Source organism: Nocardia donostiensis (genome assembly GCF_002081715.1).
Classification (GTDB): Bacteria; Actinomycetota; Actinomycetes; order Mycobacteriales; family Mycobacteriaceae; genus Nocardia; species Nocardia donostiensis.
Map to the genome: position 1 here is coordinate 1 of NZ_MUKP01000038.1, position 46029 is coordinate 46029.

General features: G+C 67.6%; 48 protein-coding genes and 1 pseudogene. 28 read left to right on the forward strand and 21 right to left on the reverse strand.

The window, feature by feature from the left end:
* The 4 genes and pseudogenes from B0T44_RS20515 to B0T44_RS20530 form a co-directional block, all read left to right on the forward strand.
* Positions 1–219, forward strand: a pseudogene (locus tag B0T44_RS20515) (magnesium chelatase); the annotation flags it as partial.
* Between the two features lie 66 nt (positions 220–285).
* Positions 286–900, forward strand: coding sequence for a cob(I)yrinic acid a,c-diamide adenosyltransferase (gene cobO, locus B0T44_RS20520; protein ID WP_077121396.1), 615 nt, complete (start codon positions 286–288; stop codon positions 898–900).
* 22 nt (positions 901–922) lie between these two features.
* Positions 923–2476 (forward strand): cobyrinic acid a,c-diamide synthase CobB, encoded by a 1554-nt coding sequence (locus tag B0T44_RS20525; protein WP_077121399.1) that lies wholly within the window; start codon positions 923–925, stop codon positions 2474–2476.
* Positions 2457–2825, forward strand: a complete 369-nt coding sequence (locus tag B0T44_RS20530; RefSeq protein WP_077121402.1) for a cobalamin biosynthesis protein — start codon at positions 2457–2459, stop codon at positions 2823–2825. The genes B0T44_RS20525 and B0T44_RS20530 overlap by 20 nt, the downstream gene beginning before the upstream one ends.
* A gap of 300 nt (positions 2826–3125) precedes the next feature.
* Here the strand turns inward: B0T44_RS20530 and B0T44_RS20535 are convergent, their stop codons facing one another.
* Positions 3126–4145 (reverse strand): GlxA family transcriptional regulator, encoded by a 1020-nt coding sequence (locus B0T44_RS20535; protein WP_081512425.1) that lies wholly within the window; start codon positions 4143–4145, stop codon positions 3126–3128.
* A 72-nt stretch (positions 4146–4217) separates the two neighbouring features.
* On the opposite strand from B0T44_RS20535, the gene B0T44_RS20540 reads away from it, so the two are divergent.
* Positions 4218–4568 (forward strand): cupin domain-containing protein, encoded by a 351-nt coding sequence (locus B0T44_RS20540; RefSeq protein WP_077121405.1) that lies wholly within the window; start codon positions 4218–4220, stop codon positions 4566–4568.
* Between the two features lie 180 nt (positions 4569–4748).
* Here B0T44_RS20540 and B0T44_RS20545 read toward each other — a convergent pair whose 3' ends face one another.
* Together B0T44_RS20545 and B0T44_RS20550 are read right to left on the reverse strand one after the other, a co-directional pair.
* Positions 4749–5879: an Rv3169 family protein gene (locus tag B0T44_RS20545; RefSeq protein WP_077121407.1), complete on the reverse strand. Its 1131-nt coding sequence runs from the start codon at positions 5877–5879 to the stop codon at positions 4749–4751.
* 46 nt (positions 5880–5925) lie between these two features.
* On the reverse strand, positions 5926–7056 hold the full coding sequence (locus B0T44_RS20550) for a phosphotransferase family protein (RefSeq protein ID WP_077121409.1): 1131 nt from the start codon (positions 7054–7056) through the stop codon (positions 5926–5928).
* Positions 7057–7341: 285 nt separating this feature from the next.
* Between B0T44_RS20550 and B0T44_RS20555 the strand changes: the two genes are divergently transcribed.
* The 3 genes from B0T44_RS20555 to B0T44_RS20565 all read left to right on the forward strand — a co-directional run bounded on the left by B0T44_RS20555 (position 7342) and on the right by B0T44_RS20565 (position 11862).
* Complete coding sequence (locus tag B0T44_RS20555; protein ID WP_077121412.1) at positions 7342–8721, forward strand: DoxX family protein; 1380 nt, start codon at positions 7342–7344, stop codon at positions 8719–8721.
* Between the two features lie 370 nt (positions 8722–9091).
* A complete protein-coding gene (gene cobA / locus B0T44_RS20560; protein ID WP_077121415.1) occupies positions 9092–10354 on the forward strand; it encodes a uroporphyrinogen-III C-methyltransferase in 1263 nt (420 codons plus the stop codon).
* Positions 10355–10377: 23 nt separating this feature from the next.
* Positions 10378–11862 carry an MFS transporter gene (locus B0T44_RS20565; protein WP_077121488.1) on the forward strand — a complete coding sequence of 495 codons (1485 nt, stop codon included), beginning with the start codon at positions 10378–10380 and terminating at the stop codon, positions 11860–11862.
* Positions 11863–11866: 4 nt separating this feature from the next.
* Here B0T44_RS20565 and B0T44_RS20570 read toward each other — a convergent pair whose 3' ends face one another.
* Together B0T44_RS20570 and B0T44_RS20575 are read right to left on the reverse strand one after the other, a co-directional pair.
* On the reverse strand, positions 11867–12310 hold the full coding sequence (locus B0T44_RS20570; RefSeq protein WP_077121417.1) for a PPOX class F420-dependent oxidoreductase: 444 nt from the start codon (positions 12308–12310) through the stop codon (positions 11867–11869).
* A gap of 16 nt (positions 12311–12326) precedes the next feature.
* The gene (locus B0T44_RS20575) at positions 12327–13583 is read right to left on the reverse strand and encodes a GAF domain-containing protein (protein WP_077121420.1); all 1257 of its coding nucleotides are present in this window, start codon (positions 13581–13583) and stop codon (positions 12327–12329) included.
* A gap of 157 nt (positions 13584–13740) precedes the next feature.
* On the opposite strand from B0T44_RS20575, the gene B0T44_RS20580 reads away from it, so the two are divergent.
* The 3 genes from B0T44_RS20580 to B0T44_RS20590 all read left to right on the forward strand — a co-directional run bounded on the left by B0T44_RS20580 (position 13741) and on the right by B0T44_RS20590 (position 16286).
* A complete protein-coding gene (locus B0T44_RS20580) occupies positions 13741–14544 on the forward strand; it encodes an alpha/beta fold hydrolase (protein WP_077121422.1) in 804 nt (267 codons plus the stop codon).
* 21 nt (positions 14545–14565) lie between these two features.
* A complete protein-coding gene (locus B0T44_RS20585; RefSeq protein ID WP_139348015.1) occupies positions 14566–15102 on the forward strand; it encodes a hypothetical protein in 537 nt (178 codons plus the stop codon).
* A 296-nt stretch (positions 15103–15398) separates the two neighbouring features.
* A complete protein-coding gene (locus tag B0T44_RS20590; protein WP_077121490.1) occupies positions 15399–16286 on the forward strand; it encodes an LLM class flavin-dependent oxidoreductase in 888 nt (295 codons plus the stop codon).
* A gap of 370 nt (positions 16287–16656) precedes the next feature.
* Here the strand turns inward: B0T44_RS20590 and yaaA are convergent, their stop codons facing one another.
* Positions 16657–17433 (reverse strand): peroxide stress protein YaaA, encoded by a 777-nt coding sequence (gene yaaA, locus B0T44_RS20595; RefSeq protein ID WP_077121426.1) that lies wholly within the window; start codon positions 17431–17433, stop codon positions 16657–16659.
* 58 nt (positions 17434–17491) lie between these two features.
* On the opposite strand from yaaA, the gene B0T44_RS20600 reads away from it, so the two are divergent.
* The 3 genes from B0T44_RS20600 (at position 17492) to B0T44_RS20610 (ending at position 21529) form a co-directional block, all read left to right on the forward strand.
* On the forward strand, positions 17492–19249 hold the full coding sequence (locus B0T44_RS20600; protein WP_077121429.1) for a proline--tRNA ligase: 1758 nt from the start codon (positions 17492–17494) through the stop codon (positions 19247–19249).
* A gap of 188 nt (positions 19250–19437) precedes the next feature.
* Positions 19438–20865 carry a TrkH family potassium uptake protein gene (locus B0T44_RS20605; RefSeq protein ID WP_081512429.1) on the forward strand — a complete coding sequence of 476 codons (1428 nt, stop codon included), beginning with the start codon at positions 19438–19440 and terminating at the stop codon, positions 20863–20865.
* On the forward strand, positions 20855–21529 hold the full coding sequence (locus B0T44_RS20610) for a potassium channel family protein (RefSeq protein WP_254854250.1): 675 nt from the start codon (positions 20855–20857) through the stop codon (positions 21527–21529). Before B0T44_RS20605 ends, B0T44_RS20610 begins: the two co-directional genes overlap by 11 nt.
* A gap of 145 nt (positions 21530–21674) precedes the next feature.
* On the opposite strand, the gene B0T44_RS20615 is transcribed toward B0T44_RS20610, so the two are convergent.
* Entirely contained in the window at positions 21675–22097 is a 423-nt protein-coding gene (locus B0T44_RS20615) for a winged helix-turn-helix transcriptional regulator (protein ID WP_077121434.1), read from the reverse strand.
* A gap of 113 nt (positions 22098–22210) precedes the next feature.
* Here B0T44_RS20615 and B0T44_RS20620 point away from each other — a divergent pair, with 113 nt between their 5' ends.
* Positions 22211–22840 carry an NAD(P)-dependent oxidoreductase gene (locus tag B0T44_RS20620; protein ID WP_077121436.1) on the forward strand — a complete coding sequence of 210 codons (630 nt, stop codon included), beginning with the start codon at positions 22211–22213 and terminating at the stop codon, positions 22838–22840.
* 321 nt (positions 22841–23161) lie between these two features.
* On the opposite strand, the gene B0T44_RS20625 is transcribed toward B0T44_RS20620, so the two are convergent.
* The 8 genes from B0T44_RS20625 to B0T44_RS20660 form a co-directional block, all read right to left on the reverse strand.
* Positions 23162–24550, reverse strand: coding sequence for an AMP-binding protein (locus B0T44_RS20625; protein WP_077121438.1), 1389 nt, complete (start codon positions 24548–24550; stop codon positions 23162–23164).
* Positions 24543–25145: an energy-coupling factor transporter transmembrane component T family protein gene (locus tag B0T44_RS20630; protein ID WP_077121440.1), complete on the reverse strand. Its 603-nt coding sequence runs from the start codon at positions 25143–25145 to the stop codon at positions 24543–24545. Before B0T44_RS20630 ends, B0T44_RS20625 begins: the two co-directional genes overlap by 8 nt.
* Positions 25142–25822 carry an energy-coupling factor ABC transporter ATP-binding protein gene (locus B0T44_RS20635; RefSeq protein WP_077121442.1) on the reverse strand — a complete coding sequence of 227 codons (681 nt, stop codon included), beginning with the start codon at positions 25820–25822 and terminating at the stop codon, positions 25142–25144. The genes B0T44_RS20630 and B0T44_RS20635 overlap by 4 nt, the downstream gene beginning before the upstream one ends.
* Complete coding sequence (locus tag B0T44_RS20640; RefSeq protein ID WP_077121445.1) at positions 25819–26946, reverse strand: thiolase family protein; 1128 nt, start codon at positions 26944–26946, stop codon at positions 25819–25821. The genes B0T44_RS20635 and B0T44_RS20640 overlap by 4 nt, the downstream gene beginning before the upstream one ends.
* Complete coding sequence (locus B0T44_RS20645) at positions 26943–28061, reverse strand: class I adenylate-forming enzyme family protein (RefSeq protein WP_077121496.1); 1119 nt, start codon at positions 28059–28061, stop codon at positions 26943–26945. The genes B0T44_RS20640 and B0T44_RS20645 overlap by 4 nt, the downstream gene beginning before the upstream one ends.
* The gene (locus B0T44_RS20650) at positions 28054–28626 is read right to left on the reverse strand and encodes a biotin transporter BioY (protein WP_497006534.1); all 573 of its coding nucleotides are present in this window, start codon (positions 28624–28626) and stop codon (positions 28054–28056) included. Before B0T44_RS20650 ends, B0T44_RS20645 begins: the two co-directional genes overlap by 8 nt.
* A 217-nt stretch (positions 28627–28843) precedes the next feature.
* Positions 28844–29431, reverse strand: coding sequence for a TetR/AcrR family transcriptional regulator (locus B0T44_RS20655; protein ID WP_077121448.1), 588 nt, complete (start codon positions 29429–29431; stop codon positions 28844–28846).
* Positions 29432–29719: 288 nt separating this feature from the next.
* Positions 29720–30697 (reverse strand): helix-turn-helix transcriptional regulator, encoded by a 978-nt coding sequence (locus B0T44_RS20660; protein WP_077121451.1) that lies wholly within the window; start codon positions 30695–30697, stop codon positions 29720–29722.
* 97 nt (positions 30698–30794) lie between these two features.
* Here B0T44_RS20660 and B0T44_RS20665 point away from each other — a divergent pair, with 97 nt between their 5' ends.
* The gene (locus B0T44_RS20665; RefSeq protein WP_077121454.1) at positions 30795–31328 is read left to right on the forward strand and encodes a DinB family protein; all 534 of its coding nucleotides are present in this window, start codon (positions 30795–30797) and stop codon (positions 31326–31328) included.
* 63 nt (positions 31329–31391) lie between these two features.
* On the opposite strand, the gene B0T44_RS20670 is transcribed toward B0T44_RS20665, so the two are convergent.
* Both B0T44_RS20670 and B0T44_RS20675 read right to left on the reverse strand, forming a co-directional pair.
* Positions 31392–31595: a DUF397 domain-containing protein gene (locus B0T44_RS20670; RefSeq protein ID WP_077121457.1), complete on the reverse strand. Its 204-nt coding sequence runs from the start codon at positions 31593–31595 to the stop codon at positions 31392–31394.
* Entirely contained in the window at positions 31592–32755 is a 1164-nt protein-coding gene (locus B0T44_RS20675; RefSeq protein ID WP_367947008.1) for a helix-turn-helix domain-containing protein, read from the reverse strand. The genes B0T44_RS20670 and B0T44_RS20675 overlap by 4 nt, the downstream gene beginning before the upstream one ends.
* Positions 32756–32780: 25 nt before the next feature.
* Here B0T44_RS20675 and B0T44_RS20680 point away from each other — a divergent pair, with 25 nt between their 5' ends.
* Positions 32781–33137 (forward strand): hypothetical protein, encoded by a 357-nt coding sequence (locus B0T44_RS20680; RefSeq protein ID WP_077121464.1) that lies wholly within the window; start codon positions 32781–32783, stop codon positions 33135–33137.
* A gap of 128 nt (positions 33138–33265) precedes the next feature.
* Positions 33266–33784, forward strand: coding sequence for a DinB family protein (locus B0T44_RS20685; RefSeq protein WP_077121498.1), 519 nt, complete (start codon positions 33266–33268; stop codon positions 33782–33784).
* A 149-nt stretch (positions 33785–33933) separates the two neighbouring features.
* Here B0T44_RS20685 and B0T44_RS20690 read toward each other — a convergent pair whose 3' ends face one another.
* On the reverse strand, positions 33934–34278 hold the full coding sequence (locus B0T44_RS20690) for a hypothetical protein (protein ID WP_077121467.1): 345 nt from the start codon (positions 34276–34278) through the stop codon (positions 33934–33936).
* A gap of 301 nt (positions 34279–34579) precedes the next feature.
* Between B0T44_RS20690 and B0T44_RS20695 the strand changes: the two genes are divergently transcribed.
* From B0T44_RS20695 to B0T44_RS20715, 5 genes are all read left to right on the forward strand, one after another.
* Positions 34580–35806, forward strand: coding sequence for an MFS transporter (locus B0T44_RS20695; RefSeq protein WP_077121502.1), 1227 nt, complete (start codon positions 34580–34582; stop codon positions 35804–35806).
* Between the two features lie 8 nt (positions 35807–35814).
* Positions 35815–36192 (forward strand): ArsR/SmtB family transcription factor, encoded by a 378-nt coding sequence (locus B0T44_RS20700; RefSeq protein ID WP_077121500.1) that lies wholly within the window; start codon positions 35815–35817, stop codon positions 36190–36192.
* A 206-nt stretch (positions 36193–36398) separates the two neighbouring features.
* Positions 36399–37220, forward strand: coding sequence for an NAD(P)H-binding protein (locus tag B0T44_RS20705; RefSeq protein ID WP_077121471.1), 822 nt, complete (start codon positions 36399–36401; stop codon positions 37218–37220).
* A 341-nt stretch (positions 37221–37561) separates the two neighbouring features.
* Positions 37562–37732 carry a hypothetical protein gene (locus B0T44_RS27285; RefSeq protein WP_175648142.1) on the forward strand — a complete coding sequence of 57 codons (171 nt, stop codon included), beginning with the start codon at positions 37562–37564 and terminating at the stop codon, positions 37730–37732.
* Positions 37733–38420: 688 nt separating this feature from the next.
* Positions 38421–40199 (forward strand): hypothetical protein, encoded by a 1779-nt coding sequence (locus tag B0T44_RS20715; RefSeq protein ID WP_077121504.1) that lies wholly within the window; start codon positions 38421–38423, stop codon positions 40197–40199.
* Between the two features lie 180 nt (positions 40200–40379).
* Here B0T44_RS20715 and B0T44_RS20720 read toward each other — a convergent pair whose 3' ends face one another.
* Entirely contained in the window at positions 40380–41198 is an 819-nt protein-coding gene (locus B0T44_RS20720; RefSeq protein ID WP_077121474.1) for an SDR family NAD(P)-dependent oxidoreductase, read from the reverse strand.
* Between the two features lie 140 nt (positions 41199–41338).
* Here B0T44_RS20720 and B0T44_RS20725 point away from each other — a divergent pair, with 140 nt between their 5' ends.
* Entirely contained in the window at positions 41339–41974 is a 636-nt protein-coding gene (locus tag B0T44_RS20725) for a TetR/AcrR family transcriptional regulator C-terminal domain-containing protein (protein WP_077121506.1), read from the forward strand.
* 316 nt (positions 41975–42290) lie between these two features.
* Here B0T44_RS20725 and B0T44_RS20730 read toward each other — a convergent pair whose 3' ends face one another.
* Both B0T44_RS20730 and B0T44_RS20735 read right to left on the reverse strand, forming a co-directional pair.
* Positions 42291–42725, reverse strand: coding sequence for a ferritin-like domain-containing protein (locus B0T44_RS20730; RefSeq protein ID WP_077121477.1), 435 nt, complete (start codon positions 42723–42725; stop codon positions 42291–42293).
* Positions 42722–43288: a hypothetical protein gene (locus B0T44_RS20735; RefSeq protein WP_245839300.1), complete on the reverse strand. Its 567-nt coding sequence runs from the start codon at positions 43286–43288 to the stop codon at positions 42722–42724. The genes B0T44_RS20730 and B0T44_RS20735 overlap by 4 nt, the downstream gene beginning before the upstream one ends.
* A gap of 215 nt (positions 43289–43503) precedes the next feature.
* Between B0T44_RS20735 and rimP the strand changes: the two genes are divergently transcribed.
* From rimP to B0T44_RS20755, 4 genes are all read left to right on the forward strand, one after another.
* Positions 43504–44130, forward strand: a complete 627-nt coding sequence (gene rimP / locus B0T44_RS20740) for a ribosome maturation factor RimP (protein ID WP_077121479.1) — start codon at positions 43504–43506, stop codon at positions 44128–44130.
* A complete protein-coding gene (gene nusA / locus B0T44_RS20745; RefSeq protein ID WP_077121482.1) occupies positions 44127–45158 on the forward strand; it encodes a transcription termination factor NusA in 1032 nt (343 codons plus the stop codon). The genes rimP and nusA overlap by 4 nt, the downstream gene beginning before the upstream one ends.
* 137 nt (positions 45159–45295) lie before the next feature.
* The gene (locus B0T44_RS20750) at positions 45296–45613 is read left to right on the forward strand and encodes a YlxR family protein (protein ID WP_077121510.1); all 318 of its coding nucleotides are present in this window, start codon (positions 45296–45298) and stop codon (positions 45611–45613) included.
* Positions 45614–45724: 111 nt separating this feature from the next.
* The coding region (locus tag B0T44_RS20755; protein WP_176219230.1) for a translation initiation factor IF-2 N-terminal domain-containing protein at positions 45725–46029 on the forward strand (305 nt) is incomplete at its 3' end.

A 46029-nucleotide genomic window follows, 5' to 3' on the forward strand; every position in this document is an offset into this window, starting at 1 on the left:
GACCCGGTGCCGCGCGCCCGCGCCGCCGCCGCGCTGCTGGCGCGCGAGGCGGTCACCGCGATGGTGGTCGACTGTGAACGCGGCATGGTCCGGCTGGGGTTGGCTGCCGAACTGGCCGCGGCCTTGCGTGGCGGATACCTGCGACTGGCCGAACTCACCGGTGACGCGGTCGCCGAGGTGGTGCGGGCCGGTTCGACCGGCACGCCACGGGCAGCCTGACCCATCGACGAACGGGGATGCCCGGTACGGCATGCATCCCCGACTTCCGCAAAGCAAGGAGTTCTGATGCCCAAAGGGGTGCCGGAGAATGTGCCCGACGACGGTCTGACCACCAGGCAGCGCCGCAACCAGCCGGTGCTCGCTGTGCACACCGGCCCGGGCAAGGGTAAATCCACTGCCGCGTTCGGGATGGCGTTGCGGGCCTGGAACCAGGGTTTCGACGTCGCGGTGTTCCAGTTCGTGAAAAGCGCCAAATGGAAGGTCGGTGAGGAAGCTGCATTCCGGGCGCTCGACCGCCTGCACTCCGACACCGGCGCGGGCGGTCCCGTGCAGTGGCACAAGATGGGCGAAGGCTGGTCGTGGAGCCGTAAACCGGGTACCGAAACCGATCACGCGGCCGCAGCCTTGGCGGGCTGGCGGGAAATCGCGCGTCGTCTCGCCGCACAAGAGCACCGCTTCTATGTGCTGGACGAATTCACCTACCCGATGAAATGGGGCTGGGTCGACGTCGACGAGGTCGTGGAAACCCTGCGCACCCGCCCTGGCAACCAGCACGTCGTCATCACCGGCCGGGATGCGCCCGCGGCCCTGCTCGAGGCCGCCGACCTGGTCACCGAGATGACCAAGGTGCGCCACCCGATGGACGCCGGTCGTAAAGGCCAGCGGGGCATCGAATGGTGACCGGCCCCTTGGGCTTGCGGTGATGACCTCCGCCGTGCGGGGTGTGGTGATCGCGGCTCCGGCATCGGGGAGCGGTAAGACGACGGTGGCCACCGGCCTCATGGGGGCGCTGCGGCGAGCCGGGCATCGGGTCGCCCCGTTCAAGGTGGGACCGGACTATATCGATCCCGGTTATCACGGGCTGGCGGCCGGGCGGCCGGGACGCAATCTGGATCCGGTGCTGGTCGGGTCGGAGCGGGTGCTGCCGCTGTATCGGCACGGGAGCAGGGACTGCGATCTCGCGGTGGTCGAGGGCGTGATGGGTCTGTTCGACGGGCGAATCGACGACAACGCGCCCGGACCGGTGGCCGAGGGTTCGACAGCGCAGGTCGCCGGCCTGCTCGGCGCACCGGTGGTGCTGGTGGTGGATGCCAGGGGACACAGCCAGAGTTTGGCGGCGCTGTTGCACGGTTTCGCCACCTTCGATTCCTCAGTGCGGCTCGGCGGGGTCATCCTGAACCGGGTCGGCAGTGCACGGCACGAACAGGTATTGCGCGCCGCCTGTGCGCGGGTGGGCCTGCCGGTGCTCGGGTCGTTGCCGCGGCTGGCCGAACTCGAGGTGCCGTCTCGCCATCTGGGGTTGATCCCTGCCGTCGAACACGGCGCCGCCGCGCTGACAGCGGTCGCGGCGATGACCGGCCTGGTGGCCGAGCACGTCGACCTCGATGCGGTGGCGGCGCTGGCGGCGACCACCGCGCCCGGCCCCCTGTGGGACGCGGCAAGCGAATTGGACCACCTCCGGACGGCGGCCGCTCAGGTCCGTGGCGTGCCCGCTTCGTCTGGTGGTGCTTCGGCTGTCTCCGCTGTGTCCGGCGGTGTGTCTACTCCGTCCGGAGGTGCTCCCGTGTCCTTCGGCGGCGCATCCGGTCTGTCCGATAGTGCATATGCCCAGGCTGGGGCGGCGCCCGGAGATGGGCCGCTCATCGCGGTTGCCGGTGGTCCGGCTTTCACTTTCGGCTATGCCGAGCATCGGGAGCTGCTGGCCGCCGCGGGCGCTCAGGTGGTGGTCTTCGACCCGCTGCACGATGAATTGCCCGCCGGGGTGTGCGGTCTGGTGCTTCCTGGCGGTTTCCCGGAAGAACATGCCGCTGCCCTCGCCGCCAATACCCCGCTGCGGAGGGCCGTCGCCGAGCAGGCGCGGCGCGGTCTGCCGATCCATGCCGAATGCGCGGGCCTGCTGTACCTGGCCCGCGTATTGGACGGGCATCCCATGGCCGGCGTGCTCGACCTCGATGCCGAATTCGGCCCGCGCCTCACCCTCGGTTATCGCGAAGCCGTCGCGCTGGCCGATTCGCCGCTGTGGCGGGCCGGGGAACGGGTGCGCGGACACGAATTCCACCGCACCCGCCTGGTTTCTGCAGGCGGTGTTCCGCCCGCCTGGGGTTGGCAGATCGGGGGCGAGCGAGTACGCGAAGGCGCTCTCATCCACCGGGTGCACGCCTCCTACCTGCACACCCACCCCGCCGGTAACCCCGAAGCCGTGCACCGTTTCGTCACCGCGGCCGCCACCTTCGCCCATGCCCGCGCCACCAACTGAACTGGCTGTGGGTCTCGGCCTGCGCCCGGATACCGATAGCGCGCGCATCCTCGCCGCCCTGCGCGAGGCTCTGGGTGACCACCGCATCGTCTGCCTCGCGACCATCGACCGCCGCGCGGTCGAACCCGGCCTCCGCGCCGCAGCCACCGCGCTGAACGTCCCGCTCCGCGCCTACCCGGCGAGCGATCTCGCCCGCGTCGACGTCCAGAGCCCGTCGCCTCGCACCGCCACCGCCCTGGGCACCCCGAGCGTCGCCGAAGCCGCCGCCCTCCTTGCGGGCCGAGGCCCACTACTGTTTCCCAAGCGCACCGTCGGCGGGATCGTCATCGCCGCCACAGCTGCTGGCTGAGTCGTCTTACCGCCACCGTCGCCGACCACCTCGTCCGGGCGCGCCGCAGGGGCTTCTATCCGCTAGGTATTTCTGCCATGGCGTTCTCTCGCCGAGAGGGTCAGCGGTCGGGGACTTCGCCTGAACGCGGTAGACCTGTGTGTAGACGCGGCGAATCCCGCCTTCGGGGCAGACACCGTGCTACGCCCCGACCTCGCGCTCTACGACGCGGAGCCGAATGAGGCACTGCGCACCGTGCGCGAGGAGAACTGGACGCGAGGTGCTGCTGGTGGTTCGCTCCGCCCGCGGGTCGGTCGTTGTCTATGCCGGTTCCCGGGTGCGGAACGCGCGGCGGTAGGCGGCGGGGGTGGTGTGCAGGGTTGCATGGAATCGCCGGCGTAGGTTGGTGGCCGAGGCCAGGCCGACGCGGAGCGCGACCGCCTCTACGGACAGGTCGGTTTCCTCGAGCAGGGTGCGGGCGGCGTTGATGCGCTGGAGCAGCAGCCAGCGGCCGGGGCTGATGCCGAGTTGGTCGGCGAAGCGGCGGGCCAGGGTGCGGGGGGACAGTTTCGCTTCGGCGGCCATATCGGCGAGGGTGATCGGCTGATCGAGTCGTTCGCTGATCCAGTATTGCAGCGCGGCCAGGGAATCGCCGGTGACGCGCGGCGGCGGGACAGGGGCCGGCGCGTACTGGGCTTGGCCGCCTTCCCGATGCGGCGGCATCACCAGCTGCCGGGCCAGCAGCCCGGCGTAAGCGGCGCCGTGGTCGGTGCGAGCCAGATGCAGCAGTAGGTCGATTCCGGCGCCTGCGCCCGCACTGGTCGCTATATCGCCGTGGTCGATATAGAGCACATCGGTTTCGACTCGTACCAGGGGAAACCGCGCCCGCAGCTCCTCCGCGGCCGCCCAGTGGGTGGCTACGCTGCGGCCGTCGAGCAGCCCGGTGTCTGCGAGCGCGAACGCACCCGCGCAGACGGACACCAGGCGCGCACCCCGCTCATGCGCGCGCAGCAGGGCCGACCGCAGGCCGGGCGAGATCGGCTCGTGTATCGGTAGCCAGCCCGGAACGATGACCGTGTCGGCGGTCTCCAGCAGGGACAGATCGGCGGACACCAGCATCGTGTACCCGGCCGTTGTGGCCACCTCGCCGGGGTGTTCGGTGCAGATCTGGAAGTCGTAGCGGGATTCCAGCGCCGAGTTGGCGGTGCCGAAGACTTCGGTGGCGCAACCCAGGTTGAACGGGTTCTGTGGTTCGTGTACCACGGCGACTACTCGATGTCGCGGCCCGGCGCCGACCGTGCTCGAACGCGTCGCTGGGTCTGCCTCGACGATCTTGCTCATGGCAAGAAAGTACCTGATGATGTCTTTCTCGACACTGTCGCGGGATGCCCTCGTCCCATAAAGATCGATCCCATGACCGAACTCGCGCGTCCGGAGAACAACCCCCAGATGGCAGGCTATATCTGGGCTTCGGTGGACGAAGCGCCGTCGAAGGAGCTGTTTCCCGGTATCCGGCTTCGCCCGCTGTGGAAAGGCAGCGACGGCGCGGCGGCATACGTCCTGGAAATGGATGCCGGCAGCCACTGGCAGGGCGTGGACGTGCACGAGCCCGGTCCCGAAGAGGTGTTCGTCGTATCCGGCACATTCAACGACGGTGTGCGCGACTACCCGGCTGGTTCGTTCATTCACGCCCCGGCCGGTTCCTGGCACGTGCCGCAGACCGCCACCGGCTGCACCTTGTTCCTCTTCTACCCCCTGGGGTAGTTCCCGCCGTCTCGCCGCGGATTCGGCCCCTCCGCGAATCCGCGGCGAGTCACCCTGCCCGGCCTCGGGCCTCGTCTGCCCGGTCGGCCATCGCCGAGCGACGAGCTTGCGCGCGGCCGGGCAACCCGGCGTCGTCCGGCGGCATCATGCGGGGTATGCCGCCGGACGCGCTCGAGACAACTAAGGAGCCACCGACGACCAGTCGGCGAACCCGCTGGGATCGTGGCGGCCGAAGCTGGCGTGTTCGAACAACCCCCAGCCTTCGGCGTCGCCGCAGCGAGCATGCGCAATATGGTCGACGACGCCGTAGGGGACGCGAGCCGCGACCGCCGGGTCGGTGAGGTCGTAGCTGCTCGACGACGACCAACCCCGGCCTTTCCACTGACCGTGCTGCCAGTCGGGGTCTCCTCCGTAACCGCAGCCGACGTGCAGCGGAATCCCGGTGACGGTGCGGATCTCGAGCTCGAGCGGCTTCCCGTCCGGCGTGGTCAGCTCCATCCGAGCACCCAGCGGGTGCCGGGTGCCGGAGCGGTAGTCGAACCGGATCCGCGGCCAGCCCAGCTGTTCGATGCGGCCATCGGGCCACACCCGCACCGCGTCGTTGAGGGTGCGCCGCCCGTCGGGCTGTTCCTGCACGATCACCACAACCGCGAAATCGTCGAAACGCAACGGCGCGTACAGCCACCAGAACCCGCCCGCCCCTTCTTCGGCGGCGCGACCGGGTGGCTCGGCTTCCCCGACGGGCCGGATACCCCAGGATCGGTCCCGGGTTCCGGTCCAGATATCCGCATCTACCGCGGTATCGCTGCCGTCGACGTGCAGGGTCCCCGCCCAGGAACCGACCTGGGCGAACCGGGACGCTTCGATGGTCGGCCGGTTGCCGCTGAGCATCAGGTGCGGTTGCTCCTGTACCGCGGGGAACGCGCCGGTCCAGGTGAGGTCGAAACCGAGATCGTCGTGTTCGCACACCACCCGCACCCGCCGCAGCGGTTCGGTGACTTCGATGCGGTAACCGCCTACCCGCATGGCCAGGTCGCGATCGCCGAGGGCATCGGAGAACCGCACCGACCGGATGCGGTCGCCGCGCCGCACCGCCGCGAACGCGTCGACGACGCCGAGGTTGGGGTAGACACCGAACCCGGTGATGAGCATGGTTGCGCCATCTCGGTTGTGGGCGTTGAAATAGCTGCGGTCGTAGAAATTGCGGTCGCTGGTCGCCGAACGGTTGATCGGCAGCGGGGTCTGGTGGATGGGGAATTCGTCGAGGGGGGCGGGGGCGGCGCCGGGCGTGCGGTCGGCGGTATCGGTCATCTGCGGTCGGTCCCGTTCTGTGTCTGCCGCTGCGGCTGCGGCCGTGTCAATCCCAGAGGTAGGCGTCGTCGAGCATGGCCTCCAGGCATGCCCGGTGCATGATGTAGTCGTCCGGGTCCTCGGGTGCGGTGTCTTCACCCATGTGGATCATCCGGCGCTTGATCCGAGCCATCACGATGGCATGCCGCAGCGCCGCGTAAACCAGATGGAAGTCGAGGTGACGCACGGTGTGCCCGGTGCGGTGCTCGTAGTGGGCGACGACGTCGTCGCGGCGCAGGAAATCGGGTAACCCCGGCTGATCGAAGCGGGTGGCGATGTCCTGGAAGAAGCGGTGCAGGAAGATGACCCAGGCCAGGTCGAGTTCGCGCGGGCCGATGGCCGCCATCTCCCAGTCCAGGACCGCCACCGGGGTGAACTCGTGGAAGATGATGTTGCCGGGGCGGGCGTCGCCCCAGCTCAACACGTCGGGGCCGGGGTCGTCGGGCCAGCGCTGTTCCAGCCAGCCGAAGGCGCGTTCGATGAGCGGTATGTCGTAGCCGTCGTCGGCGAGTGCCCACCGATACCAGGCGCGGAGGGCGTCGACATGCCTGCGCAGCGCCTGTCCCGGTCCGGCCAAGGCGGGGAAACGTTGCGCCGGTTCGGTGAGGGCATGGATGCGCGCGATGACGTCGACGGTCGCTGTCGCGAGTTCGGCGCGCTGCTCGACGGTGGCGTCGAACAGTGGGCCGCAGAACACATAGGGCGGGTTGTCCGCGGGGATCCAGCCGTCGATACGTTCCATAACGAAAAACGGTGTGCCCACAGCTGTATCGCTGGTTTCCAGCCACCGCAGCGGCGGTATCGGTACCCGTGTGCTCGCTGCGACCTCCGCCATCACCCGGTATTGCGTCGGTAGGTCGTAGGTTTCGAATACCGGGAACGCGTCGGCCTCCGGTGCCATCCGCGCCACGAACTTCCCCGACTCCGGCACTCCGTCCACCGCCCATGTGGCGTCGAACAGTACCGACGAACTCGACAAGCCGCCGGACTGCGGGCGCGACAGCGAGCTGATCTGCGGTTCGTGATCGGCGCCCACTCGATCTGCGAGCCAACGCGCCAGATCGGCGGCCAATGTGTCCAGGTCGCGTTCGCTGGTGGTCAACCGGCGGCGATCGGTGGGAGCGGGATCGCCTGGCATGATCGTCCTCCTGAGACCGTGCGGAAACAGCGCGGGCTCAGCGTTGCCGAGGGGGCGCCGAATACGCCCGCACCCCGAGAAACTGTAACGCGTTGCAGGTTGGGGTGGGCCGGTTTCGCCGATCGCCTGCGGGCGAGGCGATATCAGCCCACGGATGGACCACGAAATAGGGGTTTTCCCGGAAGCAGACACCGCTGGGTGTGCGTTAGCTTCGGAACGGCCCCGCTCGGCCGAGCGCGGTGGCTGGTCAGTGGTGGAATCGGCGACAACAGTGAGGGGTCCGGTGTGGGCGCGGTCAGTGTGAAGACTCCCGAACGGGAAGCGGAGGAAACCCGGCCCGAACCCGAAATACCGCGCTGGCATCCGCTGACCAGGGTCGCGCTGCGCTTCGCCATCGTCTACTTCGGGCTGTTCTGCTTGATGCTCGGACAGACCATCATGGTGTTCCTCGGTATCGCCCACCAGTGGCTGCCCGATCAGGTGATGATGTGGCCCCTGGAGACGGTGGAGCCGGCACTGGAATGGGTGGGCCGCGAAGTGTTCGGCGTCGAAGCGGTGCTGCGCGAGTCCGGCAGCGGGGACCAGGCCGTCATATGGGTGATGGTGTTCTGTGCGCTGATCGTCGCCGCGGCCGTCACCGTCGTCTGGTCGGTGCTCGACCGTCGCCGCCAGGCGTATCCGAAGCTGGGTGCCTGGTTCTTCACCGTGATCCGGCTGCTTCTTGCGGGACAGATGCTGTTCTACGGCATCGCGAAAGCGATCCCGACGCAGATGCCGCCGCCGTCGCTGACCGCGCTGCTGCAACCCTACGGCGAGATGAGCCCCGCATCGGTGCTGTGGTTGCAAGTGGGCAGCTCACCGGTGTACGAGATCCTGCTCGGTTGCGCGGAACTGTTCGGCGGCCTGCTGTTGTTGCTGCCGCGCACCGCGACCCTGGGCGCGATGTTGAGCCTGGTGAGCATGGCGCAGGTGTTCGTGCTGAACATGACCTTCGATGTTCCGGTGAAACTGCTGTCGTTCCACCTGCTGCTGCTGTCGCTGGTGCTGCTGGCCCCGCAGGCACGGCGGATGGCCGATATGTTCCTGTTGCAGCGGCGCGCTGATCCTGCGGTGCAGCCGCGGTTGTTCGACAGCCACCGCGCCCGCCGGATCGGGGGCGCGGTGCAGGCGGTGCTCGCGGTGTGGCTGGTGGCCGGGATTGTGCACGTCGGGTGGGAATCCTGGAACATGTACGGCAGCGGCGTGGCGAAGCCTCCGCTCTACGGGATCTGGGAAGTCAGCGAATTCCGCGCCGACGGGCAGCCTGTCCCACCGCTGTTGACCGATGAAACCCGCTGGCAACGAGTGGTTTTCGAAAACCAAGGCATGCTGACCTACCAGCGGATGAACGGCGATCTGGTGCCCGCCCCCGCTCAGGTGGACCCCGCCGCGCACACCATCACCGTCACCGCAGCCCCGGCCGGCCCGGACTCCGGCGCCGCCCCGGCCGAAACAGCCCCGCTGGCCACCTTCACCTTCGACCAGCCCGCACCCGACCGTCTGCACCTGGACGGTGAACTGAACGGCACTCCCACCAGTATCGAACTGGAACGGGTCGACGAGAACAGTTTCCCCTTGCGCAGCCGCGGTTTCCACTGGATCCAGGAATATCCGTACTTCCGCTGAGCGCGGGTGAACACCGCATCCGCATGCCGCGGCGGGAACGACCCGGCCGGAACCGCCTGCGCGAGCGATGGCTCGGGTCAACGCTCCGACGTCGCACCATCGCTTCACGGCAAGGCGACGTGGTGGACTGCCGGTTGGTGCCGCCGGCCACCCGGATTCGCTGGTCGGCCGGCCTGCGCGTCGAGGCCTGTGGTCGACGGCGGTGTCCTGATGCGGGTCGGTGGCGGTCTCGTGCGACATGCACGGGCACCAGGACCGTCGAGGTCGGACCCCATGAGGCCCGACCGCCTGCGAGCGGGACACCGGCCTGCAGCGTTCCGTAACCGGGTGCGTGTGGGCGGTGGGCGCGGGTTCCGTAGGCTCGAGCCTTGTGCCGAATACGTCAGCCGATACCGTCCACTCGTCCGCAGGGGAGCAGAACTACCTGGTCGGGCTCGATCTGCACGGGCGAAAGGTCGTCGTGGTCGGCGGCGGTACGGTCGCCCAGCGCCGGTTGGGGCTGTTGATCGCCTCGGGTGCCGATGTTCATGTGATCGCCAGGGAGGTCACAGCGGCGGTGGAGGGGATGGCCACGGCAGGACAGCTCACGCTCACGCTGCGCGATTACACCGACGGCGACCTGGACGGGGCCTGGTATGCGATCGCCTGCACCGACGAACCCGGAACCAATGCCGCCGTCGTCGCGGAGGCAACGCGGCGGCACGTGTTCTGTGTGCGCGCCGACAACGCCCGGCTCGGCACCGCAGCCACCCCGGCCACCGCCCGCTACGAAGGCCTCACCCTCGGTGTCCTGGCCGGCGGCGCGCACAAACGGTCGGCGGCGGTGCGCAACGCGCTGCTGGAGGCGCTGCAATCCGGTGTGGTCACCGATGATCCGGCCCCGGTGACTCCCGGTGTCGTGCTCGTCGGCGGCGGCCCCGGTGACCCGGACCTGATCACGGTGCGCGGCCGCCGTCTGCTGGCCCGCGCCGACCTGGTGGTCGCCGACCGGCTCGCGCCGCCGGAACTGCTCGCCGAACTCGGTCCCGATGTCGAGGTGGTCGACGCCGCGAAGATCCCGTACGGACGGGCGATGGCCCAGGATGCGATCAACACGACCCTCGTCGCGGGCGCGAAGGCGGGCAAGTTCGTGGTCCGGCTCAAAGGCGGCGACCCGTATGTGTTCGGGCGCGGCTACGAGGAAGTCGAAGCGTGCCTCGCCGCGGGCGTTCCAGTGACGGTGGTTCCCGGCGTCACCAGCCCGATCTCCGTACCCGCCAGCGCAGGTATTCCGGTGACCCACCGCGGCGTCACCCATGAGTTCGTGGTCGTGAGCGGCCACCTCCCGCCCGGCCACCCGGACTCGCTGGTCGACTGGTCTTCGCTGGCCGGCTTACGCGGCACCCTGGTGCTGATGATGGCTGTGGAACGGATCGAACAGTTCGCCACCGCATTGCTCGACGGCGGCCGCCCGGCCGACACACCGGCTACCGTCATCCAGGAAGGCACCCTGCGCACGCAGCGGGTGGTCCGGGCGCAGCTGTCGAATGTGGCCGACCGTGTCCGCAGTGCGGGGATCCGCCCGCCCGCGATCGTGGTGATCGGCCCCACCGCCGGGTTCGCGGCCACCGATGCCGCACCGACCGGCGAGTAGCCCCTCGATTACAGTTGCTCACCGTGCTCGATAACCCCGCGACGACGACGCAGTATCCGGTGACCAAGCGGGCTTTCGGGCTCGCGATTCTCATATTGAGCGGGTTGCAGCTCATGGTGGTGCTCGATGGCACCGTGGTGATTCTCGCGCTGCCCCGCCTGCAAGAAGAAATGGGCCTGTCCGGTTCGGGCAGTGCCTGGATGATCACCGCCTACGGCCTGCCCTTCGCCGGGTTGATGCTGCTCGGCGGCCGGATCGGTGACTCGTTCGGGCGACGGCGCATGTTCGTGCTCGGCGTCTCGTTGTTCACACTGGCCTCACTGCTGTGCGGGCTCGCGCAGAACGAGGCGATGCTGATCGCCGCGCGCGCCTTCCAGGGCACCGGGGCCGCGCTGGCGGCGCCGACCGCGTTCGCACTGGTCGCCAGCACCTTCGCGCCGGGGAAAGTGCGCAACCAGGCGTTCGCGATCTTCGGTTCCATGGTGGCGCTCGGCTCGGTCGGCGGGCTGGTGGTCGGTGGTGCGCTGACCGAGGCCAGCTGGCGGTGGATCTTCCTGATCAATGTGCCCATCGGCGCGCTGATCATCTTGGGCGCGGTGTTCGCGCTGCGCGACACCACCCACCAGCGGCTCACTCTGGATGTGCGTGGCGCGGTGATCGGCACCCTGGCCTGCACGGGCATCGTGTTCGGCGCGACCGAAGGCCCGGAGCTGGGCTGGGACAGCTGGCCGGTGATCGGATCACTGATCGCGGGTGTGCTGCTGCTGGTGGTGTTCGTATTCGCCGAACGATATGTGGACAACCCGCTGCTGCCGTGGTCGCTGTTCGACAGCCGCGACCGGGTCGCCACCTTCGTGGTGATCCTGCTCGCCAGTGGCGTGCTGGGCGCCACCACCTATTTCGCGGGCCTGTTCGTGCAGAACGTGATCGGCTACAGCCCGCTGTCGGCGGGTGTCGCGTTCATCCCGTTCACCGTCGGTGTCGGGGTGGGCAGCGCGGTCACCACCAAGTTGGCGATGCGGGTAGCGCCCCGCTGGCTGCTGGTCACGGCGTCGGTGATCCTGGTCGCCGGGCTGTACTACGGTTCCACCCTCGACGCGGAGACGGAGTACTGGACCACCCTGCTGCCGCTGTTTCTGGTGATCGGCTTCGGTATCGGTATCGCGATGGTGCTGATCCCGCTGTGCGTGCTGGTCGGTGTGCCGCCGGATGAGATCGGCCCGCTGTCGGCGATCGGCCAGATGTTCTTGAACCTGGGCACCCCGATCGCGATCGGCGTGCTCACCCCGATCGCGGCGTCGCGCACCCTGTCCGAGGGCGGGCGCACCGGCAAACCCGCCGATATGACGCCCGCCGAGATCACCGCGCTCGGCAGCGGCTACACCCTGGTGTTGCTGGTCGCCGCATTCGGTTCGCTGCTGGTCGGCCTGATCGCACTGACGCTGCGCTACACCGCAGGCGAGGTGGCCAGGGCACAGCACGCGCAGGAAGCCGCGCAGGACGCCTGAGATGTCAGAGGTGGCCGGTGATCCTGTCCGGCCGGATCCGGATCACGACGCGGTCGCCGTCGTTCGACGGATCCGGGTTGAACTCGGCATAGGACTTGCCGGTGTACTTGCGCGCCAATCGGTCCGGCAGCGCCAGGTCCAGGTCGGGGGTGAGTGTTGCGGTGCCCCGGATCTCGGCGTACGAGTACGGGTTGTCCGGCGCCAGGATCAGCACCGATATCCGGGGATCACGTGCGATGTTCTTGGCCTGCGCCCGGTCCACCGTGGTGGAGTACAGCAGTTCGTCGCCGTCGCGGTCGATCCAGACCACGGTCTGGTGCGGTCGCCCGTCACGGCCGACGGTCGCCACCGTGGCGAACACGAGGCTTTCGTCCAGGATTTTCTTCAACGCATCGGAGAACACAATTTCGGTCACGTTGTAGGCGAACACCGCGGGGCCCGTTGTCATTCCGATGCCGTTCGGATCAGCAGGGCAGTGCTGCGGCGGCCCGCCGCAGCCGCTCGCGCAACCGGATGATCCCCGGTGCGTGCGAATCCGGCAGCAGCAGGCCGGGGAGCCCGGCGGAGACCTCCCCTGGCCGCCGATGCTCGCATTCGAGTTCGAGGAAATCGGCGCCGACACCGGTCAGCCGGTAGGGGTTGGCGGTGAGCCGGTACCCGAGCAGGGCGCGTAACCGGGTCAGCTCGGCGCGGATGGTGCCCGGTTTGCCCGCCGCGCCGTAGACAGCGCCGGCCAGCTCTCTGGCGGTCAGGCCGTCCGGTTCGGCCAGCAGCAGCACCGCGATTTCACTGTGCCGCAGCCCGAGCGTGTGCTCCACCCCGTCGATGCGTATCCGTGCCGTGCGGCGGCCGAGCACCGACAGATGCGCCCGCGGTTCCGCACGGTCGGCGGAGTACACGGCGAACGGCCCACTCGGGAATTCGCCAGCCAGTCGTTCGACAACCACATGCCTGCCGTCGGGCAGCGTCGTCGGGCCTTCCCGCAGCGGCTGCGGCCAGACCGAAGGCAGCCAGCCGGGCGGTTCGGCGTGCACGATGCGACCGTCGGAGGTCAGCAGCGCGGACTGCTCACCGCGGCGGCGCACCAGCCGCTCCAGGTAGCGGGTGCGGATCTGCGCGTCGCGGCGCAACCGCAACTCGGCCAGCCGCGCCTCGGCGAGCCGCGCCGCCGCCGACACCAGCGGCAGCACCAGCGGCCGGGTATCGCGGGTGCGGCAGGTGACGTCCACGACGCCGAGCATCGCTCCGGTGGTGGGGTCGCGGATCGGCGCGGCCGAACACGTGTAGCCGGCGGCGACCGACAGATAGTGTTCCGGCCCGCGCACCTGGAACGGTTTGCCCAACGCCAGGGCGGTGCCCACGCCGTTGGTTCCGGCGTCGGCCTCGCTCCAGTTCGCGCCCGCGACCAGGTGGGCGCGTTCGGCGGTCCGGCGGGCGGCGCTGTCGCCGAGCACCCACAGCAGATTGCCGTCGGCGTCACCGGCGAACAGCAGGTGCCCGGGTTCGGACACCGCGCTGCTCAGCGTCGACAGCAGCACCGGCCAGACAGCGGCCAAGGGCCCCTCCACACGCCGCCGCCGTATTTCGCCCTCGCTCAGGGCGAGCCGCGGCAGATGCCGGTCAGGATGCAGACCCAGTTGATGAGCGCGTTTCCACGAGGCGCGCACATCGTGCCGCCTGAGTCCGGTGCCGCCACTGCGCTCATCAGCTGCTTCCTTCATGTCGTCATGAAACTACGGCGTCGAGGTCACCGCACGTGATCGGGACCGATCGTGATCAAGCTGGTTGCAGCCTCTGTGCAACCCCCCGCCGCGGGATTGGCTGCGCGACAACCCTGATGGACAGTTCGGGACGATAGCTCGATCGTATGGAGGTGTAATGCCCTATTTCGAACTGCCCGACGGTGTGCCGATGTTCTACGAGGAGCACGGTTCCGGTCGTCCTGTCGTGCTGCTGCACGGGTGGACGATGAACACCACCTTCTGGCAGCAGAACATTCCGGCCCTGTCGGCGGGTAATCGGGTGGTAGTCCCCGATTTCCGCGGCCACGGCAATTCCGGCAAAACCGATGACGGCCATACCGTCGCCCAGTACGCGCGCGATGTCCGCAGCCTGCTGGATGTTCTCGCCCTCGACGAGGTGTGCCTGGTCGGCTGGTCGATGGGCACCGGCGTGGCCCTGTCCTATATCAGCCAGTTCGGGTGCGACCGGCTGCGTTCGGTGGCGTTCGTCGACCAGTCGCCGCGGTTCCTGTCCGCAGACGGCTGGGATTTCCCGCTGGTCGGCGGGTACACCCCCGTCGATCTCGCGGTATTCGTGCAGGGTCTCGAACATGCTCGCCCTACGGTGGCGAAACCGTTCATTGCTTCCTGTTTCGCCGAGGAACCCTCAGCTGCCGTGGTCGACGCCGTGTACGCCGAAACCACGAAAACGCCCACGTCCATCGCGAAAGCCATCTGGTACGACCTGGTCTACTCGGATCTGCGCCACGTCCTGCCCGATGTGCATGTTCCCGCCCTGCTGGCCTACGGCACACGCAGCAAGGTGTTCCCCGGCCCGCTCGACGAATGGCTGGCCGGGCAGCTGCCGGATGCGAAGGTCGTGCCGTTCGACAACAGCGGCCACGTTCCGTTCTTCGAGGAACCGGACCGGTTCAACGAGGTTCTCGGCGAGTTTCTGTGAGAAATCCGGGTGGTGCGGCTCATGCGCATCGTGGCTGATCGATGCAGGCGTTTCGAGTACACGGTCACCGAGGAAGGGCCGTGTGCGGTGGAGTTCGCGGACACCAGTTGGGTGGGCAGACCGTTCTTCGACTGCCTGCTGGTGACAGTGGGCGTCGAACCGGGTGACAGCGCACTCGCCGATGCCGCCGCACGGATCGTGCGCCGGATGGTCGCCGAAACGGATGCCGCCTACATCGTCGTCAACGGCCATCTGCGTGTCCTCGGCAACCGTTTCGACCGCACGACGGCAGGTGTCGACGAGCTGCTTTCGGAACTCGCCGACACCCTCGATGTGCTGGCCGAGCTCTCCGAACGGCTGGAGGAACACGGCGAGCGGGTGCATCTGGTCCCGTTCGGCTGGACCAAGACCTACCGTGTCGAACCGTTCGAGCCCGCGGTGGCGCAACGGGTGATCCACCTGTCGGCTTTCGCCGCGGACCCGGCGACGTTCCCCGCTGTTACCCGGCAGGCCGGGTCGCTGGTTGCGAGCAGCGGACTCTGCGCCAGGGCGCGATGAGGGCCGCCGCTGCGAGGTGACGGAGCCCGGAGGACAGTACAGTCCTCCGGGGTACCGCCGTTTCGCCGCCGAAGTCGAGGGTGGTGAACAGCGTCGGTTCAGCCGCGTTTCCGGTGGTCGGTCCACTACACGCCTGATGCGGCGTCTACAGCAGCTCTTCTCGGGTCGCGCCGAAAGCGGTTATGCGGTAAGCGAATAGCGTTAGGCTCGATCCGCTGCCGATGGCGATTGCCGGGATCCGTTCAACCCTGCTCGAAGCTATCGGCGGGAGCTCAGGAGTTATCGTAGGAGGAAAGTTGCGGATCGGAATTGGACTGCCCGCTGGTGTTCCCGGCACTGACGTCGAGGTGGTCGGTAAATGGGCGGCGGAAGCCGAGGCACGCGGTTTCCGTTCGCTCGGAGTGATCGACCGTCTGGTATACGACAGCCTGGACCCCGTGGTGGCGCTGTCGTTCGCGGCGGCCGAAACCGAGCGCATCGAACTGGTGTCCACGGTGCTCAACACCGGCTACCACCGCAGCCCGATGGTGCTGGCCAAACAGCTCGCCTCGCTCGAACGGCTATCCGGCGGACGGCTCACCGTCGGCCTCGGCATGGGCGCCTGGCCTGATGACTACAACGTCACCGAGGTGCCCATGACCGGCCGCGGTGCGGCGTTCGAGGCCACCATCGCCACCTTCCAACGCGTCTGGCGCGGCGAATTGTCCGGCGCGGCAGGCCCGGTCTCCGCGCTGCCGGACGGCCGCCCGGGCTTGCTGCTGGCCGGTATGGTGCCCGCCGGTCTCAGCCGTGCCGCCCGTCTGTCCGACGGCTGGCTCGCACCCGCGTTCAGCATCGATCTGCTCACCGGCGGCACCCAGGCCGTCCGCGCGGAATGGGAACGCGCGGGCCGCCCCGGCAACCCCCGTATCGTCGCGGTCCGCTACTTCGGTCTCGGCGACGGCGCGCAGGAAACCGCCGAAACCTACGCCGAGCACTACTACGGCCCGGAAATGTTCGCCCAGCTGCGCGGCGACCTGATCACCGACGCCGCGAAACTGGCCACCGAAGTCGCGCAGATCGCCGCCGCAGGCGCCGATGACCTGATGCTGCTGCCTACCTCCAGTTCGTCCGACCAGGTCGGCATGCTCGCCGATGCCCTCGACGAAGTCGGCTGGGGCGACGACAGCCGCAGCGGCGAGTGAACAGGGAGACCAACCGTCACACCGAGTGACCGGCGAATGTAGCGCGTAAACCTCCGCGTTCAGGCGGAGGTCAGCGCATCTGGACCAGTCCCGGGCTGGCGTTGCCGGGTCGGCGGAGACAGGAACGCCTGCGAAGCGGACGTAAGACTGGGCACGGCTCGGCCTTCCGGCTACTTGCGGTGAAACTCCGAAATCCAACTCGCGAGGATCGGAATCCACTCCCTTCGGCGAGGGAGGATGTCAAACGAGCAGCTCATGTTGGACGCGGCCGTGGTTGGTGCGTCAACCGACGTGCAACGTCCGCGTCCAAGGCAGGATATCGCTCAACGTGCCTTCAGCCCACCAGATGCCACAAGCGAGGCGCGTTATCTCAACCCGTGGGCTGGGTTATGACGAGAAGCTCGGTGGGGGAAGCGATCTCGATGCGTAATCCCGCCTTGGTGGCGACACGGGCGACGGCACGGATATCGGTGGGTTCGGCGCGGGTGAGTACCAGCGCGCGGGCCAGCAGACCCTTGTGGTGTTTGTTGAAGTGGCTGACGACGATGCGTGAACCGTCGGCGTGCTCGGTGAGCACACTGGCGGTGATCGCGCCGGGCACCTTCCCGAGCTGCTGGTAGGCACCGGACCGCAGGTCGATCACCAGTTCGCCGTCGGTTTCGGCGCCCAGGGCGGGGGTGAGATGGTCTTTCCATACTGCGGCGAGGGTGGGCAGGCCGGGGAGTTTGGAGCCGCCGGACAGTCGGTAGGCGGGAATCGGGTCGCCCGCGCGGACGGCCCCGAACAGTGCCGACCCGATGGCGAGCCGGGCGTAGGCCTTCGCCCGCTGCGCCTTGGTGAAGGAACGGGTGCCCAACGCGTCGTACAGCACTCCCGTATACCGCTCGAGCGCGGGCCGGGTGGGGGAGGTGCGCAGCGCTGCGTTGTGCGCGATGTGATGCGCGACGTTGTGTGCGATCGGTCCATCCGTCTTACCGAGCCCCAGTGCGGCGCGGGAAGCAGCAGGATCGGCCGCCAAGCCGACCAACTCCTCGACCAGCCGCTCACGCACCCCGGTGAGCTGCGGAAACGCGAGTTCACGCAGATCGAGCGGGGCACCGGACCCGCCATCGGACTTGGCTTCGGAGGGAGGGAGCAGCACCAGCACGAACGAATACGGTAATGCGCTGTGAGCAGCGGCAGGGCAGCGACTACCCTGTGCAACCGTGATCACCCGCCTCTCCCGACTGTTCCTCCGGACCCTGCGAGACGACCCCGCCGACGCCGAGGTGCCGAGCCACAAACTATTGGTGCGCGCCGGTTACGTGCGCCGCATCGCGCCGGGCGTTTACTCGTGGCTGCCGCTGGGCTTGCGGGTGCTGCACAAGGTGGAACAGGTGGTGCGTGAGGAGATGGATGCCATCGGCGGCCAGGAGATTTCGCTGCCCGCACTGCTGCCGCGCGACCCCTACGAGGCCACCAACCGCTGGACCGAATACGGCGACGCCCTGTTCCGTCTGCAGGACCGCAAGGGCGCCGACTACCTGCTCGGCCCCACCCACGAGGAGTTGTTCGCGCTCACCGTGAAGGGCGAGTACAACTCCTACAAGGATCTGCCGGTCACCTTGTACCAGATCCAGGCCAAATACCGCGATGAGGAACGTCCCCGCGCGGGCATCCTGCGCGGCCGCGAGTTCGTGATGAAGGACTCCTACTCTTTCGACCTCGACGAAGACGGCCTCAAGGCCAGTTATGACGCCCACCGCGAGGCTTACCAGCGTATTTTCGCTCGTCTCGGTGTGAAGTATGTGATCGTCGCCGCCACCTCCGGCGCGATGGGCGGTAGCGCGTCGGAGGAATTCCTGGCCGACAGCCCCGTCGGTGAGGACACCTACGTGGTGTGCCGGGAGTCCGGTTACGCCGCGAACGTGGAAGCCGTGATCACTCCGGCTCCCGCTCCGCTGCCCATCGAGGGCCAGGCCGACGCCGTCGTGCACGACACCCCCGATACTCCCACCATCGCCTCGCTCGTCGACTGGGCCAACAGTGCCGGTCTCGCCGAACGCTACGGCCGTCCCGTCACCGCCGCCGACACGCTGAAGAACGTGATGGTGAAACTGCGCCACCCCGACGGCAAAACCGAGATCGTCGGTATCGGCATCCCTGGTGATCGCGAGGTCGACGACAAACGTCTCGGCGCTTCCGTCGAACCAGCCGAAGTGGAACTGCTCACCGAAGCCGATTTCGCCGCCAACCCGTTCCTGGTGAAGGGCTACATCGGCCCGAAATCCTTGCAAGCCAATGGCATCCGCTATCTGGTCGACCCCCGCGTCGTCACAGGGACGTCCTGGATCACCGGCGCGGACGAGGCAGGTAAACACGTCGTCGGCCTGGTCGCAGGCCGCGATTTCACCCCCGACGGCACCATCGAGGCCGCCGAGGTCCGCGACGGCGACCCCTCGCCCGACGGCCGCGGCACCCTCGTCGCCGCCCGCGGTATCGAGATCGGCCACATTTTCCAGCTCGGTTACAAGTACACCGACGCCTTCGAGGTCGACGTGCTCGGCGAGAACGGCAAACCCGTCCGCCTCATCATGGGCTCCTACGGCATCGGCGTTTCCCGCATGGTCGCCGTCATCGCCGAACAGCAGCACGACGAGAAGGGGCTGCGCTGGCCCGCCGAGATCGCCCCGTATGACGTGCACGTCGTCGTCGCCAACAAGGACGAGGCCGCCCGCGCGGGTGCCGAAGAGGTTGTCACCGCGCTGAACGCTCAGGGCTTGGATGTCCTGTTCGACGACCGCACCGCCTCACCCGGCGTGAAGTTCAAGGACGCCGAACTGCTCGGTATGCCGCTGGTGCTGGTGATCGGGCGCGGATGGGCCGAGGGCACGGTGGAGTTGCGCGACCGGTTCACCGGACAGACTCAGGAGATCCCGGCCGATTCGGTGGTGGAGACCACCGTCGCCCGGGTGCGCGGCTGACGCTGCCTGCCGTCGGAGGGCCTTCCGGGCGGCGATCTGTCCCATTCGCCTGATTCCCGGCGAAACCTTCCGGCGGGCCGAGGCCGCGGTCATTGCGCTGGGCCTCGGCCTCGAGTAGCTTTCGCGCGAATCGATGGGCAGCGGCCGCGCAGCGTGGAGCAGTACGGCCCGAGCAGAGGAACGAGCGAATGGTTGGTGCGGGCCGGGTCGCGGGCCGTTCTCACCGGGTGCGTCGCTTCGCGGCGGCGCAGCGAGCCGGGCAGTGGCTGACGGAGCCACGGCATCCGGCGCGGCTCGTGGTGCTCGGTTTCGGGGTCGCCGCCGCGGCCGGCACGGTGCTGCTGATGCTTCCGGTATCGACGGAGTCGCGGAACATCACCGATGCGGTGACGGCGCTGTTCACCGCGGTGTCGGCGGTGTGTGTCACCGGCCTGATCGTCGTCGACACCGAAAGCCACTGGTCGCTGTTCGGTGAACTGGTGATCCTCGGCCTGATCCAGGTGGGCGGCCTGGGGATCATGACCTCGGCGTCGCTGCTGGGTTTGCTGGTAGCCCGGCGGATGGGGCTGCGGATGCAGTTGGTCGCGCAGACGGAAACCAAAACGGTGCGCTTGGGCGAGAGCCGCCGAGTGGTCACCGGCGTGATCCGGATGAGCCTGCTGGTGGAGGCGGTCGTCGCGCTCGCGCTCATCGGGCGTTTCATGATCGGCTATGGGGAGACCGGGTGGCGGGGTGTGTATCTGGGCGTGTTCCACTCCGTGTCGGCCTACAACAGTGCCGGGTTCATGCTGTTCCGGGACAACCTGGTCGGTTACGCCACCGACCCGTGGATCATCGTCCCGATCACCGCAGCGTTCGTCATCGGCGGGCTGGGTTTCCCTGTGGTCTTCGAGGTGGCCAGATCGGTGCGCCGCTGCCGGGCGCGGGAAGCGAGCCCGCGACGGTGGTCGCTGCACACCAAGATCACCCTCATCACCTATATCGCGCTCGCCGTGTTCGGGATGGTCGCGGTCACCGCCTTCGAGTGGTCCAACCCAGCGACCTTGGGCCCGTTCGGTGGGCTGGAGAAACTGCTGGTCGGAGGCTTTCACGGATTGTCGCCGCGTACCTCGGGGTTCAACACCGTCGATGTGGGCGCGATGCATTCGTCCACCTTGTTGATCAACGACATGTTGATGTTCATCGGTGGCGGCAGCGCGGGCACCGCGGGCGGTATCAAGGTGACCACCTTCGCGCTGCTGGCTTTCGTCATCATCGCCGAAGTCCGCGGCGAACCCACCGTGCACGTGATGGGGCGGCGGCTGGCCGTGGCCGTGCAGCGGCAGGCGGTCACCGTCGCGCTGCTCGGTATCGGCGCCGTCGTCACCGGAACGATCACACTGCTATCGATCACCGGGATGGACCTGGATGTGGTGCTGTTCGAAGTGGTGTCGGCCTTCGGCACGGTCGGCCTGTCGACCGGTATCACCGCCGACATACCCGATGCCGGTCTTATCGTGTTGACCTGCCTGATGTTCATCGGGCGGATCGGCCCGATCACCTTGGCGACCGCGCTCGCATTGCGCGACCGTGGCCGCCGCTACGAACTACCTGAGGAGCGACCCATTGTCGGGTAGAACGCCACGCAAATACGGCACCCGAGTGGTGGTGATAGGGCTCGGCCGTTTCGGCGGCGCGCTTGCCCGCGAATTGATCAGCCAGGGTTCGGAAGTGCTGGCCCTCGACGCGAATCCCACCCTGGTACAGCAATTCTCCGACGAACTGACCCACGTCGCCGTCGCCGACACCACCGATATGGACGCGCTCGAACAGCTGGGGGTGCCGGATTTCCCGCATGCTGTGGTGGGGATCGGCAGCAATATGGAAGCCAGCATCCTCACCACTTCGTTGCTGTCGGATTTCCATATCCCCCGGATCTGGGCGAAAGCGACCAGCCGCCGCCACGGCCAGATCCTGGAACGTGTCGGCGCCCATCACGTGGTGCTCCCCGAACACGATATGGGTGAACGGGTAGCGCATTTGGTGACCGGCCGCATGATCGACTACGTCGAATTCGATACCGATTATGCGATGGCCAAAACCAGCGCACCGAAGACCAGCATCGGCAAAACCCTCACCGCCAGCGGGTTACGCCACCACTTCGATATCACCGTGGTGGCGATCAAACGGCGGGGCGGGGAGTTCACCTATACGACCCCGGACACGGTGGTCGCGGAAGGCGACGAACTCATCGTGTCCGGCCGCATCCAGGAAGTGGAGCGTTTCGCCGACCTCACCTGATCGGTCGGATGTTCGCCGAGCAACATGCTGGAGGCTGCGGGTATGCGCGGTCCACGGCGGTGTCACCGGGCGGCTCTCGATCGCCACGGGTGTGATCACCTGATCGACGACGGCTGCCCTGCGCCGGCGCGCTTCCCGGCATCGCTCACGGTGCTGCCGTTCTCGCGGTGGCCGCGTCGACCGCACTGCCCGCCTGCGGGGCGGTGTTCTGCTCCCTCGCGTCGAGTAGCTCGTCCCAGTGGTCTGTCGCCCATGCGCATGCGGCGTACAGCGGCTCCAGCATGCTGCGGCCGAGCGGTGTCAGCGCGTACTCGACCCGCAGCACCGGGCCGGGATATTCGGCGCGGGAAATGAGCCCGTCCCGCTCCAACCCGCGCAGGGCCTGCGTGAGCACCTTCGGGGTCACGCGGTGCAGCGGTACACGGAGTTCGGAGTAACGGCGTGGCCCGTCTTCGAGGCAGCGCATAACCAGGGGCGCCCATTTGTTGCCGCCGAACCGGAACGGCAGCAGCGAGGACGGGCAGAGTTCGTCGAACATATCGCGTGACAGCGGCTGCCGATCGGTCATGGTCTCTCCTGCCTCCCAGTTCGGAAGTGGTTTCCGCGCCTCGGTATCCAGGCGGTAACCACCCCTCGGAATACCTTCTTAGAGCATTCATACGACGGAAGGTATTTCCAGCAATGAGCAGAATCGTCATCTTCGGCGCGGGTGGGCGCGCCGGCCGCCGGGCTGTCGCCGAAGCACGCCGACGCGGCCACAATGTCACCGCAGTGGTGCGCGACCCTGCGCGCTATACCGGCCCGGAGGACAGCGGGGTACAGATCACCACCGGCGACGTCACCGACACCGCGACGGTCGCCGAGCTGTCGGCAGGACACGATGCGGCGATCAACGCGGCAGCTGTCGTGCAGGAAGCAGACGCCTTCTTCACCAACGCCACGAAAGCCCTCGTCACCGCCCTCCCGCAGGCCGGCGTGAACAGGCTGATCGCCATCGGGCTGGCATCCCTGCTACCCGGCCCCGACGGCACGCGGCTGCTGGACACGCCTGGCTCCCCCGCCCAGTTCCGCCCCTTCTGCCTCGCCCACGCCGCCGGTCTGGAGATATTGCGTACCGAAGGCGGCGCCCTGGATTGGCTCTACATCAGCCCGGCCGGCGACTTCGATCACGAGGGTGAACGCACCGGCCGCTACGACATCCGTGCCCACGGTGATATGGCGACCCGCATCTCCTACCCCGACTTCGCGGTCACCGTGCTCGACGAAATCGACACTCCCCGACACCACCGGCAGCATCTCGCGGTGACCTAGCGAACGTAACGCGCAAACCTCTGCGTTAAGGCGGAGATCAGCGCTTCGGGCACAGTCCCGGGCTATCGCTGCCGGGTCGGCGGAGACGTGGCCCCGGCGAAGCGGACGTAAGACTGTGCAACGCTTGCCCTTCCAGCTGTATGCGCTGAACTCCGAAGCCCAACTCGCAAAGGTTGCAATCCCCTCATTCAGGGAGGAGGAGGTCACGTGAACTGCTGGACCGAAATACGAAGAGATGCCCTGCTCTCGGAATGCAGCGCGACGCGGGTGGTCTACCCGCACCGCTTGGTGTTCGGCGCCCGAACATCGAGACGGGTGAGACTACGGTGCAGCTCGGCGGGCGGTGAGAACCTCTCGCAGAGCCTGCCGGTCGAGTTTCCCTCGTGCCGTACGTGGGAGAGCGGGCACGGGCAGAACGAGGACCGGGATGCTCGGGCTCGGTAAGGACGCTCGCAGGTGTCGCCAGATCTCGTCGATGTCCGGGGCGTGCCGGTCCATTACCACGGCGGCGGCGGGCACTTCCCCCATGCGGGCGTCGGGCAGTCCGAGGCAGGCGGCTTCGGTGATCCCGGGTATCGCGGTGAGCGCTTTCTCGATCGCCACGAGTTCGACATTGAGCCCGCCGCGGATCAGTGTGTCGGTTCCCCGGCCGAACAAGCTCAACCGGTTCCCGTCCAGCAGGCCGCGGTCGCCCACCGACATCCATCCGTCCTCGGGGCCGCCGGTCAGCCCCGCGTCGGTGAGATAGCCGTCGAACAACATATCGCTGCGCACCACAACGAAGCCGTCGCGGATCCGCACTTCGACGCCGTCGAAGAGTTCGCCCGCGGCGTCCTCGTCGCCGGCACCGAGGCCACGATCGAAGGAGACGAAACTCAGTTCCGAAGCGCCGTAGAAATGCACCAGCGACGCGTTCGGCAGCACTTGACGCAGCGCTGCCCGCGCCGGACGCGGCCAGCGCGCCGCCGAGGACAGCACTTCCCGTACCCCGGAGATCGGGCCGATCCCGGATCGCACGATGTCCCAGGCGATCGCCGGTACCGAGTACAGGTGGGTGGTGCCGTCGGGCAACGCGTCGCCGACGGCGCGCAGGTCGACTGTGGCGCCGCGGGTGAGTGCGTGGAGTGCGCCGTAGAGGAAATGCGTGTGGTCGAGGACGCCGGGCGTGCTCACCCGGTCCCCGGCACCGATATCGAAGGTGGCGTCGGAGCGATCGAGGGTCGCGGCCCATGACCGTTGATTGCGGACGAACAACTTCGGTTCCCCTGTGCTGCCGGAGGTGATACCGACCAGCAGTTCCGACTCCGCTCGTGCAGTGGCGGCGGTGCCATCGGTTTCCAGTTCGCCCACGGTACGGATAGGCCCCTGATAGCCGAGCCGTCGCAAACGCCGATGCTGGCGCGGTACCGCGACCACCGCATCGGCGCGCGTCACCGCGAGCGTCCGGCTCAACTGCCGCGGCAGCAGATGCCGGTGCAGCAGTACCACACTCACCCCCGCAGACATCGCGGCGCTCACTGCGATCAGCGAGTCGATATCGGAGGTGGGCAATACCGCGACCCGGCGCATACCGGACAGTCCGGCGGCGGTTCGGGTGACTTTCGTCCAGAACTCCGCATAGTTCGCGCGTTCGTGCGCGGTCACGACAGCGGTCGCGTCCGGATGCCGGTCGGCCTGCTGGGCGATGCGTGCGGCGAGCAGTTCAGTCATCGCCTACCCCTCTGGCCGCGAGCGCGTCGCCCATGTCGTCGGCGGTGCGCAGCGCCCGCACCAGCACCGGCGTCACCAGCGCCGTCATCGACCATTGCATTCCCCTGGCTCGGCGCGCCTCGGCAACGTCGCGCACGATCCCGGCGAGCACCGGAACGCACCGGATGGCCAACGCCAACATCAAGCCTATCCGCTCGGTGTCGACACCCACCTTCCGCAGCGGCCTGAGGGCGCGCGTGACGGCGTCGAGCATCTCGGTGACGCGCGTGGTCAGGGTGACCAGCGCGGCGAGCGCCACCGAGATCAGCAGCAGACCGCACACCACCACCGCACGGTCGAGTGACGCGGTCAGCACCTGGAACACGCCGATCACCAGCAGCATCCACACCATCGGCCGTAGTTGCGCCAGCACGACCCGCCAGGAAACACCGGCCAGCGCGAACAGTCCAGCGACCACCGTGCCGACGATCACGACTTGGATCGGGGTGCGTACGACGATGGTGGCGGCCACGATCGAGAGCAACAGCAGCAGCAGTTTCGCGCCTGCGGGCAGCCGATGCAGCATGGAGTCACCGGGCTGGTATAGGCCGATCACGCGACCAGCTCCCGGTAGGCTGGTATCGCGTCGTCGGGATGCCCGTCGAACGCCACCGCACCGTTATCGATCACGATGACGCGCTCGAACCGTTGGACCAGCGTCAGTTGATGCGTCACCACGATCACCTGCTGGTCGACGGCGTCGAGGGCGTCGGCGACGATGCGGGCATTGCGCAGATCGAGCAGGGTGGTCGGCTCGTCGGCGACGATCACCTCCGGCCTGCGGATGAGCACGGCGCCCAGCGCGAGCAGCTGCTTCTGCCCACCGGACAGCAGATGCGCGGGATGCTCGGCATGCTGTTCGAGCCCGAACCGTTCCAGCGTCTCCTGGACTCGGACCGCGATCTCGGTTCTGGTCAGACCGGTCCGCCGCAGTGAGAACGCCAGATCCTCGGCAACTGTCGGCATGACGATCTGGGTGTCGGGATCGGTGAACACGAATCCGACCTTGCGGCGAATCCGCGCGCCCTTGCGCGATGTGCTGTCACCGTCCACGGTGACGGTGCCCGCTGTCGGGGTGAGCAGGCCGTTGATCATGCGGGCCAGCGTCGATTTACCCGAGCCGTTCGAGCCGATCACGCCGATCCGGCGTTCGGTGAGCCGCAGATCGATATCGCGCAGCACGTGACGTTCACCGAAGCGGTGATTCACCGAATCGAAGACGATCTCGCTCACGCCACCCGCTCCACCAGTACGGCGATCCCCTGGCCTCCGCCGATGGCGCAGGCCGCCAGCCCGAGCGCGGGACCGTCCGGGCGCAGCATCTGGCTCGCCAACCGCACCAGCAGGACGGCGCCGGAGGCTCCCCACGGATGTCCCATCGCGATCGCCCCACCCTCCGGGCAGATCTTGGTTTCGTCCAGGCCCACGTCGTCGGCCACCGCGAGCACCACCGACGCGAAGGCCTCGGTGATCTCCACGACGCCCAGGTCGGCCGCCGTGTGGCCGGTGCGGTGCAGCACCTTGCTGATCGCGGGCACCGGACCGAGCCCGGGCAGCGCGGGGTCGCAGCCGGCCACCGCGGACCCGACAACTCGCAGCATGGGCAAGCCGGCCGCGACCGATTCGGTGGTGACCGCGAGCGCGGCGGCGCCGTCGGAAATCCCACACGAATTGCCCGCGGTGGCGGTACCTTCCGGGCCGAAGCTGGGGCGCAGGCGAGCGAGCCGGGTCTCGGTCATGCCTGTGCGGATGCGTTCGTCGCGCTGTATCCCGCCGATCGGCACGATCTCGGCGGAGAAATCGGTGGCTGCGGCCAGGGCATGGGAACGGGCGGCGTATGCGTCCTGGCGTTCGCGGCCGATTCCCCGCGCTCGCGCCACCTCGTCGGCGGCCACGCCCATATCGGGATCCGGGAAGCCTGCCGGTGCGAAAGGGGCCCGGGTGTAGCGCACGGGTTCGGCGCCGGGCGACGGCGGCCAGAACCGCCACGGCGCGGTGCTCGCCGATTCCACTCCGCCGGCCAGTATCAACTCGTCCGCGCCGCTGCGCACCCGCAGTGCCGCCTGCATCACCGCATCCAGCCCCGATCCGCACTGCCGGTCGACGGTGACGCCGGGGACATGCACGCCGAGCCCGGCCCGCAGTGCCGCGACGCGGGCCGGGTCACCACCCGGCCCCAGACAGTTGCCGAGTACCACGTCGTCCACCTCGGCGTCCACACCGGCGGCACGCAGCTCCGACACCACCGCACCGAGCACAGGTGCGGCAAGGTCGGTGGTGGTCAACTCGCCGAAGGCGTGCCCGGCGGTGCCGATGGGCGTCCGACGCGGTGCGACAAGGACAGCAGCGCTACTCATACCAACAGTTCTTTCACACGAGCTCGAGCGATCTTCCCGACAGCCGTCCGCGGCAGCTCCGGCACCGCTATCCAGCGCCGCGGCATCGCCGCACCGGTGAGCACTCGCCGCGCCCGAGCGCGGACCTCGGAGATACCGGCGCCGTCCAGTTGCACCGCCGCGGTGACGATAGCGCCGAAAACAGCATGCGGGAATCCGATGACGGCCGCGGCGGTGATCCCGTTGACGGTTTCGAGCGTGCGCTCCACCTCTTCGGCGACCACCAGCGTTCCGCCCACGTTGATCACACCGTCGCCCCGGCCGCGCACCACCAGCTCACGATTGTCCCCGAGTTCGGCGAGGTCGCCGACACACAACCATTCGGGCGCGCCGAGCACGGTGTACGGCGACCTGACGTGGAGCAACCCGTCGCGGATCTCGGCCGCTACGTCGTCCAGCAGCCGCAGTGGTTCGGGCACCCGCCGGGCCGCGACGAGGGAGGCCTCGGCGGAACCGTAGTACTCGACGACGTCGAGGCCGTTCGCGGCGGCCAGCGACCCGGCGTCCAACGCGATCCCCGCGACGATCGCTGTGTGCAGCGCGGGGGCCTCGCGCACCACGTCCCGCAGTACCGCGGGCACCGCGTGCACGACCGTCGCGTGCGCCGGGTCGTCGGTCACGCAGGCTCCGCGCCACAGCGCGTGCAGCGCGCCGAACAGGTGCATGGTCGCGTGCAATGGGCCGGTGATGAGCACGCGGTCGGTCGGCCGCAGCCCGGTGAGCGTCGTGAACGCCGGGAAACTGTCGTACCAGGAGGCGGCGGTGCGGGCCAGCGGCCGCGGATGACCGGTGGAACCGGAGGTCGCGACCAGCAGGAACGCGGACGGCGGGATGTCCGGCCGTGCGGGCCGTGCGTCGGGGTTTTCGACCATGACCGGTATGCCGCGCCGGGCCGCTGCGCAGATACAGATGAGCGCCTGGGTGAGGGGAAGAGATGACGCGTCGTAGACGTGCGTATCGGGTCGTTCGTCGTTCCACCGCACGATCGCCTGGTCCAGGTCACGGTAGGTGAGGGTGTGCGCGCCGATGGCGAGCGCGGGTGCGTCGGGGTGGCCGCCGAGTTCGCGTTCAGGCACCGAGCACACCCGGGTACGCACGGTGCACGCCCTTGGCCACGAACGTGGCGACGACGACCTTCAACAGGTCGCCGGGAACGAATGCGCCGTTGGCGGTGATCGCGGCCCCGATCCCCACGTCGGTACGCAATACCAGTCCGATGGTCCCCACGGCATAGATGACCAGCATCCCGCCGAGCGCGTTGATCACCAGCCCGAGCGGCACGGGGTATTTCGGCAGGATCCGGGCGGTGAGTATTCCGATGACAGCCGCCGCCGGGATCCAGCCGAGCAGGTAGCCCGCGCTGGGCCCCGCGAGCGCCGTCAATCCGGTGCGCCCGCCGGAGAGCAGCGGCAGACCGATGATGGTCAGCGCGATGAAGACCACGACCGCGGCCGTCCCCTTCCGCGCCCCGAGCACGGCACCGGCCAGGACGACCCCGAGTGTCTGCACCGTGATGGGCACCCCGCTGAATCCGACCGTGATCGCGCCGGGCAGCCCCAACGCCGCGATCAGTGCCGCGAATACGGCGATCTGCGCCATGTCCCGCGTCGCCGTACCCTGACGCTGCTCGGGTGAGTTCACGACAACATCCTCCACTCGACCCGGGGTTGAACAGCGTTCAAGATAGCAACCGCTGCCGAGGACGGGAGCGCCCGGTCCCGAACTGGCGTCATCGCGCCTCGGCTCGGCGCGGTGGTCGCGGAAGGCGGCGAACTCATCGTGTCCGGTTCGCATCAGAGAGGTGGAGCGTTTCGTCGGCTTCACCTGACCAGGCCCTCGTAGGGCGCGGCTCGGGTAGTTACTTGCCCAGGGCCTGCGCGATGAGTGTTTCGGCTGCGCGCCGCACCGCGGCCGGTGCCTCGTGTTCGTCGGTGATGGCATAGCTGACGATCGCGCCCTCGTGCAGGCTCAACAGTTGCACCGCGAGCAGGTCCGGCTCCGCGGCCCCCGCTTCGGCGAGCAGGGCGCAGAACAGGTCACGCAGCCACGTCTTCTCGTCGACGATCACCTGCCTGCCGGGATGGTCCGGTTCCGGAAGCTCCGCGAAAGCGTTGATGAAACTGCATCCCCTGCTGCTGCCCGGCAGCCATTCGGGAAGGACATCGAACGGTACGAGCAGTCGCCGGACCGGGTCGTCGTGTTCGGCGAGCCGGGCGTCGACGAGCTCACGCCATCGCCGGTCGCGCACCTCGAGGTAGGTGACGAGCAACCCGTCTTTGGAGCCGAAACGGTCGTAGAGCGTCCGCTTGGTGACCCCGGATTCGGCGGCGATGGTGTCGACCCCGACCGCGTGGATGCCCCGGGAGTAGAACAGTTGGGAGGCGGTGTCGAGGATGCGCTGGGCCGCCGGGGTCAAACGCTCGTCATCGTCACGTGCGGTGGACATGCCGAACTCCTTGCGTTCACAGGTCTGTATACCTACTGTGGGACTTCACAGATCAGTGTAGTGGAGGGCGTTATGTGGCCGTCTTTGCAGGTACTGGGCAGATTTGCCCGCGATTTCGCGGTCGGAGTACATATCGGGAACGGCATCCGGCATGGAGTGCCGAGGTCGAGCGCCTCTGGGCAACCGGATATCAGCCGACGAGGCCCGCGAACCGGAACACCTCGCCAGAACTGACAGGGGGTGAGACTCTCGACTGAAGTGCCGACCGTTCCCAGCTACCCGAAGGTCTCACTGCCCCAGCGATTGTGCCTCGGAAGCTCGCCGGAACCGGTCGCCCCAATCGCGCACCTGAGTCACCAGCTCCGGTGGCTCCAGGACGCGGAAATCGGCGCCCGCCAAACCCAGGGCCAGCATCGGCCAATGCAGCGAATCGGCGGACATGGATACCCGGCAGTGGCCGGAATCGATATCGGTGACGGTGCTCCAGCGGCCGATCTGTTCTCGCACCGCTTCCGCGGGCGCATCGACAATGGCCACCACCTGGTATGGGCGGGGGAGCTTGGCCATACCGGCGCGTACGAACTCGGCGGCGTCGGTGGGTAACTCTCGGGGCCGGAAGCGGTATCCGTCGCTGCGTGGGCCGGTGAGCCGGTCGATGCGGAAGCTGCGCCAGTCCTGGCGAGTCAGGTCGTAGGCCACGAGATACCACCGTCGGCCCAGGGAGACCAATCGGTGCGGTTCGACCTGCCGTTCGCTGTGTCGACCGTCGGCGGCGGTGTAGGAGAAGTGCAGCCGTTCGCTGTCCCGGCAGGCCAGGGCGATCATGGTGAGAGCGCTCGGGTCGAGGGCCGTGCCGGGCGCACCGCCGGTCCAGGCGGCGGCGACGGTCATAGCGCGGATCGCCTCGACACGACGCCGCAGCCGGGGCGGCATCACCTGAACAACTTTGGCCAGCGCCCGAACCGAGGATTCGGCGACCTCGTCCACCATCCCCTGCATGGCGACCTGTAAGCCGACGACCAGGGCCACCGCTTCCTCGTCGTCGACCATCAGCGGCGGTAACGCCGCACCCGCAGCGAGCTGGTATCCACCGTCCACGCCACGCTGCGCTTCCACGGGATACCCGAGATCACGGAGTCGTTCGACGTCCCGGCGGAGAGTACGTGCCGAAACCCCCAGCCGTTCGGCCAGTTCGGTGCCCGGCCAGTACTTGTGGGTTTGCAGGAGCGACAACAGCCGCAACGTCCGAGTACTGGTATTCGCCATAGTGTCGATTCTCCGGCAATTGAGGTCAAAAACTGACCGCTAACGGTTTTAGCGTTGTGATCGACCCCGGAACGAACCATGACGAAAGGCGAAAACCATGGCCCAGACCACCACCGAACGGACCCTCACCGGCGAACGCGCCGCCCTGCTGTCCGTACTGAAAAAGCAGCGATTCTTCTTGCGTCACACCACCCGCGACCTCACCGACGAACAGGTTGCGGTGCGCTCCACCAAGAGCGAACTGTGCCTCGGCGGTTTGATCAAGCACGTCGCCGCTGTCGAACAGTCATGGGTGGGCTTCATCACCGGCGGTGTCACCACCCAGAAGAACTTCGCCGACCTGACCGAAGAAGACTTCCAGCAGCGGGCTGACGAATTCCGGATGCTGCCCGGCGAAACCCTCGCCGGCGTACTCGCCGCCTACGACGAGGTGGCGCGCCGCACCGACGAGATGATCGCCGACCTTCCCGACCTGGACGCCAGCTGGCCCCTGCCGGAGGCACCGTGGTTCGAGGAACGTGCCTGGACCACCCGCCAGGTGCTGCTGCACATCATCGCCGAAACCGCCCAGCACTCGGGCCACGCAGACATCATTCGTGAATCCATCGACGGCGCCAAAACCATGGGCTGACAACAAGTTGGATACGAAGAGACGCCCTGCTTCGCAAAGGAGCAGGGCGTCTCTGTTGTTCGGTCAGCGGTCGAATTCGCCGGTTCGTGTCCGGGCGACGAAGGTATCCCACTGGCCGGGGGTGAATACCAGGGCCGGACCTGAAGGGTTCTTGCTGTCGCGTACTCCGACCAGGCCGCTATCCAGGTGCGCGACCTCCACGCAGTCCCGCGAGGGGCCGCTACGGCGGCTTTTGAACCACTGTGCCCCGGACAGACCCTTATTCACGATTCGAGCTCCTTTGTCACTCGAGCAACCAGCGCCCTGGTTTCCTGCTCGCCCAACGCTACACGCGCGATCACTGCTGCTGCCTGCTGATATTGGTCGATCTCTGCCTTCCGTTCGAGGTAGAGACTGCCTGCGAACCCTTCGACGTAGACCACCGGCGGTTCCAGCAGGCGAGTGTTCGTCAACTCGGGAAACTCCAGTAAGACGAACGAACGGACGACGAGCCCGACCAAGCTGCGTGCCATGAACGGCACGACACGAATCGTCAGATTCGGCAGCTCGTCCAGCTCCAGCAGCTGTTGGAGCTGATGTTTCATCACGCCAGGGCCACCCACGCCATGCCGTAGGACAGCCTCGGACAGCAGCACCTTCATACAGAAGTCGTTGTCCCGCAGTTTTTCCTGGCGCCGTTCGGTCAAATCGATTCTGCGCTCGACATCGCTCGTCGGCAGGTTGGGGCTTTCGGCCCAGATCATTGCCCGTCGATACTCGGGGGTTTGCAGGAGACCTGGCAGCAATGTCTCCTGCCAGGTAGTGATTTGGGTTGCAGCCTCCTCCAGCCCCAAATAGTGGTTGAAATCTGCGGGAATGCCGTCGCTGTAACTCCGCCACCAGCTACCACCGGTCTGCTGAGCCGCACGCAGTTCCTGCACCAAGCTCAGCAGCACCCGCCGTTCCTCATCGTCGGCTCGGTAGAGATCGCACAGCCCATTCACCTGCAGCGATGTAATGCGTGTGGCTTGCCCGTCCTCCATGCGGCCGATTGTCTGCGGACTTACTTCGATCGCTCGCGCGGCCGCTGCCTGGCTCGTTCCCGCCCGGTCGCGAAGCCTACGCAACTCTCGGCCCATCGCCCGCTTGGGAAGCGTCGGTCCACCAGCCATTTTCCTTACCCTCCCTAATGATTGAAACCCCTGCTGGGATGCTCCTCGGCGGAATGATCTGGCCCGGAGCGGTCCGTGCTGAAAGTCTGGCATCTCGAGCCTGAAAACACCATCGCAGATATTCCAGTTCCGTTGCGCCTCAGCTCTACTGAGCTTGCGCCCGATGCAGGCCAGCCCCGAAACCATTGGGGGACATCGGCTCAACGGCCTGGAGTGCCGAAAGCCGGTGGTCCGGTTGTTTCTCCTCACCGTCCCGGACCCTGCATCGGGCTGCATCCCACTCAATCAGGGAGCGTCATCTATGCCGAGCGCGATCGTGTACCTGAAGAAAAGCCTGTGCGGGAAGCGCCAGGAGCGCCTGGAAGCCGAATGCAAACGGTTCGCCGCTGCTCACGGTTTCGCTGTCAGCCGCACCATTATCGAAACCCGTGACGACGTCCTGGCCTGGACTCTGCTCAAAGCAGCAGCTCTCGGTATCAACGGCATCGTCACCCCCACCGTCGAACACATCGACTACCGCACCGAACCCGTCCTGCAACGCTGCGCCCTGATGATCGTGCACCCTTACGGCTGGTACCACAAGGGCAGCATCGACACCTGGATCCCGCATGTCCCAGAGGGCATGCAATGCAACCACAACCACCCTCCGATCTCGTGAAATTCGGCGGACCGTCCATCTCTTTGCCGCCGGACGCGGGTCCACGGTCGACGGCGCCGCGACCAGGCGTCGGTCAGGAAAATCGGTTGCCAGGGCTGTTCCCATCCGGACAGAGTTCCGCCGTGAACATCGACTGGAACGCCGAAATACGAGGTCAGCTCGAAACGCATTGGGCGAGGCAGTTGCGTCCTCGGCTCGAGGGACTGACCGACGAGGAGTACTTCTGGGAACCGGTGCCCGGCATGTGGAGCGTGCGTCCCGCCGGCGGCGCGTTCGTCAGTGATTTCGCGATCCCTCCACCCGAGCCCGCGCCGGTAACCACCATCGCTTGGCGGCTGGCTCATCTGGTGGTTCTGCTCGAGGGCGGCCTGCAGCGGTTCGGTCACCCGCCCGTCGACTTCACATCGTTCCCTTATGCCGGGACCGCGGAGGGGGCGCTGCGGCAGCTCGATAATGCGTACCAGGCGTGGATCGACGGCGTCCGCGATCTCGGCGTCGACGGCCTCACCGAACCCGCGGGGCCCGCGGACAGCATGCTGGCCGACTGGTCGACCGCAGGCATCGTGCTGCACACACAGCGGGAACTGCTGCATCATGGCGCGGAGATCGCCTTGCTGCGTGACCTGTATCGAGTCGGCATGCGGTGACATCGCCGGAGTGCCAGCGCTGCACGCCTTCAGCTTCGGCCCCGGCGGCTTCGACGTCCTGATGGCTCAGCCGCCGTGAATGCTTTAGGTGTCAGTCCGATACACGTTTCCTCAATGGTGAAGGCGAGTGTCCTGGTGTCTCATGTCGTTCAGCCTCCGGTGTTGATACCGGTGGAGATCTCCACGACAACCTGCTCTTCGGTGACCTTCTGCACGGTGATGACGCGGCCTTCGCTGGACTGGGCTTCCCCGACCGGAACGGTGACTTCCTGGCCGGCCACAGACAGGGTGACGAGGTTGCCGTTGACGGCGACGAGCTTGGCTTCTACCCCGAGGACGCTTGCGGAGGCGTCGACGCCGCGGTCGAAAGTTACTGTGCAGCCGCTGAGTTCGCATTGGGTTGACGAACCAGGGCCTGAAGCGGTGCAGCCTGTCAGCGCTAGCGCGGTCGAAGCGGCGAAGGCGAACGCGGCGAGCAGGCGTCGAACGAACATTGGCACAGTTTATGGGGCGGCGGCGGTTTGCGTCGCTGATCCCGGCAGGAGCAGAAGGCCTGGGCCCGCTTCTCCATAGCCGTAGACCCATGCCGAGACGGGATTCGGACGCGACCGAGTAGCCATGTCGTAGCGGCGTGGCAGGCGCTACGACGCCTTCAGCAGGCTCGATCGTGGCGCGTGCAGGGGGTGGCAAGAGTCGGCCAGGCTTGCGCCCATGTCAATATATGACCTTTAAGTGCGCACGTGCGCACTTAAAGTCTTATAGTTGTTGGTGCTGACGAAATGAGGTATGCGAGCCGTGCTGACTGTGCTGAGACACCGGGTGTTCCGGCGTTTGTTCGCCGCGCAGGTAGTGGCGTTGGTCGGCACCGGACTGCTGACCGTGGCCTTGGGGTTGCTCGCCTACGACCTCGCAGGCAGTTCGGCCGGAGCGGTGCTGGGGACGGCGTTGGCGGTCAAAATGGTCGCCTACGTGGTCCTCGCCCCGGTCATCGCGGCGGTGACCGATCGGCTGCCGCGCCGCGCCGTGCTGGTCTCGGCCGATGCCATACGGGCCGCGGTGGCGTTGGCGCTGCCGTTCGCGACACAGGTGTGGCAGATCTATGTGCTGATCTTCCTCCTGCAGGCGGCGTCGGCGGCGTTCACTCCGGCCTTCCAGTCGGTGATCCCGTCGGTGCTGCCGGAGGAGGACGAGTACACGCGAGCGCTGTCGTTGTCGCGGCTGGCCTACGACCTGGAAGCGGTTCTTTCACCGCTGTTGGCCGCTGCACTGTTGACCGTGATCAGCTATCACTCGCTGTTCGTCGGCACGGTGGCGGGTTTCGTCGGTTCCACACTGCTCGTGATGTCCACCCCGCTGCCCGCGCTGCCACCACCGGATCGCTCGGAGCCGCTGGTGGCACGGATACTGGGCGGCACGAAAGTGATGGGTGCGCGGCCGGTGCTGCGCGGCCTGCTGGCGATGAACCTGGCGGTAGCCGCCGCGACGGCGCTGGTGCTGGTCAACACGGTGGTGTATGTGCGGGATCTGCTGGACGGCAGCGATACCGGCGTCGCGGTCGCGCTCGGCTTCTTCGGTGGCGGATCGATGCTGGTGGCGTTGCTGCTTCCGCGGCTGCTGAACGATCTGCCCGACCGGGCGCTGATGCTTACCGGCGGTGGGGTGGTCGCAGCGGGGCTGGCTGCGACCAGCGCGCTGCTGCTGGCCGAGCCGGGACAGCGCACCGGATGGGTGATGCTTGCGCTGGTGTGGACCGCGCTCGGCGTGGGGACATCCATGATCAACACCCCCTCCGCGCGATTGCTGCGCTACCAATCCGAACCGGAGGAACGCGCATCGGTATTCACCGCCCAGTTCTCGCTGTCGCACGCCTGCTTCCTGCTCACCTACCCACTGGCCGGATGGGGCGGTAATCTGGCCGGCCACGCGGGCACCGCGTCCGCGCTGACGATCCTGGCTACACTCGCAACCGTCACAGCCGCACGCATGTGGCCGGCGACCACCACGGTCACCGTGGCGACCTGAGGAAGGTGGTGAGGGCAGTGGCCGACAGTGCGACACCCGAACCGGAGCGTCCCGCCAGCCTCACCCATCCTGTTGCGCCCGACCAAGCCAGGCTCGAGGCGGCGACCAGCATGTTCCAGATGCTGTCGGACCCGACCCGCCTGCACATCCTGTGGCTGCTCACCCAGGGCGAATCCGACGTCACAGCCTTGACCGAAGCATGCGGTGCTTCCCGCACCGCGGTGAGCCAGCATCTGGCGAAACTCCGGTTCACCGGCCTGGTCGACACCCGCAGAGAGGGACGCCGAGTGATCTACCGCCTTCGCGGCGGGCACCTCGTCCGGCTCGTGCGGGAGGGGCTCAACCATGCCGACCACCTCGTCACCGGCGAACCGCCCCACGAATAGCCCGCGGGCCGCCCCGCCGCGGCTGCCGGGAACCCTGGGCCGGTGCAGATGGGTGCGGCTGGCACCGCTCCTATCCGGTTCTCCGGCCTGCAGGCCGAAGTACTCGAATTCGCAATGCCAGTGATTCGACAGTATCGGTAATGCCCTTGCCGCACTGGGGCGCTCGCATTCAACGGCAGGATAGTTTGGTGCCGAGAGGAGACGGTATGAAGATCTTGGTCACCGGGGCGACCGGGAATATCGGACGGAAAGTCGTCGATCAACTGCTCGCCCGGGGTGCGGACGATGTGCGGGCCTTGACGAACGATCCGGGTAAAGCCGCGCTTCCCGCGGAAGTCGAAGTGGCGCACGGGTATTTGCGGCGCCTGGACACTTTGCCTCAGGCGTTCGTGGGAGTGGAATGCCTGTATCTGGCGCCGACGCCGGACACGGTCGGCGAGGTGCTGGAGATCGCGCGGGAAGCCGGAGCTCGGCGGGTGGTCGATCTGTCGGGAGAACCGGAGAGCTGGTGGGGCAGCGTATGCGGGGCGGTGGAGGCCAGCGGTATTGCGTGGACGCATCTATGGCCTGGGGATTTCATGGAGAACACTCTGGTCTGGAAGCGGCAGATTCAGGAAACCGGTGCGGTGCGAGAGCCTTACCCGGAGACCGCGAGCGCGCCGATCGCGATGGACGATATCGCGTCGGTCGCGGCGGAGGCACTGCTCGATGACAGCCATGTAGGCAAGGCGCACTGGCTGGCCGGACCTCAGGTGCTGACCCGTGCCGAACTGGCTCACACGATCGGCGCCGCGCTCGGCCGGGACGTCCCGTTCCTCACGGTATCGCCGGTGGAGGCGGTGCAGGTGTTGCAGCCGACCATGGGAGAGACCGCCGAGTGGTATGTGAACACCGTGCTCGCCGGGTTCGTCGAAAACCCCGACGTGCCGACGCGGTCGGTTGAGCAGATCACCGGCCGTCCGGCTGTCACGTTCGCGCAATGGGCTGCCGCGAATGTGACAGCATTCGACGGTTCTGCCGCGCGGTAACAAGCCGGCGGGAGATCAGGTCGCAGCGATGGTCATATGCACCCGGCGCACCGGTCGACACCTGCGAGGCGGTCGATCGCAGGACACGTAAGAACAGGCGGTTGCCGATAGGCAGACCACGCAGGACGGCCGAGGCGAGCAAGACTTCTGCAAGCGTATACGCCCGCATGACGTGACAAGTATCGCCGTCATGTCTGACCTGCTGTTTTCTTATCGCCTGGGCGGGGTAACCATGTGCATCACCCTACGTCCGAGCATCGGAGATCACCCCGCACCTAAAATCGGACACCGGGAAGCGTCCGAGCATTCAGCTCGGCGCCGACACCAGAGAAGAGCGCAACATGATCGAGTCCGAGGTATCCGAACTGCGGGAGCGTGCCGCGCACGGTGACACCGACGCCATTGCGGAACTGCTCGAATTCACCGACGAGCGCAGCGACAGCGAGGGAGTACGCCGCCTCGACATCGGCGGGGAATCGGGGTCCTACGAGCCGAGCGAGACCGGGGCGTAGCCGCCGAGTGACAGGACACTGACCGAACCCTCATCTCACCGCGGCCGGGCAGTCTGTGCTGCTCATCGTGAGAAAACAAGACAGACGATGACCTCGCTGACGTCGACGCCTGGAACCTGGCTCACGGCATAGGAGATGGCGACCACCTCGGGTTCGACGGCATGATGCCGATACTCGGATGGATTTCGCCTGCCGCCTCCCACCGCCGTGGGCGAGACAGGCGGCCGATCGCCACCGGACGGCAACAGGGCCCGGTGTTGGATGTCGCCGTGCTGGAACCTTCTCGGCACTATCGGTGGCCGGATCGCCGGCGGTTGCCTGAGGAAGCCGACGCGGGCGGACCCGTGCAGTGGCACACGCCCTCGACCATGGTGCCCTCGGCCCGCTGGTGATATCGGTGCGCCGCTACCGAAAGGTGGGCCAGCGCGCCGCCCTTTAGTTAGTGCGGTGGTGAGAGCCCACGTGGGAGGCCCGCCAGGGCCGAGCGTGCCTTGAATCGGGGTAAGACCAGGGCAGGTACCGTCAGCGATCCGTGGATCGACGACCGGTCCACAACAGTGGACACGCCCCATGCGCCGGAACAACAGACGGGGCGCGGGCGGATACGCCGTCAATAGGGTGGGTTGACATGGATGATGTCGCGGTTGCACCGGAACCGGCTCGTGTCCAGCGCTCCGAACCCTCGGAGATGGACTCTGCCTTTGTTCGGGCAGCCGCCGGGCGGAAAGTGCTGATCGCGGCGTTATGCCTGATCGTCGCGCAGTTGGGAGTGCGCGGCTGGGTCGCGGGGAACGGGTTCTTCTACTGGGATGATCTGATCCTGGTGGGCCGGGCAGGGACGCATCCGCTGCTGTCGGGGGATCTGCTGTTGCACGACCACGATGGGCACTTCATGCCGCTGGCGTTCGCGACCGCCTGGCTGGTGACAGCGGTCGCACCGCTGGAGTGGGCCGGGCCGGTGATCTGTCTGCTGGTGTTGCAGGCGGCGGCGTCGGTCGCGGTGCTGCGGATGCTGCTCGTGCTGCTCGGAACCAGATGGGCGATCCTCGGGCCGCTGGTGTTCTATCTGTTCTCGCCGTTGACGTTGCCCGCGTTCGCGTGGTGGGCGGCCGCGTTGAACGCGCTGCCGTTGCAATTCGCGCTCGCCTGGGTGATCGCCGACGCGATGCTGCTGGTGCGCACCGGACGGCGCCGGTACGCGGTGTCCGGGATCGTGGTGACGGCGGTGGCGCTGCTGTTCTTCGAAAAAGCGATTGTTGTGCCGTTCGTGGCGTTCGCTGTGGCCGCGCTCGCTCGGTACATCGCGGGGGCATCGGTGCGTGAGGTGCTGCGGCGCGGGGCGGCGCTATGGGTCGGGGCGAGTGCGGTGCTGGCCTGCTGGCTCACCACCTATCTCCTCGTGATCGACCTCTCCGCTGTCGAAGGCAGCACCGAGCAGGTGGACAGCCTGCTGCCCAGCGCGGCGTCGGCGGGTGTGGTGACCGCGCTGCTGGGCGGGCCGTGGGCGTGGGAGCGTTGGCTGCCCGCCGCGCCGTGGGCGATACCGCCGGGCTGGGCGGTGGTGGCGGCCTGGCTCGCGCTGGCGGTGATGGTCGCGGTGACGGTCCGGCGGCGGGACCGGGTGTGGCCGGTATGGGCGGCGGCGGGCGTGTACGTGGTGGCGGTACAGGTTCCAGTGGCTTTGGCGCGCGGCGGGCCGAACACCGCGAACGAACTCATGCAGTCGTTGCGATACCTGGCCGATCTCGCGGTGGTGCTGACCGCAGCCGGTGCACTGCTGCTGGCGGCACGCCCACGATCCAGGCGTGGGCTCCCGTGGCCGCCCGGTCCGCGCACCGCGCTCATGGTGGGGGCGTTGTTCCTGGCGAGCAGTCTGTGGTCCACCTACACATTCACGCGTATCTGGTCGCAGGGCCAGACCGAGACCTACATCACCACCGCCAAGTCGGAGTTCGCCGACTGGGACGAGGCGCCCCTGCTCGAGCAGGAGGTGCCGTGGGCTGTGCTCAACCCGACGGCGTACCCGCAGAACCTCGCCAGCCACGTCCTGTCCCCGATCGCGCCGCCCGGCGCCTTCGCCGACTCCACCCCGCACCTGCGCATGATCACCGACTTCGGCCACATCGTCGACGCCCAGGTCTGGTGGAACCGAGCCATCCGCCCCGGCCCCGAACCATCCTGCGGATACCGGCTGACCGGTGCAGGCCCGGTCCGCCTCGCCCTCGACGGCCCCATGCTCGCCCACACCTGGACGGCGCAACTGAACTATGTCGCCAGCCGGGATGGGCGGATCGCCGTCTCCTTCGTACGCGGCAAGAACGTCACCGTTCCCGTGCGCGAAGGCATGCACACCGTGTACGTCCGCATCGTGGGCAGCGGGTCTGCCCTGCAAGTCCGCTCGCACACTCCCGGCTTGGACCTGTGTATCGGATCAGGACCCGTCGGTGTCGCGTCCTACGACAATTGATCTCCGCCGATCGGCGTGGTATAGCCTGCATGCCGCCGTTGCTCGGACCGGCCTGCCGTGAACTCGCGGCTACGCCCGTCGAGTTCGCTACGGGCGCATATCAGCTGGTGGGCGTTCGCTGTTTCGGGGTAAGACAGATGCTCGAGTATCCGGGTTCCGTGAGGCCGCCGGTGGGAGTGGTCAGCGCAGCAGTTCGGCGGTGAGACGTGCGAGCCGGTCGGCGGCGGCGGGGTCGAACGGTGCACTGTAGACGTCGATCGGGGTGTCCTGCATGTAGGCGGTGAGCGGCGCGGATGGTGGGGTGTCGAGGTGGGGCAGGATGCGGGAGAGGGCGGCCTCGACGGGCTGACCTCGTTCGCGCATACCGGCGACCAGTTGGGCGTCGGTGGGGGAGTATTCGCCGGTGAAGCCGGTGGCCGTCAGACCGGGGTGCAGCAGTAGGTAGCGGATACGGCTGTGTGGGTAGCGGCGGGTGAAGGCGACGGCGAGCAGATCGCTGAGTTTCCCGCACTGGTGCATGACCGCGTCCGGGTCGTAGGACTGCGCGAATTGCAAGTCGTCCCAACGAATCCTGCCTAGATCGCCGCCTGGCCCGGCAAGGTCGAGCAGCACGGGGGTGTCGGCACGTTCCAGCTGCGGGCGGAGACCGTGGCCGAGCAGGTATCGGCTCAGATAGAACAGCGCGAAGCCGGCTTCGAAGCCTTCAGAGGTGACATGCCGGGCCGAGCGGTAGTACCGCGCGCCCAGCACCAGCGCATCGATGACCGGATACGCGGCGAGCCGGTCGATCACCCTGCGGTTTTCGGCCACCAGACTCAAATCGGCGCGGAGGAACTCCACGCGATCGCTCGCCTCGAGTTCGGCGGCGGCATCCAGCACGGCCCGACCCTTCTGCGGATTGCTGCCGATAACGGCCACCCGGTCGCCGCGGCGCAGGTGCGTCAGCGCGAGAGCTTTGCCTATTCCGTCAGTGCCGCCGGTGATCACCACTGTTCGCATGGGTGCTCCTTCTCAGCCGGTCACTTGGGGCCGACTGGTCGAATCAGAAAACTAGAACAACGAGTCTAGACATACTCACCAGATCGAGTAAATAGACTCATAGGTTCAGGTTGGTGGAACAGTGGCACTACGATGAACTGATGACCGCCTCGACGTCGTCTGGTTCGCAGCCGCGCGGACGCATCGCCAAACAGCAGGCCGTGCTGGCTGCGGCCTTCACGGTCTTCACCAGCGCCGGATACACCCAAGCTCGCATCGACGACATCGCCGCCGCGGCCGGGGTTGCCAAGGCCACCGTCTACAACCACTTCAGCGACAAAGAAACCCTGTTCCGGGAAGCGGTGCGGGCGCTGTCGGAGGCCGCGCTGGCAGCGAATCTTGCGGCGGTCGAGCAGTTGGCGGATACAGGCGACGGCATCGCCGCGACTTTGCGGTCGGTCGGCACCCGGTTGGCTGCCTGCTATTGCGCACCCGAATCTCGAGCGATGCGCCGGCTGATCAGCGCCGAAGCCGAACGATTCCCCGACCTGCTCGATATCGTCGACGGGGTTTCCCGGCGAGTCATCGAAGCGCTCGCCGACCGGCTCGCGCGGCTTTCTCTAGCCGGGACCCTCGGCATCGTGGACCCGGATCTGGCCGCCGTCCAGTTCACTTCGCTGCTCACCGGTCCGCTGGAGATCCGGTACCGGCTCGGAATGGAACCGGTACCCGATACCGAGCTGGCGGTTGTCGCCGAGGCGGCGGTCCATACTTTTCTAGCGGCATTCGGCCCGTGACGGCCCTGGTGGTCGGCTCCCGCCCGCAGCATGCTCAACAGCCACCAGCATCGAGAACGCGGTGTCGATGTCTTCTGTCGAGGCTGCCCGACAGTGGTCGCTCCATGTTCCCGGCACGGTAGAGCCGGGCTGTGCGTCGCGCCGGCATCCCCGACACTTCTCGGGGCCCCGGACAGACCGAGGCCCTCTCGTACGACAAAGCTCCGCCCGACCGGGGGGCCGTGTCCGCCCGTCGACAGGCGTGTCCGCGACTGGTCCACCCGCCGACTACGCCGTTTCGGAGCCACCTGGGTTGTCGGCCCAGCGAGAACCGGCCTCAGGGGCGACCGGGAAAGGGTGTCGTCGACGGGGAGACGCCGAGAATCGCCTGCCACACCGCGAGCCGGACCGCGCTTTCGGTGAGCGCCTCGATCCCCATGCGCCGCACGGTATCGGTGTCGGCGCGCTCGACGACCGAACGCCAGGCGACGGCGGTATCGGATTCCACCGTCGCCGCCAGCTGGGCGGCCGAAATCGGATCGGTGACGGGGGAGGGGACCGTGTAGGCGGGTTCCGGGGGCGGGGCGTCGGCGCCCTCGGCGGTCAGCGCGTCGATGGTGGCGTCGCGGCGGGCGCGGTGGGCGGCGGTGTGCTCGGCGATGAGCTTGCCGCGTTCAGGGGAGGCGTAGGCCGCGACCAAACCGTAGGCGTATACGGCGGCATATTCGGCGTCGAGGGCGTCGAGCAGGGCTCGGCGTTCGGTGGCGGTCACGCCAGCAACACCCCCGCATGCACCGCGCAGGCCGCGCTGATCGAGGCGAGCAGGCCCGCGCGGTAGTCGGACTGAGATGCGGCCAGGGTGGCGGCCGAACGCTGGGACGCGGCCAGTTGCGTGCGCACAGCCTCGATGGTGGGCGGTTCGGCGGGGGCCGGTGTGGTGGTGATCGGAGGGGTGCGCCGGACTGGGGTGGTTCCGTCGCCGTACACCCCGATCACGCGGTCGATCTCGGTGCGCAGCGCCTCGGCGTGCGCGGCGCGTTCGGCCGCGATCGTGCGCAGCGCGTCGTGGTGCTGCGGGTATACGGCGATCGCCGCCTGCGCGGCCGCCGCATCCGCACGCGCCGCAACCTCTTGAGCGGCAAGCGGATCGGGTTCGGCGACGGAATCATCGGCGCAGCCGGTCATCGCGCCGAGCGCCAACGCTCCGGCGACACCACCGCCGGCCAGGCGCAGCGCGGTACGGCGGTTCACGTCGCGGGGGCCGCCGTGCTGCCAGTCGAACGGGCTGCCGGAAATACACCCGGCGCGCGGCCGGACGGGGAGGCGGTTGGGCACCGGACCATCGTGCCAGATTCACCTCCGGAATCCCTTCTCGGACACCTGCGCCCCCCGCGTCCGACGGCCTGCGGCAGCCCGGTGCTGCTCGGTTGCCACGTGCCGGGGAAACTTGCTCATGGCCGCTGGTCCTTTACACTCTGCGGGCGCGTTACGCTAGACCTTCGGCCAGAGAATTTTCCGCACACGTCACAACTGAACCAGGAGCCGCCCACATGCCGATGCCGACTGAGGAAAGGGTGAGCCAGCTCGTTGCTGGACTCGTCGAAGGCGCAGGATTCGACCTCGAGGGCGTCGTTATCTCGGCCGTCGGCGGGCAGGCTCGGGTTCGGGTGATCGTGGACAGCGACGACGCCGCCGACCTGGACGCTATCGCCGCCCTCAGTGGCGAGATATCGGCGCGGCTCGACACAGCCGACGAGTTCGGCGCCACCAGCTACCTCCTCGAGGTCACCACCCCCGGTATCGACCGTCCGCTCACCCTGGAACGCCATTGGCGCCGGGCCCGCGGGCGTAAGGCGCGCATCACGCTGCGCCCCGGGGTCCGCGGACCGGAGCCGGGCGGCGCGCCCAGGTTCGAGGCCAGAATCGGCGAGCTGGTCGATGACACGGTGGCGCTGGTGCTGGGTGGCAAGAACAAGCCGTACCGGGTACGGATCCCGCTACGAGATATCGCGGGCGCCGTAGTGCAGGTGGAGTTCTCCCCGCCCGGCGTACGTGAACTGGAACTCGCCGGGGGCGTCGCGCCCGGCCGACCACCCGCGGGAGCGGACGCCGCGGACGTCACAGGAAAAACCAAGCCCGTTGCCGCGTCCGATTCGACCGAAGGGACCATGGAATGAACATCGAAATCGAAGCCCTGCGCGCGATTGTCGCCGATAAGGGGATCTCGATCGAGACCGTGATCTCCGCGATCGAATCCGCCTTGCTGACCGCCTACCGGCACACCGAGGGCCATCAGCCCAACGCGCGTATCGAGATCAACCAGCGAACCGGTGTGGTGCGGGTGCTGGCCCGCGAGCTCGACGCCGACGGCAACGTCATCTCCGAATGGGACGACACCCCAGAAGGTTTCGGGCGCATCGCCGCCACCACGGCCCGTCAGGTGGTGCTACAGCGGCTGCGCGACGCCGAGAACGAGAAATCGTTCGGCGAGTTCTCCACCCATGAGGGCGATATCGTCGGCGGCGTCGTCCAGCGCGACGCCCGCGCCAACGCCCGCGGCACCGTGGTGGTGCGCATCGGCAGCGAACTGCACGGCACCGAAGGACTCATCCCGTCCGCCGAACAGGTGCCTGGGGAGACCTACCAGCACGGCGACCGCATCAAGTGTTACGTCGTCGGTGTCTCCCGTGGGGCGCGGGGCCCGCAGATCACCCTGTCGCGCACCCACCCGAACCTGGTGCGGCGGCTGTTCGCGCTGGAGGTGCCCGAGATCGCCGACGGATCGGTGGAGATCGTGGCGGTCGCTCGCGAGGCCGGGCACCGGTCCAAGATCGCGGTCCGGTCCACCGTGCCCGGCGTCAACGCCAAGGGCGCCTGTATCGGCCCGATGGGGCAGCGGGTGCGCAATGTGATGAGCGAACTGGCCGGCGAGAAGATCGACATCATCGACTACGCCGATGATCCGGCCACCTTCGTCGGTAATGCGCTGTCGCCGTCGAAAGTGGTTTCGGTCACTGTTGTCGATCCCGACGCCCGCGCCGCGCGGGTGGTCGTCCCCGATTTCCAGCTGTCGCTGGCGATCGGCAAGGAGGGCCAGAACGCCCGGCTGGCGGCCCGGTTGACCGGCTGGCGCATCGATATCCGCAGCGACGCGGCCCCGGATGTGGGCGGCGGTGACGTGCGGACGGGGGCGCATCGCAGTTGACCGACAGCCGGGGAACAAAAAGCCGGGGTGACATGTTGGTAACTTCGGCGGGACCGGGGTTCGATGATCGGAACCGGGCAACGGTAGAGTGGTCACAGGTTCAGCGCGAGTCTCCGGTTTCCTCGCTCGGCCGCACCATCGAACAGTCCTCGGCGCCTCGGCGGCCGGCGGACCCGGTGCGTACGTGTATCGGATGCCGGAAGCGCGAGCTGGCCACCGATCTGTTGCGGATCGTGGCGCGTGAGCGCGACACCGGTGACGGTACGAGCGTTATCGCGATCGTCCCCGATCCACGGCGCAGGCTTCCCGGACGGGGTGCGTGGTTGCACCCCCTTTCGGCTTGTCTGAGCATGGCAGAGCGGCGCCGAGCAATCGGCAGAGCACTACGAGTGTCCGGACATCTGGATATCTCAGCCCTGGAGCAGCACCTCGAGAACAGGCACGAGCACTCATGAGCACACCGTGAAGTACCAACGATGAACGTCCATCGGAGATAACCCGAGGTCGTGCGGGCTTCCCGTCACCGAAGACGGGCGGCGCTGCTCGACCTCTCAGTGAGGAGAGCAGTGGCAGGCAAGGCCCGCGTGCACGAGTTGGCAAAAGAACTCGGTGTCACGAGCAAGGAACTACTCGCAACGCTCAAGGAGCAGGGCGAGTTCGTGAAGTCGGCGTCGTCGACGGTGGAGGCACCCGTCGCCCGCCGGCTGCGTGAGTCGTTCGCAGCGAAATCCGCGCCCGCGAACGGCAGCAAGACTTCGGCGCGTCCCGGACCGTCGACCGCGGCCCGTCCGGCCGCCAAACCGTCCGCGAGCGGCCCGCGGCCCGGCCCACGTACTCCGGCCCCGTCGCAGGCACCGGCAGCGTCGGCGCC

Bases quoted from the DNA above. Each gene is read 5' to 3' on its own strand.
- cobO (WP_077121396.1), top strand. From the start codon at position 286: ATGCCCAAAGGGGTGCCGGAGAATGTGCCCGACGACGGTCTGACCACC.
- B0T44_RS20525 (WP_077121399.1), top strand. From the start codon at position 923: ATGACCTCCGCCGTGCGGGGTGTGGTGATCGCGGCTCCGGCATCGGGG.
- B0T44_RS20530 (WP_077121402.1), top strand. From the start codon at position 2,457: ATGCCCGCGCCACCAACTGAACTGGCTGTGGGTCTCGGCCTGCGCCCG.
- B0T44_RS20535 (WP_081512425.1), bottom strand. From the start codon at position 4,145: ATGAGCAAGATCGTCGAGGCAGACCCAGCGACGCGTTCGAGCACGGTC.
- B0T44_RS20540 (WP_077121405.1), top strand. From the start codon at position 4,218: ATGACCGAACTCGCGCGTCCGGAGAACAACCCCCAGATGGCAGGCTAT.
- B0T44_RS20545 (WP_077121407.1), bottom strand. From the start codon at position 5,879: ATGACCGATACCGCCGACCGCACGCCCGGCGCCGCCCCCGCCCCCCTC.
- B0T44_RS20550 (WP_077121409.1), bottom strand. From the start codon at position 7,056: ATGCCAGGCGATCCCGCTCCCACCGATCGCCGCCGGTTGACCACCAGC.
- B0T44_RS20570 (WP_077121417.1), bottom strand. From the start codon at position 12,310: ATGACAACGGGCCCCGCGGTGTTCGCCTACAACGTGACCGAAATTGTG.
- B0T44_RS20575 (WP_077121420.1), bottom strand. From the start codon at position 13,583: ATGAAGGAAGCAGCTGATGAGCGCAGTGGCGGCACCGGACTCAGGCGG.
- B0T44_RS20580 (WP_077121422.1), top strand. From the start codon at position 13,741: ATGCCCTATTTCGAACTGCCCGACGGTGTGCCGATGTTCTACGAGGAG.
- B0T44_RS20585 (WP_139348015.1), top strand. From the start codon at position 14,566: ATGCGCATCGTGGCTGATCGATGCAGGCGTTTCGAGTACACGGTCACC.
- B0T44_RS20605 (WP_081512429.1), top strand. From the start codon at position 19,438: ATGGTTGGTGCGGGCCGGGTCGCGGGCCGTTCTCACCGGGTGCGTCGC.
- B0T44_RS20615 (WP_077121434.1), bottom strand. From the start codon at position 22,097: ATGACCGATCGGCAGCCGCTGTCACGCGATATGTTCGACGAACTCTGC.
- B0T44_RS20620 (WP_077121436.1), top strand. From the start codon at position 22,211: ATGAGCAGAATCGTCATCTTCGGCGCGGGTGGGCGCGCCGGCCGCCGG.
- B0T44_RS20625 (WP_077121438.1), bottom strand. From the start codon at position 24,550: ATGACTGAACTGCTCGCCGCACGCATCGCCCAGCAGGCCGACCGGCAT.
- B0T44_RS20640 (WP_077121445.1), bottom strand. From the start codon at position 26,946: ATGAGTAGCGCTGCTGTCCTTGTCGCACCGCGTCGGACGCCCATCGGC.
- B0T44_RS20655 (WP_077121448.1), bottom strand. From the start codon at position 29,431: ATGTCCACCGCACGTGACGATGACGAGCGTTTGACCCCGGCGGCCCAG.
- B0T44_RS20660 (WP_077121451.1), bottom strand. From the start codon at position 30,697: ATGGCGAATACCAGTACTCGGACGTTGCGGCTGTTGTCGCTCCTGCAA.
- B0T44_RS20665 (WP_077121454.1), top strand. From the start codon at position 30,795: ATGGCCCAGACCACCACCGAACGGACCCTCACCGGCGAACGCGCCGCC.
- B0T44_RS20675 (WP_367947008.1), bottom strand. From the start codon at position 32,755: ATGCAGCCCGATGCAGGGTCCGGGACGGTGAGGAGAAACAACCGGACC.
- B0T44_RS20680 (WP_077121464.1), top strand. From the start codon at position 32,781: ATGCCGAGCGCGATCGTGTACCTGAAGAAAAGCCTGTGCGGGAAGCGC.
- B0T44_RS20690 (WP_077121467.1), bottom strand. From the start codon at position 34,278: ATGTTCGTTCGACGCCTGCTCGCCGCGTTCGCCTTCGCCGCTTCGACC.
- B0T44_RS20705 (WP_077121471.1), top strand. From the start codon at position 36,399: ATGAAGATCTTGGTCACCGGGGCGACCGGGAATATCGGACGGAAAGTC.
- B0T44_RS27285 (WP_175648142.1), top strand. From the start codon at position 37,562: ATGATCGAGTCCGAGGTATCCGAACTGCGGGAGCGTGCCGCGCACGGT.
- B0T44_RS20715 (WP_077121504.1), top strand. From the start codon at position 38,421: ATGGACTCTGCCTTTGTTCGGGCAGCCGCCGGGCGGAAAGTGCTGATC.
- B0T44_RS20720 (WP_077121474.1), bottom strand. From the start codon at position 41,198: ATGCGAACAGTGGTGATCACCGGCGGCACTGACGGAATAGGCAAAGCT.
- B0T44_RS20725 (WP_077121506.1), top strand. From the start codon at position 41,339: ATGACCGCCTCGACGTCGTCTGGTTCGCAGCCGCGCGGACGCATCGCC.
- rimP (WP_077121479.1), top strand. From the start codon at position 43,504: ATGCCGATGCCGACTGAGGAAAGGGTGAGCCAGCTCGTTGCTGGACTC.
- nusA (WP_077121482.1), top strand. From the start codon at position 44,127: ATGAACATCGAAATCGAAGCCCTGCGCGCGATTGTCGCCGATAAGGGG.